Here is a 45097-nt window from a genome sequence, read left to right on the forward strand (position 1 = left end):
CGGCCTCTGGGCCGCCCGCGGCCGCGGCGACCAGAGCCTGCGGGAACTGGCGCTCGTGCCCGGGGACGAGATCGTGGTGACCGAGATGGAGCACCATGCCAACCTGATTCCATGGCAGGAACTTGCCTTCCGTACCGGTGCGACGCTCCGTTACATTCCCATCGATGACCACGGCAGCCTCCGCATGGACGCAGCCGCAACGGTCATCGGACCGCGGACCAAAGTCCTGGCCTTCACGCATGCCTCCAACGTCCTGGGCATCATCAACCCGGTGCAGGAACTGACGGCCCTGGGACGTGCCGCCGGCGCCCTGGTGGTCCTGGACGCCTGCCAGTCCGCCCCGCACCTGCCCGTGAACGTCAAGGAACTCGACGTGGACTTCGCGGTGCTCTCCGGCCACAAGATGCTTGCTCCCACGGGCATCGGCGTGCTGTACGGCCGGCAGGAACTCCTGGACATCCTGCCGCCGTTCCTGACCGGCGGCTCGATGATCACCACCGTCACCATGGAACAGGCCGAATACCTTCCCGCACCCCAACGCTTCGAGGCCGGTACCCAGCGCATCTCCCAGGCCGTGGCTTTGGCTGCAGCAGCCAACTACCTCACGGAAACCGGGCTGGACCGGATCCACACGTGGGAATCCGAACTCGGCCAGCGCATGGTTGTGGGCCTGGAATCCATTCCCGGCGTCAGGGTCCTGGGCCCGGCTGCAGGAAAGGAACGGATTGGCCTTGCCGCGTTCGACGTCGAAGGTGTCCACGCCCACGACGTCGGGCAGTTCCTGGACTCGCGCGGGATCGCCGTCCGCGTCGGGCACCACTGCGCCCAACCGCTGCACCGGCGGCTTGGGCTGACGGCCACCACCCGCGCCAGCGCCTACCTGTACAACACCACCGACGACGTGGACTGCTTCCTTGAAGCCGTGGCCGGCGTCCGGGCCTACTTCCGCGCCTAGCGGAAAACACGAAGGGTGACACCATGAGCCTCGACCAGCTGTACCAGCAGATCATCCTGGACCATTCCAAGGCACGCCACGGCAGCGGGCTGGCAGCCACCGACGCCCCGGAGGGCGCAGCAACGGGCCAATCGCACCAGCTCAACCCGGTATGTGGAGACGAAGTCACGCTCCGGCTGGCGGTGCAGGACGGCAAGGTGGCCCAGGTGGCCTGGGACGGAGCCGGCTGCTCCATTTCCATGGCCTCGGCGTCGGTCCTCTCCGAGCTCGCCCCGGGCATGACCGTAGCCGAACTGCACCAGGTGATCGACAGCTTCCGGGAGGTGCTCCGCTCACGGGGCAAGGTCCAGGCGGACCCCGAACTGCTGGGAGACGCCGCCGCCTTCGAGGGGGTGGCCCGCTACGCGGCCCGGGTCAAGTGCGCCATGATTTCCTGGGTGGCGGCGGAGGACGCCCTCAACCAGGCGGCATAACCGGGGAACAAGCCGAACGGAAAAACAGCCCGGATCTTGCCTCCAACAGGAGGAAGATCCGGGCTGTTTTCGTGCGAGGGAACGGCCGGCTCAGCCCAGCAGCCCGAGGACGCCGATGACTGCGGTGGCGAGTCCGAGCACCATGGAGATGCTGACCAGCACCACATGCACGGTGAGGAACCTGGTGGCCTTGCCGGCACTGTCCCTGGCCCGGGGATCGTTCATAACCCGGCGCAGGAACTGCGGCCAGACCACCAGCGACCAGACGCCGGCGACAACCAGGACCAGCGCAGCGAAAACGGGAAGCACCATGTGTCTAGTGGCTTTCCAGCCAGGCCTGTGCCTGGGTGGCCTGGAGGTTCAACGCCTTGGCCACCATGGGCTCGGCGGCGTCGGCGATCTTGCCGCCCAGGAACGGCACGGAGGACTTCACCGCGCCCTCAAGCTCCACCCGGGTTCCGCCGGCGTCGGCCACCAGCCGCTGCACGGCCGTGACATCCACCGGGGCGCCGGCGATCTTGAGCGAGATGTTGCTCTGGCGGGATCCGTCTGCGGCGGGGGCATCCCAGTTTTCCACCTGCGTCACCTTGAGGTGCTCACCGACGAACTTGCGGGCGATTTCGGGCAGCCGGGTGGTGGGGAGGGTCCGTACCGACGTGGCGCTGAACGCACCGGCGGTGTCGCCGTCGATGTTGAAGGACTCCAGTTCGCCGCCCACCAGCTGGCTGACGTGGCGCTGGAAAGCTTCGTTCACCAGCACAGCGGCAACGCTGTCAACGGAGTGCGGAAGGGTGGTGGTTGCGCTCAGCGCCATGGGTCCTCCTGGGACGTCGGGAAAGGATTTACGCCTCCAACATCCTACGGGGTCACCTGTGCGCGCTCCGCATCGGCCAGTTTTTGGGCGGCTGCGGTAATGTTCCGGGCCATGGCCGGGAAGATCACGCTGTGGAAGGGGAGCACGCCCAGCCAGTAGAGCCGTCCGCTCAGGCCTTTGGGGAAGAAAATGGCCCGCTGCCGGTAACGGCTGCCCCCGCCGTCAGGCTCCACGGAGAGCTCCAGCCAGGCACGGCCGGGCGCCCGCATCTCGGCCCGCAGCCGGAGCAGCCGGCCGCGGTCGATCCGTTCCACCCGCCACCAGTCCACTACTTCGCCGGCGGCCAGGGTATGCGGGTGCCGGCGGCCACGCAGCAGGCCTGCGCCGCCGGTCAGCTTGTCCAGCCAGCCCCGCACCTGCCAGGCCAGGGGGAGCGAGTACCAGCCGTTGCGCCCGCCGATGCCCTCGATAATGGTCCATACGTGCGCAGGGTCCACGTCTCCGTGGAACGTCCGCTCATCGATGTACACCTTGTGCCCGGCCCATTCCGGGTCGCTGGGCAGCGGATCGGAATCCGCGCCCGCATTCGCCCAGGTGGTCTCCACCTGGCCGTCCCGTTCCTTGCCCAGCGCCAGGGCCACCGCCGTGCGGTAAGGGGTGAGGCCGTCGTCGGGCTGTGGAATGAACTGGTCGATGTCGTGCTCGTTGGACACCGCGTCATGCTGCAGCGACTGGACCAGGGGGACCGCCATGGACCACGGAATGGGTGTGGTGAGGGCCACCCATATGCCTGCCAGTTTGGGCGCCGGCACGGGCAGGGCCAACACCACCCGGTAGGGCAGGCCGGCTTCGGCAGCGTATTCCTGCATCATCCTGGCGTAGGTCAGGACCTGCCGGCACCCGATGTCGAAGGTGCGGTTGATGGGGCCCTCCAGGGATGCGGCAGCCACCAGGTAATAGAGCACGTCGCGGACGGCGATGGCTTCGATCCGGTTGCGCACCCAGCTTGGTGCCGGCATGAGGGGCAGGGTCTCGGACAGGTGGCGGATCATCTCGAAGGAGGCGGAGCCGGAACCGATCACCACGCCCGCCTGGTACACAATCGAATCCACCGGGCTGTCCAGGAAGACCTTGCCTACGGCCTCCCGCGAGCGCATGTGGGTGGAAAGCTCCACGCCCTTCGGGTGCAGCCCGCCCAGGTAGACGATCCGGCTGACGCCGGCCGCCGCGGCAGCATCCGCCGCCGTCGCGGCCATCGCCCTTTCCTTCGCCTCGAACCCGGCGCCGGCGGCCATGGAGTGCACCAGGTAATAAAAGACGTCGACGCCGGCAAGGGCTTCGCGGAGGGCGTCGCCGTCGTCAAGGCTGCTTTCCACCACGTCCACTTTGGTGCGCCAGGGGACGCCGGCGATCTTGTCGGGGGAGCGGACCAGGACCTTTACCGTGTGGCCTGCTTCCAGGAGCCCTGGCACCAGCCGGCCGCCAATGTAGCCGGTGGCCCCGGTGACAAGGACGGTCTTTGGTGTTGGTCGGGCAGTCGTTTCGCTCATGCTGGCTCCTGTTCGTCCCTTGCGGTTCGGAGCGGCGGCCTGTCCGGACGGCTGCTCCGACGCCGAATGCGATGGCACTGCCAGCCTAGGCCTGCGGCCTCCGCACTGCCATGTCGGTCCCGCGGGGTAGGCTGGAAGTCCCCGGGATTCGCAGCGAATTTCGGGTTTTCGCGTTGCCTGCGATTTTTTGATGAACACCACAGGAGCTTCTGCCATGAGTCTTCCCGGCCAGTCCGCCGCCGGCACGTCCAGCACCGGCAAAACCCGTTCCGGCACGTCCGGCGCGGTTCCCACGCTGGATGGCCTGCGCCGGGCTTTGGAACCGGACCAGACATTCGGCCGTGTCCGGGCCGAGGCCGCCAGGGGCTTCGACGTCCGCGGCCAGGACTACCAGATCAGTGCGCCCGCAGGCTTGCGCCCCGTGCTGCTCGCGGAGATGGCAGACGGCCTGGCAGCGTCCGCGGTCGGTGGCGAACCGGGGGTTGTGCTGGCCGTGACCGCCACCGGCAGGGAAGCCGAAGACCTCTCCGCGGCTCTGCGGGCCTACCTGCCGGCGGATACCGTGGCCGAGTTCCCCAGCTGGGAAACCCTCCCGCACGAGCGGCTTTCGCCGCGTTCGGACACCGTGGGCAGGCGGCTGTCTGTCCTGCGCCGCCTGGCCCATCCGGAAAGTTCGACGACGGCGCGGCTGCGCGTCGTCGTCGCACCCGTTCGCGCCGTGGTCCAGCCGGTGGTGGCCGGCCTGGGCGACCTGGTTCCGGTCACATTGAAGGTGGGCCAGGAGGTGCCGTTTTCCGATGTGGTGAAGAGCCTCGCGGATGCTGCCTACGCCCGGGTGGACATGGTCACGCACCGCGGCGAATTCGCCGTCCGGGGCGGCATCATCGACGTGTTTCCGCCCACCGAGGACCACCCCATCCGGGTGGAGTTCTTCGGGGACGAAGTGGACCAGATGCGCTGGTTCGCCGTTGCCGACCAGCGGTCGCTGTCCGCGCCCGGCATCCACCACCCCGCGGAACTGCACGCCCCGCCGTGCCGCGAAATCCTCATCACGCCGTCCGTGATGTCCCGCGCCGCCACGTTGAAGGCCCAGCTGCCGGCCGCGGCGGACATGCTGGAAAAGATAGCCGGCGGCATCGCCGTGGAGGGTATGGAGTCACTGGCCCCGGTGCTGGTGGATGCCATGGTGCCGTTCGTGGACCAGCTGCCCGCCGATTCCATCGCCGTGGTCATCGAACCCGAGAAGGTGCGCACCCGCGCCCACGACCTCGCCGCCACCAACGAGGAGTTCCTCGAGGCGGCCTGGTCCACGGCGTCCGACGGCGGGAGCGCGCCCTTGGACCTCAGTTCCCAGGCCAGCGCGGCGCTCCATTCGGCGAGCTTCCGCTCCCTGGCCGAAACCCGCGGGTCCGCCTTGGCGCACGGGGTGTCCTGGTGGTCCATCACCTCACTGGCGCAGGATTCGGAACTGCTCCCCGAGATCGACGTATTGAACCTGCATGCCCGCGAACCCCGCGGCTACCAGGGCGATGTGGCGGAAATGATGGAGTTCATCGGTTCGCACGTCCGCGACCAGTGGCGCATCGTGGTGGCCACCGAAGGTCCCGGGCCGGCCCAGCGCCTGGCCGAACTCTTCCACGACGCGGACATCCCGTGCGCCCGGGTGGACAGCCTGGACCACGAACCCCAGGCAGGCATCATCGAAGTGACCACTGCCGCCGTCGGCCGCGGCTTTGTCCTTGACGGGCTCAAAGTGGGCTTGCTGACTGAGGCCGACCTCCTGGGCCGGACCTCCGCCGGGTCCACCAAGGACATGCGGCGCATGCCCTCCAAGCGGCGCAACGCCGTGGACCCGCTGCAGTTGGTGGCGGGGGACCACGTGGTGCACGAACAGCACGGCATCGGCCGGTTCGTGGAACTAATCCAGCGGAAGGTGGCCGGCGGCGGCGACGGCGTCCGCGAATACCTGGTCCTGGAATACGCGCCCTCGAAACGCGGCGCGCCCGGCGACCGGCTGTTCGTCCCCACGGACCAGCTGGACCAGGTGACCCGTTACGTGGGCGGAGACACCCCTGTCCTGAGCAAGATGGGCGGCGCGGACTGGGCCAGCACCAAGTCCAAGGCGCGCAAGGCCGTCAAGGAGATTGCCGGTGAGCTGATCCGGCTCTACTCGGCCCGGATGGCGTCCCGGGGGCACGCGTTCGGCCGCGACACTCCGTGGCAGCGCGAACTCGAGGAAGCTTTCCCGTATGTGGAGACCCCCGACCAGCTGACCACCATCAACGAGGTCAAGGCGGACATGGAACGGGAGATCCCCATGGACCGCCTGGTCTCCGGCGACGTCGGCTATGGCAAGACTGAGATCGCGGTGCGGGCGGCATTCAAGGCCGTCCAGGACGGCAAGCAGGTAGCCGTGCTGGTGCCCACCACCCTGCTCGCGCAGCAGCACTATGAGACGTTCACCGAACGGTTCTCCGGCTTCCCGCTGCGGGTGAAGCCGCTGTCCCGCTTCCAGGCCGCCAAGGAGGCCAAAGAGACGGCAGAGGGCGTGAAGAACGGCACGGTGGACGTCGTGATCGGTACCCACCGGCTGCTCTCCAAGGACTTTGAGTTCAAGGACCTCGGCCTGGTGATCGTGGACGAGGAGCAGCGGTTCGGCGTCGAACACAAGGAAGCGCTGAAGAAGATGCGCACCAACGTGGACGTCCTGGCCATGAGCGCGACGCCGATCCCGCGCACCCTGGAGATGTCCCTGACAGGCATCCGGGAGACCTCCACCCTGGCCACCCCGCCGGAGGAACGGCATCCGGTTCTGACCTACGTGGGCCCATACACGGACAAGCAGACCTCCGCGGCGATCCGCCGCGAACTGATGCGCGAGGGACAGGTGTTCTTCGTGCACAACCGGGTCTCAACGATCGAACGCACCGCCGCGAAGATCCGCGAACTGGTCCCCGAGGCGCGCGTGGAGGTGGCGCACGGCAAGATGTCGGAGAGCCGGCTGGAGCAGATCATCGTGGACTTCTGGGAGAAGCGGTTCGACGTCCTGGTCTGCACCACCATCATCGAAACCGGGCTGGATATCTCCAACGCCAACACCCTGATCGTGGACGGGGCGGACAAGTACGGCCTGTCCCAGCTGCACCAGCTCCGCGGCCGGGTGGGCCGCGGCCGCGAGCGCGCTTACGCCTACTTCCTGTACCCCTCGGAGAAACCATTGGGCGAGGTGGCGCTGGAGCGGCTCAAGGCCGTGGCCGCGCACAACGAACTGGGCGCCGGCATGCAGCTGGCCATGAAGGACCTGGAGATCCGCGGGGCCGGCAACCTGCTGGGCGGTGAACAGTCCGGGCACATCCAGGGGGTTGGCTTCGACCTGTACATCCGGCTGGTGGGCGAAGCCGTGGCGGACTTCCGCGGCGAAGCCGAAGAGAAGGCCGCGGAGATGAAGATCGAGCTGCCGGTCAACGCGCACCTGCCGCACGACTACGTCCCCGGCGAACGGCTGCGCCTGGAGGCCTACCGGAAGCTCGCCGCCGCGGTCACCAACGAGGCCATCGACGAGGTCACGGCCGAGCTTGTGGACCGCTACGGCGAGCTGCCGCTGCCCGCACAGAACCTGGTGGCCGTGGCCCGGTTCCGGGTGGGCGCACGCGAGGCCGGCCTGACTGACGTCGCGCTGCAGGGCAACTTCATCAAGTTCTCCCCGGCCACCCTGCCTGAGTCGAAGGTGATGCGCCTGAACCGCATGTACCCGGGCTCGCAGTCCAAGCCCGCACTGGACGCCGTCCTCATCCCCAAGCCGAAAACCGCACGGATCGGCGGCCGGGACCTGCGGGACGCCGAGATCCTCGAATGGGCCAACGGCGTGATCCGGAACATCTTCTCCGATGCTCCCCTGACTGTCGGTTAGGGGTGATGGGAGGACACCACGCCGCGTCGGGAGCCGCGGCGTGGGTAGCTGTTGCGTCCACCGGGCCGTACACGCTGGGCTGGTATCCGCTGGATCCCACCGGCATCCTCATCGGAGGAATGGCCACGGCGGGCACGGCCCTGGTGTGCGACTGGGACCACCGGTCAAGCACGGTGGCGCACTCGCTGCCGCCACTGTCCAATGTGATCGCGCGGGGCATTGAGAACGCCAGCGGCGGCCACCGGCAGGGAACGCATTCCATCCTGGGCGCCGCGGTCTTCGTGTTCCTGGCCGGCCTGGCATCCCAGGTGCATATGGACACCCCATGGGGGCACCTGTCCGTGGGTGCCGGGCTGTTGTGCATGTTCCTGATCAACATCGCGGCGAAGGCACTGAAGCTCTTTCCCAAGAGCGGCTTCATCTCGAACTGGATCTTCGCCCTGGCAATGGCGGGCCTTGTCACGTTCTACGCGCCGGAACAATGGACCTGGCTGCCGACGTCAATGCTCATCGGCGTGGTGGTGCATATCGTCGGCGACCTGGTCACCACCGGGGGAGTGCCGCTGCTGTGGCCGCTGGTCATCAGGCCACCCCGGCTGCTGCGGAGGCTTCCCCTGCTGCGGAACGTCTGGCGGCCCAATGGCGCCCTCTCCGTACCCCTGCTGGGAAGGGCAGGATCCAAGCGGGAGTGGCTGGTGCTGATCCCGGTCAGCGCGTATGCCATGGTGGGCATGTCCATGGCCGGCTGGGCCATCGCCCGGGACCATTGGGGCCCTGCGGCCGCGGCCGCAGGTGCCTGGATCAGGCTCTGGTTCTAGCCGCAGGCAGGCTTCCACCCACAGACAGCAAAGGACCCCGGACATTGTCCGGGGTCCTTTGACGCTGCCTGCTGTGGGTCAGTGCTCGCCCGCTGAGTCGGAGCGTCCGAGGACGGTCTGCGGGATCCAGAACGCCAGCGCGAACAGGACAAGGCACACGGCCATCGGCCAGGCGTTGCTCAGGGTGAGGAATGACAGGGAGTAGATGGCGCCAAGGAAAAGAGCGAAGCTGATCACGAAAAGGACGGCGCTGGTGGCCACGTTGTTCTCGTTCTGCGGTGTGCGGACCGTGTCCTGGTTCGACGTCGTGTCCCGGCTGGACGCGTTGATCTTGCTGGACATGTGTTCCTCCTCGGCCCCGCGGGGCTTGGTCTGTGGCGGCCGTCCGGTTCCGGTCAGTAAGCGGCTGAACCCTGTTCACCCTTGACGATGGCAATCCCGGAGCTGGCGCCGATTCGTGTTGCACCTGCTGCAATCATAGCCTGAGCATCGGCCAGGGACCGTACGCCGCCGGAGGCCTTGACCCCCATGTTCGGGCCCACGGCCTTGCGCATCAGGGCCACGTCGTCAACGGTGGCGCCGCCACCGTTGAAGCCCGTGGAGGTCTTCACGAAGTCGGCGCCGGCCTCCACTGCCGCCTGGCACGCCAGGACCTTCTGTGCGTCGGTCAGGAGGGCCGTTTCGATGATCACCTTCAGGATGGCACCGCCGGCATGCACGGTCTCGGCCACGGCAGCGATGTCATCCGTCAGGGCGCCCTTGTCGCCTGCCCTGGCAGCGGCGATGTTGATCACCATGTCCACCTCGTCCGCACCGTCCAGCACCGCGCCGCGGGCCTCGAACGACTTCACGTCCGTGGGGGTCGCCCCCAGCGGAAAGCCCACCACGGAGCAGGTGAGGACTCCCGAACCCTTCAACGCGGTGGTGACGGTCTTGACCCAGACAGGGTTGACGCAGACCGACTTGAACCCGTACTCAGCGGCTTCGGCACAGACCTTCAGGACCTCGGCTTCCGAGGCTTCGGGCTTGAGCAGCGTGTGGTCGATGTAGGAGGCGATGTTCCCATCACCGGCGGGTGTGGCGGTGCCTGGCTGCACAGTGGCTTCATTGCTCATGATGGTCCTCTCGAGGGGCTTCGTGGGCCCGGCGCGTCAGTGACTCTTTTCGGAAACCATCTTGTCACAGCGGGCCGGGACCGCACCGGATACCCGGAAGCGGACGCCGCGGGAGTGCCGGGCCGGCCCGGTCAGGCGGCCACCTGGAGTGCCGGCGCGGGAGAGGTGGATGGAGCTGCTGTGGCAACAGCGGTCAGCAACTGGCTGGCGCAGGCACCCGCAGCGGACGCCGCCGCGACCAGCAGGCCCAGCCGCACGCCGTCGAACGCCGCGGCGTCACCGATGGCCCAAATGCCGGGAACCGAGGTGCGGAAGTCGCGGCTGATCACGATGCCGCCGCCGGTGGCCGTCCGCACACCCGCAGTGGCGGCGAGGCTGTCCCGGGACACCCGCTCCTCGGCCAGGACCACCAGGTCTCCGGTCATGCTGCTGCCGTCCTCGAAGACGACGGCGGATGTGGCCAGGCCGGAGGTGGATCCGCCCGGGACAACGGAAGGGACGACGGCGGCGGGCCGGGCCGTGGTGCGGATGGGCCGCACGCCCTTGGCCCGGAGTACTGCTTCGGCCTGCCCGGCGGCCGCGCCCGTGCCGACGAGGATGCCGACGGGCCGTCGCCCGAGCTCCCGGGTGATTTCCTGCACGCCCTCGGCGATGCGCGGGGCGTCATCGATGGTGGAGTAGCTCAGGCACTGGGCCGCGCCGTCCACGGGGTTGGCAACGGGGGCGGAACCGGTGGCAATGACCAGCTGGTCGTACGCGAATTCCATGCCGTCGGCGGTGGCGACCGTCCGGTTGGCTGCATCGATGTGGCTTGCTGGCTGGCCGAACCGCACGGAAACCTGGGGCAGCATGGCCAGCTCCAGCAGTTCAGCGGGGCTGTCGTCACGGTTGCTCAGCACGGTGATGGTGCCGGTGAAACGGGCGCGGTCCAACTGTGCCACCAGGGCTTGGGCGGCCGGTCCGGCGCCGGCGATGACGATGCGGGTTGCGTCGGAGGTGGACGGTGAGGGTGCCGGAGCGGACATGTGCTGGCCCTTTCGCTGGTGGCCGGTAACCGGCCGGAACTTCGTGATGCAACCCAGCGTAGGGGCCTGCTTTTTCGGTTGTGTTACCCGTCCATTGCTGTTTCCACGGGTCCTGTTCGCCAGTATTTACCGGCCGGTAACACAACCCGTGACGCACCTCTCATCCGGGAACGGGCCGACACATTCGGCCGCGTCCGGGACCTCAGACGCGGATCCGGTAGCCCCGTTTGACCACGGTTTCAATGAGCTTGCCGTCCGGCAGCGATGACCGCAGCCGGCTCACGGTCATGTCCAGCGCATGCACGGAACCGCGCAGTTCCAGCAGGTCGGAGAGCGATTCTCGGGACAGGACCGCACCTCCGGCGCCCAGCAGCGCGCGCAGGAGCAGCAGCGGAGCGGGGGCCAGTTCCACCTGCCGGCCATCGATGCGCAGGCTGCGGCCCCGGAGCTCGATGTTTCCGGAGCGGGTGTCCAGCCGCCGGACATGGTTCAAAGCCAGGTGTTCGCACACCAGCCGGATCAAGGCTCCCATCCGGAACCGTTCCGGGATCAGTGGCGTCACCCCGGCATCCAGCAGCGGCTGCGCGGTCACGGGACCGACTACTGCGGTGGTGACGTTCAGTTTCAGGCTCTCCACCAGCTGCTTGTACAGGCCCATCTCATGGGCCGTGCTCCACATGGCGTCCACCGCGGGGGCGCTGGTGAAGGTGAGGACGTCCAGGTTCCCGCTGCAGGCGGCCTCGATCAGCCGCGGAAGCTTGTCCTCGCCGTCGGGCTTCACCCAGCGGTAGGGCGTGACGGTCAGGACCGTGGCACCGGACATCCGCAGCCGCTCGATCTGGCGGACATCGGTGTATCCGTGCAGCTGCATGGCCACGGTCTTGCCCTTCACGCCTTCGGTGAGCAGCATGTCCACCAGGGTGGCGGTGGTCTCGTCACTGCTGATCCCGACGTCGGCAAGGCCGGCCGCGCGCACGGCACCGCGGGCTTTGGGTCCCCGGACGAACATGCGGCAGCTTCCCAGCGTTTCCAGCAGTTCATCGCCGAGGCCGAAGGAGTCTGCGGCTTCGCACCAACGGCGCATGCCGTAGGCCGTGGTGGCAATGCACAGGTCCGGCTTCGCCGCGATGATGGCCCGGGTGTCCTCGATCAGGCGCATGTCTTCCTGGACGGGGGCGATCTTCAGTGCAGGGGCATGCAGCACTTCGGCGCCGCGCCGTTCCAGCGCCTCGATGAGGTCGCGGGAGCGCCGGTCCGAGGTGACGCCGATGCGGAACCCCTCCAGCGGAGATTCCGCGGCATCCGTTGCTTCTTCAGCCTGCGTGGGTTCGGCCGGTGCAAGTGCGGTCATGGGGGTCAATCCTTTCATGATCCCAGCAGCGAGGCCGCCAGCCTGTCCAGGTCGGCGGCGGCTCCGGCGTGCTGCCGGTTGGCTTCGGCCACCCGGACCACCTCGCCGATGACCAGTACTGCCGGGTTGCTGCAGCCGGCAGCGGCGGAGGTGATGGTGCCCAGGTCCGCGATGGTGGTGCGCTGGCCGGGCCGGTAGCCGCGTTCCACCACTGCCATGGGCATGTCCGGGCGCATCCCGGCGCGGCGCAGGCCTGCGGCGAGCTGGTGGAGGGTCCCGATGCCCATGAGCACCACGATGGTCCCGCCCAGGCCGGCCAGGTGGTGGTGTTCTTTTTCGGTGAGCGGGGCGTGCCCGGAAACCACCGTGAACATGTGGCTGACTTCGCGGTGGGTGACCGGGATGCCGGCGGCGGCCGGCACCGAGATGGCGCTGGTCACGCCGGACACTACGTGGACCTTGACACCGGCGGCCACGCACGCGGCCACTTCCTCGCCGCCCCGGCCGAAGACATAGGGGTCCCCGCCCTTGAGGCGGACCACGTTGTTGCCGGCCAGGGCGCTTTCGACCATCAGTTTTTCGATGTCCGACTGGCTGACCTTGTGGTGGCCCGGCTTCTTTCCGACGTCCACCAGCTCGGCGGAGGTCAGCAACGGAAGCTCCTGGTACGGGGCCAGCCGGTCATAGAATACGACGTCCGCATCCCGGAGCGCCTTGACCGCAGCAACGGTGAGCAGGTCACCGGTGCCGGGGCCGCCGCCCACCAGGGTGACGTGCCCGGCAGGGCCTGCGGCAGGCTCAACGGCGACCGGGATCCCGGCGTCCCGGCAGCGGTCCAGGAGGGCGCCCCAGCCGGGCTGTCCGTCCTCAACGGCGGCGACCAGGAACAGCCGCTCAGGCAGGTGGGCACCGTGGGCGCTGCCCGGGCTGCTGAGGCGGTGGACGACGGCGCCCGCGGCTTCATACCGCCGTACTGCCTGCCGCGCGGCAGGGTCCGTGCCGGTCACCAGGACGTCCCGGCCCGTGAGGTCGATACTGAGCTGCATGCTATGCCTCGTTTTCAGTGGTTTCCGGCGTGGCGGCGCGGACCGGGATGGAAGCGCCAATCAGGACTTTGCCCTTTTCCTCCGCGGTGGCGGGGCGCATCTGGCCGCGCTCGTCCGGGACGAACGTGATGGAATCGTCCTTCTGGTCCGGTGCGTTGACGAAGGAACGGAACCGGCGGAGCCGCTCGGGGTCCTTCAGCGTGTCTGCCCATTCATCGACGTAGGTGTCCACGTGCTTCGCCATGGCCGCTTCAAGGTCCGCGGCGATGCCCAGGGTGTCCTTGACCACCACGTCCTCGACGTGCTTGATGCCGCCCTCGAGCTCTTCCTGCCACCGGGCGGTGCGCTGAAGGCGGTCCGCAGTGCGGATGTAGTACATGAAGTAGCGGTCGATGTACCGGATGAGGGTCTCATCGTCCAGGTCCTTGGCCAGGAGCTGGGCGTGGGCGGGGGTGGCTCCGCCGTTGCCGCCGACGTAGAGGTTCCAGCCGTCCGCGGTGGCGATCACGCCAACGTCCTTGCCGCGGGCCTCCGCACATTCACGGGCACAGCCGGAGACGCCCATCTTCAGCTTGTGCGGGCTGCGCAGGCCGCGGTAGCGCAGCTCCAGCTGGATGGCCATGGCTACCGAGTCCTGCACGCCGAACCGGCACCAGGTGGAACCGACGCACGACTTCACCGTACGCAGGCTCTTGCCGTAAGCCTGGCCGGACTCGAAGCCGGCGTCCACCAGTTCCTTCCAGATTTCCGGGAGCTGCTCCAGCCGGGCACCGAACATGTCGATCCGCTGGCCGCCGGTGATCTTCGTGTAGAGGCCGTACTTTTCGGCGACGGCGGCGATCACGCCGAGCTTCTTGGGAGTAATTTCCCCGCCGGCGATGCGGGGGACCACCGAGTAGGTGCCGTCCTTCTGCATGTTGGCCAGGGCCCGGTCGTTGGTGTCCTGGAGGGTGCCGCGGCCGGCGTCCAGCACGTAGGCGCTGTTCTGGCTGGCCAGGATGTTGGCGATGGTGGGCTTGCAGATGTCGCAACCGGCCCCGGTGCCGTACTTGGACATGATCTCCTCGAAGGAGGTCAGTCCCAGGACGCGGATGGCGTCGAAGAGTTCCTGGCGGGACAGCTCGATGTGTTCGCAAAGAGCCTTGGAGACCTCGACGCCGGACTTGGTCAGTTCGGTTTCCAGCAGCTTCTTCAGCATGGGGACGCAGGAACCGCACTGGGTTCCAGCGCGGGTGCAACCCTTCAGTTCGCCAAGTTCCTGGACAGGGGCATTGCCGTCGCAGGCACCGCAGCCGTTGATGGCGTCGCGGATGGTTCCGGCCGTGACGTTGTTGCAGGAGCAGAGGGTGGCGTCGTCGGGAAGCTCGGTTTCGGGAGCTTCGCCGCCGCCTGCCGCGGTCAGGAACGCGCCGGGCTCTGCGGGAAGTTCGCGGCCCAGGAGCGGGCGCAGGCTCATGTAGGGAGAGGCGTCGCCGACAAAAATGCCGCCCAGGAGGGTCTTGGCGTCATCCGTGGTGACGATCTTCTGGTAGACGCCGCGGGCGGGGTCCGCGTAGACGATTTCGAGGGCGTGTTCGGTGCGGGCAAAGGCGTCGCCGAAGCTGGCCACGTCCACGCCGGAGAGCTTCAGTTTGGTGGCGGTGTCGAAGCCGGGGAACGTGGCGTCGCCGCCGTGCAGCCGGTCGGCAACGATCTCGGCCATGGTGTTGGCGGGAGCCACCAGGCCGAGGCACATGCCGCCAAAGTTGGCTACCTCGCCGATGGCCCAGATGCCGGGGACTTCGGTGGCGCAGTAGTCGTTGATGACCACGCCGCCGCGCTGGCCCAGGCTGAAGAGCTGCTCTTCGCCGTCGGCGGCCCGGAAGAGCTCATCGCGGGGCTTGACGCCGACCGCAACGATCACCAGGTCGGCCGGGATGATGCGTTCGTCGGCCATCAGCACCCCGGTGACCTGGCCGTCGTCGTCCGCCAGGATCTCGGACGGGAACACGCCGCCGTGGACCTCGAAGCCCTTGGCTTCGATCAGGCGGCCCAGGGCCTGGCCTGCGCCCTCGTCCAGCTGGGTGTTCATCAGCCAGGGGGCCCCGTTGATGACTACGGGGGTGGCGCCGAGCTGTTCGGTGCCGGCGGCGGATTCGAGTCCCAGGAGGCCGCCGCCGATGGTGACGGCGTTGATCTTGCGGCCGAGCTTTTCGGTGAGTTCTGTGACGGCCTTGTTGATGGCCCACACGTCCTCGAGCGTCCGGTAGACGTGGGCGTGCTGGGCGCCGGGGATGGGCAGGCGCACGGCGTCCGAGCCTGTGGCCACCACCAGTTCGTCATATTCGTAGGTGTTGCCTGCGGCCGTTTCCACCGTCTTGGCTTCGGCGTTGACCTTGACGACGCGCTCGCCGGTCTTCAGGGCCACGGAGCCGTGGTCCCACATGGTGGCCGTTCCCAGCGTCAGGTCCACGCCGGTGTCCGTGAGGGCCTTGGAGAGTGCCACCCGGTCATAGGGGAGGTGGGCTTCTTCGGTGAGGACCGTGACATGCCAGCCGTCGAGGCCGCGGGCATGCATGGCGTCCGCGAAACGGTGGGCCGCAGGGCCGCCGCCGGCGACGACGATGCGGCGCGGAGTCTCGGTGCTTGAAGTCTGTTCGGTCACGGGGGGCCTTTCGCATGGGCCGCAGACGGTGCTCTGCAGCTTGTGCCTCCAGCCTAGGTAGGGGCAGTTTCGCCTCAGTTTCCCTTTTGTTTCGTCAACTTAACTTCTGCATCACGAACGCATTTCCGGCCGCGTGAGTTCTCTTTTACCCGCCGGACACATTCACCGCACCCCCTTGAAACACCCGCAACCTAGCGTGGAACACGGCAGCAGAAGCAGCCGCTTGCAAAGACGACAGGCACAAGGAGAGGAGCCGGACATGACGGCAACACTGGAAATTGGGGCGCTCGCCGCCGACTCAGACACCGCCGGATTCCGGACCGGCTGGCACCGTGTTTGCGCGGTGGATGACCTCGAACCCGCCTGGGGCGAGGCTGCGCTGCTTGCCGGCCGCCAGGTGGCCCTGTTCCGCACGGGTCCCCGTGAAGTCTTCGCCGTGGGCCACCAGGATCCGGCCACCGGCGCGCACGTCATGGCGCGCGGCATCCTTGGCTCCAAGGGGACGCGGCCCACTATTGCCTCCCCGCTGCACAAGGAGGTCTACGACCTCGAAACCGGTGAATGCTTCACCACCCCGGGCCTGCGCCTGGATGCGTTCAGCACCCGGATCACCAACGGGTTCGTCGAAGTGGAACTCTAGGACTTTCCCGCACACAGGAAAGGGGCGCCAGGCGGCGCCCCTTTGGTGTTTAACCCAGGGCGGTTAAAGTCCCAGTGCCTCGCTGACATCGTGCAGGACCTCGTCCAGCGAGGCCCGCGCCGCCTGCCGCGCCTCGGGGAGTTCCGCAGCGGAACCCACCTGGTGGATCACTTCGAGGTAGCACTTGAGTTTGGGCTCCGTGCCGCTGGGCCTGATGATCACGCGGGTCAGGTCCCTGGTGATGTACAGCAGGCCCTCCGTGGGCGGCAACTGCCCGCTTCCCTCTGCCAGGTCCGTGAACACTTCCACCGCCGACTGCCCGAACGATTCCGGCGGCGAAACCCGCAGACGGTTCATCATGGCGTCGAGGAGACCCAGGTCCGCGACCCGGATGCTCAGCTGGTCGCTGGCGTGCAGGCCGTGCTGGAGGTACAGCTCATCGAGGGTGTCGAAGACCGTCTTGCCGGCGGCTTTGGCGGTGGCGGCGAGTTCGGCGATCAGGAGGGCGGCGGAAATGCCGTCCTTGTCCTTCACCAGGTCCGGCGCAACGCAGTAACCGAGCGCTTCCTCGTAGCCGTAGGTGAGGCCGGGGACCCGGGAAATCCACTTGAATCCCGTCAGGGTTGCCTCATGGGCGAATCCCGCGCCGGCCGCGACGCGAGCCAGCAGCCGTGAGGACACGATCGAATTGGCGAAGACGCCCTGGTGGTCCGCCTCGGCGCCCGTACCGGCGTCCGCGAGCCTGGCGGCAATATGGGCCCCCAGCAAGGCGCCAACCTCGTCTCCGCGGAGCATCCGCCAGGCACCGGTGTCCGGGTCCTTGGCGGCGACGGCAGCCCTGTCGGCGTCGGGATCGTTCGCTATGACGATGTCGGCGTCCAGCCGTGCGGCCGTCTCCACGGCGAGGTCAAGTGCACCGGGTTCTTCCGGGTTGGGGAAGCTGACGGTCGGAAATTCTGGGTCCGGTTCGGCCTGCTCGGCCACCATGGTGACATCCGTGAAACCTGCCGCTCTCAGGACCTCCAGTGCTGTAGCGCCGCCCACGCCGTGCAGCGGGGTCAGGACGATCCGCAGGTCCCGGGCGGGGAACCGGTCCGGCATGGCCAGTGCCGCCGTCGCCTGCCGGTAGTCCGCGGCCAGGGAGCCGTCCAGGACGGTCCACCCGCTGTCCGCCAGCTCGATTGAGTCAACGGGACCCACGGCGCTGATCCGCTCGGCGATCCGGGCATCATAGGGTGCCACGATCTGCGCGCCGTCACCATCAGCGGATACCGCATGACGGCCCAGGTAGACCTTGTACCCGTTGTCCTGCGGCGGGTTGTGGCTGGCGGTAACCATGACGCCGCCGTCGCATTCCAGGGCGCGAACGGCGTACGCCAGCAGGGGAGTGGGGAGGGCTGCCGGGAGCAGGAACGTCTCGATCCCCGCCGCGGTGAGGATGGCGGCGGTTTCGGCTGCGAAGACATCCGAGTTATGCCGGGCGTCATACCCGACGACGGCGCGCGGCCGGGTGCCGGAAGAGGATTCGGCCACGGCGTCCACCAGGAAGGCGGCCAGTCCGGCTGCGGCGCGGCGGACCACCACCCGGTTCATCCGGTTCGGCCCCGGTCCGAGCGCGGCACGCAGGCCTGCCGTGCCGAACTGCAGCGTGCCGCGGAAGCTGTCTTCCAGTTCCTGCCGGGCCGCGGGGTCGCCCTCTTCAACGAGGCTGACAAGCTCAAGCAGCGATGCTTGTGTTGCGGGATCCGGATCCAGGGCAGCCCATTCCCGGGCCCCGGCAAGCAGGCGAAGTTCGGCATCGGAAGACGTCATGGGCCTAACGCTATCGTCATTGCAGGTCCGCTGCCCGCACCCCGGCAGCCCGGGGCGTTTAGAGCCGGGCGATGATGTCGGCCAGCAACCGGGAGATGCGCGGGCCCGCCGCGTGGCCGGATTCGATGACTTCCTGGTGGCTGAGCGGCTGGGGGCTGATGCCCGCTGCCAGGTTGGTGACCAGGGAAATACCGAACACTTCCATTCCGGCGTGGCGGCCGGCGATGGCCTCCAGGGCCGTCGACATGCCGATCAGGTCCGCCCCGATCCGCTTGGCGTACTGTACTTCGGCCGGCGTCTCGTAGTGCGGGCCGGGGAACTGGGCGTAGATGCCCTCGTCCAGGGCGGGATCCACCTCGCGGGCCAGTTTACGGATCCGGGGGGAATACAGGTCTGTGAGGTCCACGAACGTGGCGCCCTCCAGCGGGGACGCGGCGGTTAGGTTGATGTGGTCGCTGATCAACACCGGGGTGCCGGGCGCCCACGCCTCGTTCAGCCCGCCGCAGCCGTTGGTGAGGACCAGCGTGCTGCACCCGGCCGCCGCGGCGGTGCGGATGCCGTGCACCACTGCACGGACGCCCTTCCCCTCGTAGTAGTGGGTCCGCGCACCCAGGACCAAGGCGCGCTTTCCGTCCTTGGTCAGGACTGACCGGATGGTTCCCACGTGGCCTTCCACGGCGGGGGCGTGGAAGCCGGGGACTTCCTCCGCGGAGAGGGTGGCAGTGGTTTCGCCAATGAGGTCGGCCGCCTCGCCCCATCCGGAACCGAGGACCAGGGCGACGTCGTGGCGGTCCACGCCGGTCTCCTCGGCAATGTAGTCCGCGGCGGCGCGGGCGGCGGCGAACGGGTCCGTGTTCAGGAAGTCTGTTGTACTCACCAGTACAAGTTATCCTGCCGCCAGTGTTGGCCTCATCACGGCTGGCCCCGAAAGCGCCCGTTTTCTTGGTGGTCGGGCCGGAATGGGCGAGAATGGATGACTGTGACTACGCATCCAGATTTCAGTTCCCCCCGAATCGCGATCCTGGGAGGCGGCCCCGGCGGATACGAAGCGGCCATGGTCGCCGCCTCGCTCGGGGCGACGGTCACCATCATCGAACGCGCCGGGCTCGGCGGCTCCGCCGTGCTGACCGACGTCGTTCCTTCCAAGACCCTCATCGCCACGGCCGACCTCATGACCCGGGTGGCTGAGGCCGGCGAGCTGGGAGTGAAGTTCGACGTCGACGGCGGCGACTTCGTGCCGGTGATGCACGCAGACCTCAAGCACATCAACGACCGGCTCCTCAACCTGGCGCGCAACCAATCCCAGGACATCCGTGACGGCCTGGAGAAGCTGGGCGTTCGCATCATCGCCGGCTCCGGCCGCCTCCTGAACCCCCACACCATCGAGGTCCTGACCGCCGACGGCACCGAGACAGTGGAAGCCGACACCATCCTGCTGGCCGTTGGCGCGCACCCCCGCGAATTGGAAACAGCCCGCCCGGACGGTGAGCGGATCCTGAACTGGACCCAGATCTACGACCTTGACGAACTGCCCGAGGAACTGATCGTCGTCGGCTCCGGCGTGACAGGTGCCGAGTTCGCCTCCGCCTACAACGGCCTCGGCTCCAAGGTCACCCTGGTCTCCAGCCGCGACCGCGTGCTGCCGGGCTCCGACGTGGACGCCGCAGTGGTGCTGGAGGAAGTCTTCGAGCGCCGCGGGGTCCGGGTCCTGTCCCGCTCCCGCGCCCAGTCCGTGGAACGCACGGGTGACGGCGTGGTGGTGACTCTCGCCGACGGCTCCACCGTGACCGGAAGCCACTGCCTGCTCTGCCTGGGCTCCATCCCCAACACCGCGGGACTGGGCCTTGAAGAAGCCGGGGTGGCGGTCAGCGACAGTGGCCACATCAAGGTTGACGGCGTGTCCCGCACCACCGCCCCGAATATCTACGCCGCCGGCGACTGCACCGGCGTCCTGCCGCTGGCCTCCGTGGCCGCCATGCAGGGCCGCATCGCAGTGGCGCACTTCATGGGCGACGGCGTGACCCCGCTCAAGCTCCACCAGGTGGCGTCGAACATCTTCACGTCCCCGGAGATCGCCAACGTGGGGGTGTCCGAGGCCGAGATCGAGTCCGGCAAGTACCAGGCGGACATCATCAAGCTTTCGCTCCGCAGCAACGCCCGCGCCAAGATGCGCAACGCCAAGGACGGCTTCGTGAAGATCTTTGCCCGGAAGGGCTCCGGAACCGTGATTGGCGGCGTGGTGGTGGGTCCCAACGCGTCGGAGCTGATCTTCCCGATCTCCATCGCGGTCAAGCAGAAGCTGCACGTGGACGACCTCGCCAGCACCTTCACCGTGTACCCGTCCCTGACCGGATCCATCTCCGAGGCCGCCCGCCGCCTGCACGTCCACATGTAGTCAGAGGTCCAGGACCCTAGGCCGCCGCGACCGCCTGAAAGTGCTTTTCGATAAGCCCCTTGATGTCCTCGTGGCAACCCCCGCATCCCGTGCCGGCCCGGGTGGCCTTGGATACTTCCGCCACGGTTGAGCAGCCATCCTCCACAGCGCCCTGGATTGCGGCTCCGCTGACACCCGCGCACCGGCAGACGGTGCCGGCGGGGTCGGCGGCTCCGGCGCCGGGCACCTGGTCCGGACCGTCCAGGCGCAAGAGCAGGGAACGGTCGGCAGGGAGTTCCGCGCCCCGTTCAAAAAGCCCCACCAGTTCGGCCGCGGTGCGCGGCATCCCGACCGACACGAGGCCTTCCAGCACGCCGCCGCGGGTGGTCATCTTGACGTAGCGGCCATGCTCCGGATCGGCCCATTGGGCGATTTGCAGGCGCGGCCGGCCGTTGACGGCCCCCGACGTGAGCACTTCCTCGTCCCAGGGGTCGGCGCCGTTGTCCCCGGCCACCGCCATGTTCAGGCCGCGGGCCTTCAACACCACGACGCCGGGCTGTTCCGGCGGCAGCGCGGGGAGCAGCTCCGCCTCCGCGGCTGCCCCTTCGGCCAGGAGGGTGAGGTAGCCGGCCAGCCATTCGGCCTGGCGCCAGCCGGGACCCACAAGCCCGGAGGGTCCCTTGGCGTTCCTGCATGCGGCGCAGCCCGGATCCGGGCAGCGAACCTCCGCGCAGTCGCCGATGGCGAAGATGTGCGGTTCGTGGTGCGCCCGCAGCCGGTGGTCCACCAGGATCCCGGTGCCGGTGGACAGTCCGCAGCCTTCGGCCAGTTCGGTCCGCGGACGGACCCCGCACGAGAGGACCAGGAGGTCGCCGTCGATCGCTGATCCGTCGTCCAGGAGCAAAGCCGAAAAACCGCCGTCGGGCGCATTGTGCTCAACGCCGGTGGAGCGGGCGTTGCCTGCCACCCGGACGCCGCACCGGCGCAGCCCGGCGGCCAGGACGGCTCCGCCCCCGCGGTCGATGTTGCGGCCCAGGGGGTGCGGCCCGTTGTGGACCACGGTGACCGTGGCCCCTTCCTCCGCCGCAGCCAGGGCCGTCTCCAAACCCAGGACCCCGCCGCCAAGGATTACGACCCGCTTGCCGCCGTCCACCGCCTGCCGGAGCACGTCCGCATCGCGGAGGTCGCGCAAAGCCGTAACCCCGGCGGGCAGCACGGGGGAGGCGGGGTCGGGGTTGATGCCGGTGAGGTTGGGGATGACCGGCCGGGAGCCGGTGGCAAACACCAGCCTGTCGTAGTGCACCGCGGTGCCGTCCGAAAGCAGGACCTGTTGCCGCGCCCGGTCCACCCGCTTGACCCGCACACCCAGGCGGACATCCACACCCTCGGCCGCCAGTTCGGCGGCGTCGGCGAGGGCCAGGGCGCCGGCGGTGGTGCGGCCGACGCCGAGGTCCGCTACCAGGACGCGGTTGTAGGCGGCCTCGGACTCCTCACCCACCACGGTGAGGTGGGCATGCCCACCGCGGACGGCGGGCAGGAGCTCGTCCACCAGCCTGGCGGCCACGGGGCCGAATCCCACGATCACAATCTGCTCGCTCATGAGGCCTCCGTCTTTTGCAGCATACGGGCGGAATCGGGTGCGGCCACGGGCCGGACCCACACGGTGTTGAACTTGAATTCAGGCATCCCGGAGACGGGATCGGTGGCGGCTTCGGTCAGTCGGTTGGCGCTTTCGGCCCCCGGGAAGTGGAAGGGCAGGAAGACCGTTTCGGGGCGGATGGCGGTGGTGAGCTCCGCCCGGCACACCACCTCCCCGCGGTCGTTCGCCACGGAGAGCAGCGAACCGGCGGTGATGCCCAGGGCCTCGGCGGCCGCGGGGTGGATCTGGGCCTTCGCTTCCGGCTGCGCTGCGAGCAGTTCGGAGACCCGCCGCGTCTGCGCGCCGGACTGGTAGTGCTCCAGGAGGCGCCCGGTGATGAGGGTCATTTCCTTGGCACCGGCCGCAGCGTTCGCGCCGGGGTTGGAAGTGGAAGGACGACGGCGGCGGGGAGCCACCGGGACCATGACCGCCTTGCCGTCCGGGTGTGCGAAGCCGTCCCGGAAGAGCCTCGGTGTGCCGGTGCTGCCGGCCGGGTAGGGCCAGTAGGCGGCCTCGCCCCGGTCCAGCATGGCGTAGTCGATGCCGGAGTAGTCGGCCAGGCCGCCGGCGGAGGCAAGCCGCAGTTCCTCGAAGACCGTTTGCGGATCCTCGCTGTAGGTGGAGGGGGCGTCCAGCCGCTCGGCCAGCCGGGCCATGATCCACAGTTCGCTGCGGGCGCCCGCGGGTGGTGAGATGGCGCGGCGCCGGCGCAGGACGCGTCCTTCCAGGTTGGTCAGGGTGCCTTCTTCTTCGGCCCACTGCAGCACGGGAAGGATGAGGTCAGCCTCTGCGGCGGTCTCCGACATGAAGAAGTCGCACACCACCAGGAAGTCCAGGCTGCGCAGGCCCTTGATGACCGCGTTGGCGTCGGGGGCGGCCACGGCGATGTTGGAGGCGTGAACGAAGAGGCACCGGACGCCGTCGGGCTGTCCCAGTGACTTCAGCAGTTGGACGGCGGGCAGCCCGGGGCCGGGGATCAACGCCTCGGGTACGCCCCACACGGATGCCACGTGGGCACGGGCTGCGGGGTCGGTGATCTTCCGGTAGCCGGGGAGCTGGTCAGCCTTCTGGCCGTGCTCGCGGCCGCCCTGGCCGTTGCCCTGCCCGGTGAGGGTACCGTAGCCGCTGCGGGCCGAGCCCGGGAGGCCCAGCAGGAGGCTGAGGTTGATGGCGGCAGTGGCGGTGTCGGTGCCGTCCACGTGCTGTTCCACGCCGCGGCCGGTGAGGATGTAGCTGCCACCTGCAAGCGCCCCGGCGGCAAGCCTGCGGGCAGTTTCCCGGATCAGGTCCGCGGGCACGCCGGTGAGGGATTGCACGCGCTCGGGCCAGAAGGCGTTGACGCTGCGGGCTACGGCCTTGTAGCCGGAGGTACGGTCCTGCAGGTAGCCGGTGTCCACCAGGTTTTCGTGGATGACCACGTGCGAGAGCCCCAGCAGCAGGGTGAGGTCGGTTCCCGGCAGGGGCTGGAGGTGGATGCCGCCGCCGTCGGCCGTGAAGGCTGCTGTGGCGGAACGGCGCGGATCCACCACAATCAATCCGCCGGCGTTGCGGGCACCCTGCAGGTGCTGGACGAACGGCGGCATGGTCTCGGCAACGTTCGAACCGAGCATCAGGATGGTGCCGGCGGTGTCCAGGGCTTCGAGCGGGAACGGCAGGCCGCGATCCACACCGAAGGCGCGCATTCCGGCGGCAGCTGCCGAGGACATGCAGAACCTGCCGTTGTAGTCGATCCGGGAGGTGCCCAGGGCCAGCCGGGCGAACTTGCCCAACTGGTAGGCCTTCTCGTTCGTGAGTCCGCCGCCGCCAAAGACGCCGACGGCGTCCGCTCCGTGGCGTGCGCGGGCATCTTTCACTGCCGCCGCGGCCAGGTCCAGGGCCTGGTCCCAGCCGATGGGCCGGTGGACGCCGTCGGGGCCCTTCAGCAGCGGTTCGGTGATCCTGCCGGCGTGGTTCAGCAACGCGGCGGAAGTCCACCCCTTGCGGCAGAGTCCGCCGCGGTTGGTGGGGAAGTCCCGGCCGGCCACTTCCAGGGCCGGGGACGGCGTGGGGTTCAGGTCAAAAGGAGCAGGCACGGGGCCTGGCCCCGGCTGCGCAGCCGGGGCCAGGTCCGCGGGGGACGTGAGCGTCATGGCGCACTGCAGGGCGCAGTAAGGGCAGTGCGTGTCGGCGCTTTTGGTCATGTTAGACGTGTCCCATCGCGTTCCGGCCGGCGTTGCGGATGTAGCAGGTCCAGCAGACCACCAGCATGAGGACATACGCACCGACGAATCCGTAGAAGGCCGGAGTGTAGGAGCCGGTGGCGGTGCTGGAGGCATTCAGTACCTGGGGGATCACGAAGCCGCCGTAGGCGCCGATCGCAGAAATCAGGCCGAGGGCCGAGGACGCCAGGCGCTGGGTGGCCACCGGGTTTGCGCCCTTGCGGGCGGCCCGGCTGGAGGTGGCGAAGATGACCGGGATCATCCGGTAGGTGGCGCCGTTGCCGAAGCCACTGGCGGTGAACAGCATCAGGAAGAGGACCAGGAAGAGCAGGAAGTTCTTCAGCGGGAGGGTCCAGATCATGGTCAGCGTGATCACGGCCATGGAGGCGAAGGCGGCAACGGTCATCCGGGCCCCGCCCATCCGGTCCGCCATGCGTCCGCCGTACGGTCGGGCCAGCGAACCCACCAGGGGGCCGAGGAAGGCCAGGGACAGGGCCACAGTTCCTACTCCGATGGAGGAGAACGCGGGGAAGTAGTCCTTGATGAGCTTCGGGAACACACCGGCGAAGCCGATGAAGGAGCCGAAGGTGCCGATGTACAGCAGCGCCATGATCCACAGGTGCGGTTCCTTCAGCGCCGCGACCGAGCCGGCCACGTCACCCTTGGCGCTGGTGAGGTTGTTCATGTACTTGAACGCGCCGAATGCGGCCAGCAGGATGAAGGGGACCCACATCCATCCGGCCATTGGCAGGTTGACGGTGCCGGCAGCCAGCAGCGTGATGACGATCGGAACGGCAAGCTGTGCGACGGCGGCGCCCAGGTTTCCGCCCGCGGCGTTCAGTCCCAGCGCCCAACCCTTTTCCCTGGCCGGGTAGAAGAACGTGATGTTGGCCATGGAGCTGGCGAAGTTGCCACCGCCGAAGCCGGCGAGGGCGGCCACCAGGAGCATGACGCCGAACGGCGTGCCCGGGTTGGAGACACACAGTGCCAGTCCGGTGGAGGGGATCAGGAGCAGCAGGGCGGAGACGATGGTCCAGTTCCGTCCGCCGAAGCGGGGGACCATGAAGGTGTAGGGAATGCGGAGGGTGGCGCCCACCAGGCTGGGCATCGAGATGAGCCAGAAGATTTCCGAGGTGGAGAAGGTGAAGCCGGCGGCGGGAAGCTGGACCACCACGATGGACCACAGTTGCCACACCACGAAGCCGAGGAACTCGGCGAAGATGGACCAGTTCAGGTTGCGGCGGGCGATGGCGCGGCCGGCGGTTTCCCACTGGTCCTTGTTCTCGGCATCCCAGTTGGCGATCCAGCGGCCGGGGCGGAATTCAAGGGCAGGGGCGTCTGTGGTGCGGGTACGGCCGGGCTGTGCGCTGGCGGATGCGGCAACGGCTGCCGGCCCTGTGGCCTCATCAAGGTCAAGGGTATTTCCGGCGCCGGCATCGACGGTGCGGTCAACAGTCACGGGTTACCTCCTTCAGGGGATGTTGTTCCTCCAAGGTAGGGAAGGCGCGTTTCGCGGACAGTCGATGTTTGTTAACGCGTTGTGACTTTTGCCTATCCGGGCCCGCCAACCGGCGTGAGGCCCCGCCGGGAGACCACATCATGAGACGCACAACACAGGTCCGGATATTGGACGATTCGTCCATTGACTGGACGTGGCGAAGTAAGATCGAACTCTAACTATTCGAGCCGGGAGGCGTCCCCGCCTGCGCCCGGCCGGTCTCACGAAAGCGTTTACCTATGTCATCCCCCGATACCACCACGGTGCCTGGTGCGCACCAGCCGGTGAACTCCCGCGGCCGCGTCATCGTGGCGAGCCTGATCGGCACCACCGTGGAGTTCTACGACTTCTACGTCTACGCCACCGCGGCCGTGCTCGTCTTCCCGAAGCTCTTCTTCCCGGGCCAGAACGAGACCACCCAGCTGCTGAGCTCCTTCGCCGTCTTTGGCGTTGCGTTCGTCGCCCGCCCCCTCGGCTCCATCATCTTCGGCCACTTCGGTGACAAGTTCGGCCGCAAGGGGACCTTGGTAGCGTCGCTGCTGACCATGGGCATTGCGACCTTCCTGATCGGCTGCCTCCCTACGGCCCTGGTACCGGGCTGGGAATTCTGGGCACCGGCCCTGCTGGTGATCATGCGCTTTGCCCAAGGCTTGGCGCTGGGTGGCGAATGGAGCGGCGCGGCCCTGCTGGCCACGGAAAACGCCCCCGCCAACAAGCGGGCCATCTATGGCACCTTCCCGCAGCTGGGCGCCCCCATTGGCTTCATCATCGCCAACGTCATCTTCCTGGTGGCCAGCTACACGCTGACGCCGGAGGCCTTCCAGGCCTGGGGCTGGCGCGTGCCGTTCCTGCTCAGCGCCGTCATGGTGATCCTGGGCCTGTATGTCCGGCTCAAGCTGATCGAAACCCCCGCCTTCACCAAGGTGGTGGAATCCAACGAGGTCGCGAAGCTTCCGCTGGGCCGTGTCTTCAAGTCCAGCTGGCGCCAGCTGATCCTGGGCACGTTCATCATGCTGGCCACCTACGTGCTCTTCTACCTGATGACCACGTTTACGCTTACCTACGGCACCAAGCCCACGCTGGCCGGTGCGCAGGCGGCCGCCGAAAAGGCGGGAAAGCCCATGACTGAGGCTGCCGCTGCCGCGTTCGTTCCCGGCCTGGGCTACACCCGCAACGACTTCCTGTGGATGCTGATCGCCGGCGTCGTCTTCTTCGGCATCTTCACCCTGGTTTCCGGACCCCTGGCCGAAAAGTACGGCCGCCGCAAGATGCTTCTCGCGGTCACCGCCCGCATCTTCGTGTTCGGCCTGCTGTTCGTCCCGCTGTTCAGCGGCGGCTTCGCGGGCACCATGGGCCTGCTGATCCTTGGTTTCTCCCTGATGGGCCTGACCTTCGGGCCCATGGGGGCGCTGCTGCCGGAACTGTTCCCCACGAACGTCCGCTACACCGGCTCTGCCATCAGCTACAACTTCTCGTCCATCCTGGGTGCGGCGGTGGCGCCGTTCATCGCCGTCGCGCTGTGGGAAGCGGCCAAGGGCAGCCCCGTCCTGGTCGGCGTGTACCTGACGTCCATGGCCGTGCTGACCCTGATCGCGCTGTTCCTCACCCGCGAAACCCGCGACCTCGACTACGAGAACAACGTGGCCTGACAGTTCCTACGCCACAATGCCCGGCGCGGCCATCCGGCCCGCCGGGCTTTTTCATGCCCCGCGGGCGTAGCGGGCCACGAAGTTCTTCAGGACGGTCATTGGCTCGGTCACGGTGAACCGGCGCGCGGCCGCCATCAGCTCTTCGGCGGATTCCGGCGGGAAGTAACCGGCGTGCCGGTAGATATCGATCCGGGTCACCAGTCCCTCGGCGTCCAGTTCGGGGTGGAACTGGGTGGCATAGAGGTTGGTCTTGATGCGGAACATGTGGACCGGGCACGCTGCGGAGCGCGCCAGCAGGACGGCGTTCCCCGGCAGCGAACTGACGGCCTCCTTGTGGCCGGTGAACCCCGTAAACATCCGGGGGAGCCCGTGCAGCAGGGGATCCTGCAGTCCGGCGTCCGTCAGTTCGATCTCCACCGCTCCCAGCGGTTCCCCGTAGGTCCGGTCGATCACCGCGCCCTGGTGCGTGCCAAGGGTTCCCACCCCGTAGCAGGCGCCCAGGAACGGAAAGTCGAGGGCCACCACCTGGTCCAGGAGGCCTGAAAGCTCCCGTTCCACCCGGTGCTGGACCGCACTCTTGTCCGCGGGCGGGTCGCTGGAAGTGAACGGGCTGCCCCCGACGATCACGCCGGAGTACTGCGAAAGGTCCAGTGCGGGCAGCGGTGCTGCCTCAAGCCGTACCCGGTGCAGGTCCCGCTCCTCCAGGCCGCCATACCTCAGGTAGGCGGCGTACTCGTCCTCGGCGGCGGCGTCCTCGGCCCGGGAAGCGAGAAGCAGGAAAGGCAGCATCTGCTAAGTCTGCCTGTTGGCGCGGGCCCCTGCCAGCACCGGACGTGTCCGTGCCGGCAGGGTTTCGCCAAGGGTCAGGCGCCGGGCTGGGTCAAGGAACGGCGGGACTGGGGCCGGGCCGCGGGGTCGGCGTGCCGGTGCACCAGCTTCCAGTAGCCTTCCTCGCGGCGGAAGATGCTCGTGACGCGCAGCGCGAATTCCTCCGTGGCGGCCGCGGCATCCAGCCGTGCCCGGAAATGCTCGGTTTCCACGAGGTAGGCGGTGTCGCGGGCGGTGTAGGAGGTGACGGTGTCGAAGCCCAGCATCTCGCCGTCGCGGAACTGCCGCGCCGCCTGGTCAAGCCGGGCCTCCACCTGCGCCCAGCCGCGGGCGATGCCGCCGAACGGGTTGGCGAGGGTGACGTCGTCCTGCCGGGAGTACAGGTCCTTGATGGGAGCAGGGTTGCCCCGGGTGATTTCGGGAACCGCCTGGTGGTAGCGGTCCACTTCTTCCTGGAAACTTGGTGCAAGCATGGCCGGTGCAGCGCTTTCTAGTCTTCGATGGTGGCGATTATGGCGCCCGCGGACACCGTTTCGCCCGCCGTCGCGGTCAGCCCGGTGATGGTGCCGGAACGGTGCGCCGTCAACGGCTGCTCCATCTTCATGGCCTCCAGGACCACCACCAGGTCCCCTTCGGACACCACGTCACCGTGGGAAACAGCGACCTTCACGATTGTCCCCTGCATAGGGGAGGTAAGGGCGTTGCCGGTAGCGGCAGCGAGGCCGGCGGACCGGGACCGTTTCTTCGACTTGCCGGGCTTGCCCGCGGCTGCTGCGGTTCCGGGGGTGCCCAGGGATGCCGGGAGGACCACTTCCAGGCGCTTGCCGCCGACCTCGACGACGACCCGCTGGCGTTCGCCGGCGTCGGCCTCTTCATCCGTAGTGCCGCTCGGGGTCCAGGCGGGGATGTCGTTGACGAAGGCGGTTTCGATCCAGCGGGTGTGGACCTTGAACGGCCCTTCGGCCGGGGCGAAGTCGGGGTTGCTGACCACGGCGAGGTCGAACGGAATGACGGTGGGAATGCCTTCCACCACCATTTCCTCCAGTGCGCGGCGGGAGCGCTGCAGGGCCTGGGCGCGGCTGGCGCCGGTGACGACCAGCTTGGAGAGCATGGAGTCGAAGTTGCCGCTGATGACGTCGCCCTGCTCCACGCCGGAGTCGACCCGAACGCCGGGGCCGGTCGGGTTCTTCAGGGTGGTGATGGTGCCGGGGGAGGGCAGGAAGTTCCGGCCCGGGTCCTCGCCGGTGATGCGGAACTCGATCGAGTGGCCGCGGACCTCGGGGTCGCCGTAGCCGAGCTCCTCGCCGCGGGCCAGCCGGAACTGTTCGCGGACCAAGTCGATTCCGGTGACTTCCTCGGAGACGCAGTGCTCCACCTGGAGGCGCGTGTTGACTTCGAGGAAGGAGATGGTGCCGTCCTGGCCTACCAGGAACTCGCAGGTGCCGGCGCCGAGGTAGCCGGCCTCCTTGAGGATGGCCTTGGAGGATTCGTAGAGCCGCTGGTTCTGTTCCGCGGTGAGGAACGGGGCCGGGGCTTCCTCCACGAGTTTCTGGTTGCGGCGCTGCAGGGAGCAGTCGCGGGTGGAGACCACCACGACGTTGCCGTGCGCGTCGGCCAGGCACTGGGTCTCGACGTGGCGGGGGGCGTCCAGGAAGCGCTCAATGAAGCACTCGCCCCGGCCGAAGGCGGCGGTGGCTTCGCGGACGGCGGACTCGAAGAGTTCGGGGATTTCCTCGCGGGTGCGGGCCACCTTGATGCCGCGTCCGCCGCCGCCAAAGGCTGCCTTGATGGCGACCGGCAGGCCGAACTTGTCCACGAATTCGAGGATTTCCTCGGCGGATTCCACCGGATCGGCGGTGCCGGGGACCTGCGGGGCGCCGACCTTCTCGGCAATGTGACGGGCCTGCACCTTGTCGCCCAGGGCGGAGATGGCCTCGGGGGAGGGGCCGATCCAGGTGATGCCGGCGGCAATCACCTTGGCGGCGAATTCGGCGTTCTCGGCCAGGAATCCATAACCGGGGTGGATCGCGTCGGCGCCGGACTGGCGGGCGGCGTCGATGATCTTGTCCATCACCAGGTAGGACTCGGCGGCCGTGGTGCCACCCAGGGCATATGCCTCGTCAGCGAGCCGGACGTGGAGCGCATCGCGGTCCGGGTCGGCGTAGACGGCCACCGAGGCGATGCCTTCGTCCCGGGCCGCACGGATGATGCGGACGGCGATTTCCCCGCGGTTGGCGATCAGCACCTTTGTGAGGGTCGTCGACTGCGTGGGACCTGCGGACTGCTCCAAATTTGCTGACAAGGCGTCTCCTTCTTTCCTTCAGGGAGCCTAGCGCGGTTTTGAGGGTTCCGCCGATATTACTTGCGGAATCCGCGTGTAAACCAGCCTTCCTTTGTAGGGAAGCTACAAGGCATCCCGAAAATGAAGGTCTTACCGCGCGGGCCAGAGATCCGTGATGCGTACATTGGCGGCGGCAAGAAGGCCCCGGAGGGTGGAGACGGACAGGCCGACGACGGCGTGCGGGTCACCGTCGACCTTCCGGATGAAGGCGCCGCCCAGGCCGTCGATGGTGAACGAACCGGCGCAGTGCAGCGGCTCGCCGGTGGCGATGTAGGCGTCGATTTCCGCCGGTTCCATGTCCATGAAGGTGACCTCTGCGGAGGCGACCGCGCCGAGCGTGGCGCCCGAACCGCGGCCGCGGCTGCCGTCGTCGTCCGTGTCCCTGCAGTCCACCAGCCAATGGCCCGTGTGCAGCACCCCCGCGCTGCCGCTCATCCGGAGCATCCGGTCCCGGGCGACGTCGGCCGTGTAGGGCTTGCCGTGCGCCTCACCGTCGAACTCGAAGACGGAATCGCAGCCCAGCACCAGGGCACCCTCCGCTTCAGGCAGCGACGCCACGGCCACGGCCTTGGCCCTCGCGAGCAGCAGTGCGGTGTCGTGCGGGTCGGTGACGCCGTACCGCTCCTGGACAGCGGCCTCGTCGACGTCGGACACCAGGACCGTGTGCCGGATGCCGGCCTCGGCCAGGAGCTTGGTGCGGGCGGGGGACTGGGACGCGAGAATCAGATGGTGCACGGCTTCAGCCTAGTGGACCAGTTCGCCCGGGGCGGGAGCGGCCGGGCCACGGTTGAGCTTGGCCCCTTCCACGTCCACGTCCGGCAGGATCCGGTCCAGCCACCGCGGCAGCCACCAGGACCTGGCGCCCAGCAGGTACATCACGGCCGGGACAATGGTCATTCGGACCACGAAGGCGTCGAACAGGACACCGAAGGCCATGGCAAAGCCCAGCGGCCGGACCATGGTGAGGTGGCTGAAGATGAAGCCGGAGAACACGCTGACCATGATGATCGCAGCGGCTGTCACCACGGCGGCTGCGTGCCGGAAGCCCACCCGGACAGCTTCCTTGGCCTCGGAGCCGTGCATGTACGCCTCGCGCATGCCGGAGGCGATGAACACCTGGTAGTCCATGGCCAGCCCGAACAGCACGCCGATCAGGATGATGGGCAGGAAGCTGAGCACGGCGCCCGGGTTGGCGACGTCGAACACACCCCCCAGCCAGCCCCACTGGTACACCGCCACCACCGCGCCAAAGGCCGCCGACAGGGACAGCAGGAACCCGCCGGTGGCCAGCAGCGGGACCACGATGGAGCGGAACACCAGCAGCAACAGGACCAGGGAAAGCCCGACGACGATCGCCAGGTAGGGCGGCAGGGCGGCGCCGAGCTTGGTGGAGACATCCACGTTGCCCGCCGTCTGCCCGGTCAGGCCCATGGCGACGCCGTAGTCCGACTGGATTTCGCCGTTGAGTCCCCGCAGTTCAGCGACCACTTTGACGGTGCTCGCGCTGGCGGGGCCTTCCTTGGGAATGACCTGGAACACGGCGGTCCGGCGGTCCTCGCTGAGGGCCACCGGCACGGCGGCCACCACGTTGTCCACGGCGCGGAGCTTGTCCGCGATGTCGTACTGCAGCTTCTGCGCCTGGGCTGCGTCCAGGTTGGCGGGGAATTCGCCCACCGCCACGATTGGGCCCGTCACACCCTCGCCGAAGCTGCGCGCCGTCAGGTCATAGGCTTGGTAGGCCTCTGAGTCCACAGGCTCGGAGCCGCCATCCGGCAGGGCCAGCTGCAGCTGGGTGGCCGGGAGTGCCAGGGTGCCGAGCACCAGGACGCCGGCCACCAGGGCAACCCACGGGTGCCGGGTGACCAGTCCGCCCCAACCGCGCGTGCTGCGCTGCCGGTCTGTGGCGAGGTCCGCGGCTTCGTGGCCCGGCTCGGCGTTGTGCGCCTCGGCCTTGGCCCACGCCCGCCGGGAGATGATGCGGCGGCCGATCAGCGACAGCATGGCGGGGGTCAGCGTGATGGCCACGAGCACGGCCACCGCCACGGTCCCCGCCGCCGCAAGGCCCATGACGGTGAGGAACGGCAGCCCGGGGACCACCAGGGCAGCGAGGGCAATGATGACGGTGAGGCCGGCGAAGACCACCGCGTTGCCGGAGGTGCCGTTGGCCCGGGCCACCGATTCCTCTGCGTCCATGCCGGCCAGGAGCTGGGTGCGGTGCCGGTTGACGATGAACAGCGAGTAGTCGATGCCGACGGCGAGGCCGAGCATGAGGGCCAGCATGGGGGAGATGGAGCTCATGTCGAACAGGCCGGAGAGCGCAAAGGTGACGCCCACGCCCACGCCGACGCCCATGATGGCCATCAGCAGCGGCAGCCCGGCGGCGATCAGGGTACCCAGCATGAGGATCAGGACCAGCGCGGCGACCGCGATGCCCACGATCTCCGCTGTGCCGAACAGGGCCGAGATGTCCTCCGTGATTTCCTTGCTGGCCAGCGCCTTGACGCCGGCTGATGATGTTTCATGGGCGATGTCCTGGACCTGTTTCCGGACCGCCGGGCCCAGCCCGTTGATGGAGGTGTTGAACTGGACCTGGGCGACGGCGGCCTGGTTGTCCTCGGAGACGAAACGGATGGCGGATGCCGCCTGCGCCTGGCGTTTGCCGAGCTCCAGCTTGGCCTTGTTGGCCGCCAGTTCCCGGGTGCCGGCGTCGAGCTTGGCCTGGCCTGCCGCCAGCGCCGCCTTCTGCTGGCCGAGTTGGGCGTCGATCACTGCTGCCGGCGCCCCGGCGGCCGTGAGCTGCTGCTCGGCCGCGGCCAGCTGCGCCTTGCCGGCGTCCAGCTGGGCCCGGGAGGCGTCGAGCTGTGCCTGGGCGGCTGCCAGCTGCTGTTCACCGTCCGTGATCGCCTTGGCGGCCTGGTCTACCTGGGCCTGGGTGGCGAACGGGTCAACCGTGCCGCGGACCTCGGGCAGCGTCTGGAGCTTCTTCAGCGCGTCTGTGACGGCGGCGCGGCTCTGGTCCGTGAAGCCGCCGACCGGGGCTTCGAACACGATCGTCGCGCTGCCGCCGGAGGCGGACGGGAGGTCCTGCTTGAGCTTGTCAGCGATCCGCTGGGTCTCCGTTCCAGGGATCTGGAAGTTGTTGGACAGGGTGCCGTGGAATGCTGCGGCCGAGCCGCCGACGGCCACCAGCACGGCGAGCCACAAGGAGATGACAAGCCAGCGCCGGCGGTAGGAGAACTTGCCAAGGCGGTAGAGGAGGAGTGCCATGCGGAACCGATCTGATCAGGAGGAACGGGTAGCGGAAGGTGAAGCGGCGGGGGTGAAGCCTGTGCCCAGCAGGGCAATCGAATCAATCAGCAGTTGGCGGAGCTCGGTCAGGGAACCTGCCGTGAGGTCCGGGCCCCGCCTGCTGAACCAGACCTCCATGGCGGCTTTGCCGCAGGAGATGATGGAGCCGGCCAAGGCATGGACATACAGCTCGTCCTGCTCGCCCGGCGTGCCGGCGAGGCGCTCGCGGGCGACGGCGAAGACCTGCGCCCTGCAGTGGTCCCATGCCTCCAGTTCGGAGTGGGCCATCAGCGGGCTCTGCTGGGTCAGGGTGAACAGTTCCGCCAGCGGAGCGACGGCTTTGGGATCGGCCAGGGCCACCAGGGCCGCCTGGGCCGATTCGAGCATAGGCTCCTCTGCCGGGCGGAGCCGCAACTGTTGGATGGCGGTGTCCAGGAACCCGTGCACGATGGACGCCAAGGCCGCGTCGGTGCTGCTGAAGTAGTTGAAGAAGGTGCGGCGCGAGATTCCGGCGGCGTCGGCAATGTCCTCCACCGTGAAGTTTCCCGGGCCTTTGGCGCGCAGCAGTCCAAGGGCGGCGTCGGTGATCGCCTGCCTGGTGGCTGCCTTGTTCAACTCCCGCCGCGACTGCGGTGCCTGCTGGTCGTCGGGGGAGGGGAGGGTGGTTGGCACGTGATTACACTACGTGCAACTTTGCACTACATGCAAGTAAATTCCGGTTCGGATTCACAGGAGAACGAAAGGTTCCCAACAGCCTTTCCCGAACCTGTCGGTGGATGCTTGAGGGGTCTCGGTGAGAGAGGCATAAACCTACAGCCGTCGCAGGACGGCGAATCAGGAGACGAGAGATGTCACGTACCAAGAAGATGACCCTGGGCCTGTCAGCGGCTGCGCTGGTCCTTGGCGCCGGTATCGGAGTGGCCGGCATGGCCTCCGCAACCACCACGACGCCAACTCCCACGCCCAGCGCCAGCTCAAGCGCCTCGACTGACGGAGGCAACGGCGCCGCCCCCGGTGGCATGCACAGGCACGGCGGCCGCGGCGGCCACGGCGAAGACCAGGCTGCCGCGCTGGCCACCAAGCTCGGAGTGGACCAGGCCAAGGTCCAGGACGCGCTGAAGGCCTTCCGCGAAGCCAACAAGCCCACCGCCCCGGCTGACGGCCAGAAGCCGGACCCGGCCGCCCGCGAGGCAGCGCTTGCGAAGTCGCTGGCCGACGCGCTGGGAATTGACGAGTCGAAGGTGACGGCCGCCCTCCAGGAGATCCGCAGCGATGAGCAGTCTGAGCACGCTGCAGAGCTCAAGACCCGCCTGGATAAGGCTGTCACCGACGGAAAGCTGACGCAGGCCGAAGCCGATGCCGTAACCAAAGCGGTCCAGAACGGCGTGATCGGCGGTGGCGGGCGCTGACCGAAGCCCCGGGCCCGGCGGAACCATGGTTCCCCTGACCGGCAGAAGCCCCTAACAGTACGGAGTCCTTAAACAGCACGAAGTCCCCCGGGAAAATTTCCCGGGGGACTTCGTGCTGCGGGGCTGCTGGTTACGCCTTGGCGTCCTGCAGTTCGCGCGGAGCGGTGTCCGCACTGGTGCCGTCGGTGGGCCCACCGGCTGCGGCGTTATTGTCATCCACGAACGGGGTGCCGTTGCGCGGTGCGTTGTACAGCGACTCGTCCAGGATGCCCTGGCGCTTGGCCACGATGGTGGGAACCAGGGCCTGGCCTGCAACGTTCACGGCGGTGCGGCCCATGTCCAGGATGGGGTCGATGGCGAGCAGGAGCCCGACGCCGGCCAGCGGCAGTCCCAGCGTGGAGAGGGTCAGCGTCAGCATCACCACGGCGCCGGTGGTGCCGGCGGTCGCTGCGGAGCCCAGCACGGAGACCAGGGCGATCAGCACGTACTGGCTGAAGTCCAGGTGGATACCGAAGAACTGGGCCACGAAGATCGCGGACACGGCCGGGTAGATGGCGGCGCAGCCGTCCATCTTGGTGGTGGCACCCAGCGGCACTGCGAAGGAAGCGTAGGCACGCGGGACGCCCAGGCTGCGTTCAGTGACGCGCTGGGTCAGCGGCAGGGTGCCCACCGAGGAACGGGACACGAAGGCCAGCTGGACGGCAGGCCACACACCGGAGAAGTACTGCTTGATGGACAGGCCGTGGCTGCGGACCAGGATGGGGTAGACCCCGAACAGCACCAGGGCCAGGCCAACGTAGATCGCGACGGCGAACTTGCCGAGCGAGCCGATGGTGTCCCAGCCGTAGACTGCGACGGCGTTGCCGATCAGGCCGATGGTGCCGAGCGGGGCGATGCGGATGATCCACCACAGCACTTTCTGGATGACGGCAAGGGCCGAGGCGTTCAGGTTCAGGAAGGGCTCAGCGGCCTTGCCAACCTTGAGGGCCGCAACGCCGACGGCGATGGCGATCACCAGGATCTGCAGGACGTTGAAGCTGACCGAGGTGGTGACTGCGCCGGAGTCGCCAACGGTGGAACTGGCGCCGAGGCCCAGGAAGTTCTTGGGAAAGAGGCCTACGAGGAACGCCCACCAGTCACCGGATTTGCCGGTGTACTTGGCTTCCTCGGTGATGCCGGTGTTGGCGCCGGGCTGCAGCAGTACGCCCAGGCCGATGCCGATCAGCACCGCAATCAGGGACGTGATGGCGAACCACAGGAGCGTGTTCCATGCCAGCCTGGCAGCGTTGGACACCTGGCGCAGGTTGGAGATGGAGCTGACGACGGCGGTGAAGATCAACGGAACCACGGCGGTCTGCAGCAGCGAGACGTAGCTCGAGCCGATGGTCTGCAGCGTGGCGCCGAGGGCGTTCGGGTTGGCCTTGGTGCTGCCGGTGTACTTGGCCAGCAGGCCGAGGCCAAGGCCCACGACGAGGGCGGCAATGATCTGGAAGCCGAAGGAGGCCGCCCACCTGGGCAACTGGAATCCGGTCTTCCCCGCGGAGGATGGGGTGCTTGTCTGAGTGGTCACCAGAACAAGCTAGACCTGCACCGCATACCACGTCGAAAGAATATTGAGAAATATTACGCAGCCGCAATTACGCCCGGCGCTCCAAAACCCCTGAAAACCAAGGCAGGCAGCGGCTTGTGTTACATATTCCCGGCAAGGGTGTGCTTAATGTCTCGCACCCCCGGTGGTTGAGCCTGTCGAAACCGAGGGGGTTTCGACAGGCTCAACCAGGGCCTTGGTGTGGAACTCCTTGAGGTCGAACCCCGGCCGGGACTCAAGTTCGGCGCGGATTTGTTCCCAGAGCCGCTGGCCCACTTTGTAGGAGGGTGCCTGGCCCGGCCAGCCGAGGTAGCGGGTGAACTCGAAGTTGAGCTGGCCTTCGCTGATGGGGAGGTTTTCCTTGAGGAAGCCGTAGCCCTTGTCGGCGGTCCAGGTGCCGGTTCCCCAGCGTTCGGGCATGTCCAGTTCGAGGTGCACGCCGATGTCGAAGACGACGCGGGCGGCCCGCATGCGCTGCATGTCCAGCATTCCCATGTGGTCGCCGGGGTCGGTGAGGTAGCCGAGTTCCTGCATGAGTTTCTCGGCGTAGAGGGCCCAGCCTTCGCCGTGCCCGGAGGTCCAGCAGACGTTGCGGCGCCAGTTGTTCAGGAGTTCGCGCCGGTAGGTGGCGGTGGCTACCTGGAGGTGGTGGCCGGGGACGCCTTCGTGGTAGACGGTGGTGGTTTCGGCCCAGGTGGTGAAGGTGTCCTCGCCGGCGGGGACGGACCACCACATGCGGCCGGGGCGGCTGAAGTCGTCGGACGGGCCGGTGTAGTAGATGCCGCCCTCGTCCGTGGGGGCGATCCGGCATTCGAGGGTCTTCATGACATCCGGGATGTCGAAGTGCACGCCGGCGAGACCGGCCATGGCCTTGTCAGAGAGGTCCTGCATCCATGCCTGCAGTGCGTCGGTGCCTTTCAACTGCCGTGCGGGATCGTCGTTGAGGATTTCCTTGGCTTCGGCGATGGTGGCGCCGGCCTTGATGGTGGCGGCAACGCGTTCCTGTTCGGCGATGAGGCGGTCCAGTTCCTGGACGCCCCAGGCGTACGTTTCTTCGAGGTCCACTTCGGCGCCGAGGAATGAGCGGGAAGCCAGTGCGTAACGTGCCCTGCCCACGGCGTCCTTCTCAGGCGCGGCCGGGAGCAGTTCGGTGCGCAAGAACTTTGCCAGCCCGGCGTAGGCGCTGCGGGCGGCGCCGGCTCCGGCGTCGAGCTTGTCCTGAAGTGCCGCGGGCAGCGGCCCGTCAGCGGTGGCTGCACCGGCGGCCAGCTTGGCGAAGAATCCGTCTGCTGCCGCGTACTTGGTCACCTGTTCGATGACGATCCGCACCTGCCGGGCGGCGGCCACCCGGCCGGCGTCCCGGGCCATGCGCAGGGATTCGATATAGCCGCTGATGGCGGCCGGCACGTTGCTTGCGCGGCCGGCGATGTGTTCCCAGTCCTGCCCGGTAGCGGTGGGCATGAGGTCGAAGATGGCCCTGATGTCCTGCGCGGGGGAGGCGATGTTGTTCAGTTCGGCGTACTCCCAGCCGGAGGCGTGGATCAGCAGTTGCAGGCCGAGCCGCTCCCGCATGGCATCCAGGGTGACGGCGTCCACGTCGTCTTCCGGCTCCAGGCCCTCCAGTGAGGCCAGTGCGTCCCGCGCGGCCTCGGCGAATCCGGCGATGCCTGCGGGGGAGAAGTCCTGGTATTCCGTCTCATGGCCCTGTAGGCCAAGGGTGGTGGCGAATGTCGGGTTGAGCCTGATCAGGGTGTCCGTGTAAGCGTCAGCGACGGCGTCGATGCGGGTATGCGGGCGCGCGGCGGGTGCGGTGTCTGTAGTCACATTCCGAGACTACCCGGCTGGGCGGACCGGGTGGGGAAGGTCAGCTGTGGCTGCGCTTCCACGCTCCCGGCCCGGGGGTGGGGGCGAGTCGAAGCTGCTGCCGCCGCACCCAGTGCCGCACGCTGGGGGACTTGGCGGGGGCTGGGCTTTCCCCGCCCAGGGAAAGGACGACGGCGGTGAGTGCGGCCAGCTCCTCGGCGTTCGGCTGTCCTTTGACGACAGAAAGCAGCGGAGCGGCAGGGGTTTCGGCAGGCTGAACCACCGGCTCTTGACCGGACGTCACAGCGGGATGTTCCCGTGCTTCTTGGCGGGGAGGCTGGCGCGTTTGTCGCGCAGTGCCCGCAGGCCCTTGATGATCTGGACGCGGGTCTCGGAGGGGGCGATCACGGCGTCCACATAGCCCAGTTCTGCCGCCTGGTAGGGGTTGAGGAGTTCTTCCTCGTACTGCCGGATGACCTCGGCGCGGCGGGCTTCGACGTCCCCGCCATCTTCCGCTACGGCGGCGAGGTCGCGGCGGTAGAGGATGTTAACGGCACCCTGGGCACCCATGACGCCGATCTGCGCGGTGGGCCACGCCAGGTTCAGGTCGGCGCCAAGCTTCTTGGAGCCCATCACGATGTAGGCGCCCCCGTAGGCCTTGCGGGTGATGACGGTGAGCTTGGGGACGGTGGCCTCGGCGTATGCGTAGAGGAGCTTGGCGCCGCGCCGGATGATGCCCTGGAACTCCTGGTCCTTGCCGGGAAGGAAGCCGGGAACGTCCACCAGGGTGATGATGGGGATGTTGAAGGCGTCGCAGTGGCGGACGAACCGGGCCGCTTTTTCGGATGCGGCGATGTCCAGGGTGCCGGCGAACTGCAGCGGCTGGTTGGCAACGATGCCCACCGTATGGCCCTCCACGCGGCCGTAGCCGATCATCACGTTGGGTGCGTAAAGTGCCTGCATCTCAAGGAAGTGCCCGTCGTCGACGATCTGTTCGACGACGGCCCGCATGTCGTAGGGCTGGTTGGCGGAGTCCGGAACCAGCGCGTCCAGGGCGAGGTCGTCGTCGTCGACCTCCAGCTCCTGCTGGTGTCCCAGCACGGGTGCCTCCGAGAGATTGTTGGAGGGCAGGAAGTCCAGCAGTTCGCGCACGAACTCGATGGCGTCGGTTTCGTCGGAGGCCAGGTAGGTGGACGTTCCGGTGGTGGCGTTGTGCTGCCGGGCGCCACCCAGCGTTTCCATGTCCACGTCCTCGCCGGTGACTGTCTTAATGACGTCGGGGCCGGTGATGAACATGTGGGAGGTCTTGTCCACCATCACCACGTAGTCGGTGAGGGCGGGGGAGTAGGCGGCGCCGCCGGCGGAGGGGCCCATGATGAGCGAGATCTGCGGCACCACGCCGGACGCGTGGACGTTGTTCCGGAAGATGTCCGCGAACATGGCCAGGGACGCCACGCCTTCCTGGATGCGTGCGCCGCCGCCGTCCAGGATGCCCACCACGGGGCAGCCGTTGCGGAGTGCGAATTCCTGGACCTTGACGATCTTTTCGCCGTTGACTTGGCTCAGCGATCCGCCGTAGACGCTGAAGTCCTGGCTGTAGACGGCCACCAGGCGGCCGTCAACGGTGCCGTAGCCGGAGACCAGGCCGTCGCCCAGCGGCTTCTTCTTTTCCATGCCGAAGGCCGTGGAGCGGTGCACGGCGAGGGCGTCGAATTCAACAAACGAGTCTTCGTCCAGCAGCAGTTCGATGCGTTCGCGGGCGGTGTTTTTGCCGCGGGCATGCTGCTTTTCGATGGCCTCGGGGCCGGAGGGCTGTGCGGCACGCGCCTGGCGGTCGCGGAAATCTGCGATCTTTCCCGCTGTCGTTGTCAGATCGTGGCTCATCAAGTGTCTCCGGCTCTGTAGCAAGTCAGTTCTGTTGGCTGGCGGTCCGAATTGGCGGGAGCTTTAAGTAGCATCCACACAAAAGACGAACCCTGCTGGCAAGTCTAATGACGCATTCGGCGCCCGCAGCTGTAGGGAACCTACAATTTTCTGTCGTTCCAGCACCCTCTCCGTTATGTTACCCGCCAGTAACTTAGTTGGGTTACAGTGTTCCCATGACTTCAAGCAATGAGGCTTTGCAGACGCCCGAGAGCCCCTACCGGGCGGCTGGTTCCCTGGCGGGTCGCACCATTCTGATCTCCGGCGGAAGCCGCGGAATCGGCCTGGCCATCGCCAAGAGGGCGGCCCGGGACGGCGCCAACATTGTGCTCCTGGCCAAAACCGGCAATCCGCACCCGAAATTGGCGGGCACCGTCTTTACCGCCGCCGAGGAACTGGTAGAGGCGGGCGGCCAGGCGTTGCCGCTGGTGGGCGACGTCCGCCGGGACGAGGACGTCGCAGGAGCCGTGGCCGCAGCCATGGAACGCTTCGGCGGCATCGACGTCGTCGTCAACAACGCCTCGGCCATCGACCTCTCCACCACTGACGCCGTCGAGATGAAAAAATACGACCTCATGCAGGACATCAACGTCCGCGGAACCTTCCTGCTGTCCAAGCTCGCGCTCCCCGCGCTGCGGGCCTCGGCGCGGGGGCATATCCTGACGCTGTCCCCGCCGCTGAACCTGCACCCCTCCTGGGCAGGGAAACACCTCGCCTACACCATGGCCAAGTACGGGATGAGCCTGACCACGCTGGGCCTGGCCGAGGAACTGAAAGCCGACGGCGTCCGGGTGAACTCCCTGTGGCCGTGCACCCTGATCGACACGGCAGCCATCCGCAACATGCCCCACGGCGAAAAAATGGTGCTGGCCGCCCGGGGCCCGCACATCATGGCCGATGCCGCCCACGCCATCCTGACGGGAAGCCACCTTGCCGCCGGAGATGCGGCGTCAGGCAACTTCTATACGGACGAGCAGGTTCTGGCGGCCGCGGGCGTCACGGACTTCCGTCCCTACAGCCTTGGTGCACCGGAAGACCAGTTGGTTCCGGACATCTTCCTTTAGGACAGACTGCTTCCACCCGGTCCACACGCCACCGCCATTGCCGGCAGGTGTACGGTCGGCCCGTGCGCCGTCCCGGGGGATTCTAGGCTGCTCGGTAGTCTTCAGCTTCGCTCGGTAGGATTCAGGTATGGATGACGCGCACGTACCGGGCACCCCCCTGAACCGAATGGACCTGGCAGACCAGCGTTTCCTTTCCGCCACCGGCATCCCCCGGATCGACGTCGTGGACTCGACCGGTTCCACCAATGCCGACCTCCTGCGGGCCGTCACGGTGGAACCCGGGGCGTGGCCGGATCTTTCGGTCCTGACCGCCGAATACCAGACAGCCGCCCGGGGCCGGCTGGACAGGCGTTGGGAAGCGCCACCGCTGAGCTCGGTGTCCGTCTCCGTGGTGTTGCGCCCCGTCAACGCGGACGGCCGCCCGCTCCCCACGCAGAGCTACTCCTGGTTGTCCCTGATCGCCGCCCTTGCGCTGCGTGAGACCTTGCTGGAGACCGCCGGCATCCCGGCCGAGCTCAAGTGGCCCAACGATGTCCTGGTGCGCGGCCGGAAGATCGCCGGCATCCTGGCCCAGCTTGGCCCGATGGCGGACGGCAATGTGCCGCCCGTCGTCCTGGGCACCGGATTGAACGTCACCCTGCGTGAACGCGAACTCCCGGTCCCCACCGCGACGTCGGTGGCGCTCGAAGGTGCCCGGACCACCGACCGCACCGCCCTGCTGAAGAGCTACCTGGCCCATTTCGCCACCCTCTACCGCAGTTTCTGCAACGCCGACGGCGACCCCACGGCCGGGTTGGCCGGCGGCCCTTCCCTGCACAAGCGGGTGGAGGCCGTGATGGTTACGCTCGGCAAGCAGGTGCGGGCACAGCTGCCCGGCGACCACGAGATCATTGGACACGCCTCCCGGCTGGATGACTACGGCTCCCTGCTGGTGGTGGACCGCGACGCGCGGGAGCACGTGGTGACCGCCGGCGACGTAGTGCACCTGCGGCCGTGGACATCACCGGAAGAACCCGGCCAAGGCGGTTATGCGTAGAAGCCTCGTTCCCGGGGAACAAGTTATCGTCACCACCCGCCCCCAGCCCAGGAAACTGGCCGGTGCAGCCGCAGCCTTCGTACTGGCGCCGGCGCTGGCAGCCTTCGCCAGCGCCTGGATCATCCGCGGCGGCGCTGCCCGGGTGGCGCCGGCCCTGGGCCGGCAATGGACGTCATGGCTCGTCGCCTGCTGCGTCCTTGCAGCAGCCGCCGTATGGCTGGGCTACTGCCTGCCGCGGCTGCTCCGCTGGCAAGGCACCCGTTACACCCTGACCAGCCAGCGGATGGTGGCCCGGTACGGCGTACTGAACCGCCGCGACCAACAGGTGAACCTGGTGTCCGTGCGTAACCTGACCGTCCACGAATCCCTGCTTCAGCGGTTGGTGCGCTCCGGGAATATATCCTTGGAAACCGGGCACCAGGGCGTGGTGACCTTTCCTGACGTGCCCGAGGTTGCCCGGTTCCGCGACTTTATCCTCGACGCCATCGGGGAACTGCCGGACGACACTGAGGCCCGGCCGGGCGCGACGTACTATCCCGCCGGGGCTTTTCCGGAGGACATGAGAGAAGGTGGACGGGATGACCGATGAGGACCAGCAGGAACGCGTCAACAGCATCGATCCCGGCTCCGCCGCCGTCGACACCGCCGCAGGATTCCAGGGCGAACCGGCTGCCGGGGACACCCGGCCTGCATCGGAGCCACCCGCGTCCGAACCCGCACCACCGGAAGCCGCCGCGGACAGGCACCCGCCTACCGGCGCCATGTCTGCCGAACGCCTCGCCATGAAAGCCCTGGAAGCAAGGCTCCTCGGCGGGGAACGCAAGCTCCGTCGTCGTGAAGTGGCCGCCGGCGCAGGCCTCTCCCTCCTCTCCGCCCGCAAACTCTGGCGCGCCCTGGGGTTCCCGAACTTCGGCGACGACGACGTTGCCTTCACCGAACGCGACCAGGCGGCCCTGTCCACCATGGTGGACCTGGTCCGCGCCGGCAAGCTCACCGAAGAAGCGGCCATCTCGGTCACGCGCGCCATCGGCCAAATGACGGACCGGATGGTCGTGTGGCAGATCGAGGCCCTCGTGGAAGACATGGTCCACGAGCAGGGCGTCACGGACGCCGTCGCCCGCAAGCGCCTCGTCAACGAACTTCCCGCCCTGGTGGACGCACTCGAGGAAGTGCTCGTCTACTCCTGGCGCCGCCAGCTCAACGCGGGCGTCCAACGGCTCGCCGTACGCGCCGAGGCCGGCCTCCAGGCCAGCGAGGAGGGCCGCGAGGGCGACGAGGACGACGCCCCGCTGCCTCTGGCCCGCGCCGTTGGCTTCGCCGACCTGGTGTCCTACACCAGCCTGTCCCGGCGGATGAACGAAAAGACGCTGGCCCGGCTGGTCCAGCGGTTCGAAAACAAGTGCGCCGAAATCATCTCGGTGGGCGGCGGCCGGCTGGTCAAGACCGTGGGCGACGAAGTCCTCTACATCGCCGAAACCCCAGCCGCCGGCGCCGAGATCTCCCTGGCGCTCGCCGAAGCTTTCACCGCCGACGAAATCCTTCCCGAAGCCCGGGTGGCCATGGTCTGGGGAAGGATCCTGTCCCGCCTCGGCGACATCTACGGCCCCACCGTCAACCTGGCGGCCCGCCTGACCACACTCGCCGACCCGGGAACCGTGCTGGTGGACTCCATGACCGCCTCCGCCCTGGAGCACGACGAGCGGTTCGTCATGATTCCGCAGGACCCGGAAAATGTCCGCGGGTTCGGTGAAATCAAACCGGTCCGCCTCACCCGTGGACGCGGCAAAGGCCTGGTCCTGGACTAGGAGCCGCACCTGCCCCGGGTGCTGCCGGCCGGCCGAAAACAATTTGTCCACTTGTTGGCGGATAGCGGTATGGTTGTGGTGCCCGGAGTCCAGTGACACCGGCTGCCGGCAGGGGCAGAGAGCTATCGGGGGATAACACTTCATGAAACGTCGGGACCAAACGCGCGCTGAAAGCCCTGCTTCAGCCATGCCCTGGAAGCGCCGGCTGCTGCGCTCGCGGTGGTTCGCCGGTACTGCGTTTGGTGTGGTGGTGGCGGTGGTGGTGACGGGTGCGGTGTTGTATCCGGGGTTTAAGACCACTGAGGTTGAGTTGAATGATGGTGGCGTCTGGGTGGTGTCCAAGACCAAGAATGCTGTGGGGCGCCTTAATTATCCTTCGCGGGTGTTGGATGGTGCGGTGACGCCGGCGTCGACGACGTTTGATGTGTTGCAGCATGCCGGTGAGGTGTTTGTTGATGATGCGACTGGTTCGACGTTGAATCAGGTGTCGCCGGCGAATAT

37 protein-coding genes (1 of these 37 running past the window's edge) are annotated in these 45097 nt (G+C 67.8%); 13 read left to right on the forward strand and 24 right to left on the reverse strand.

What is annotated here, in order from left to right; translation table 11 throughout:
• Positions 1 to 955 carry the 3' portion of a SufS family cysteine desulfurase gene (locus tag AB4Y79_RS11545; protein WP_441861697.1) on the forward strand. It extends 371 nt beyond the left edge of the window, so the window shows 955 of its 1326 coding nt (coding positions 372-1326); its start codon lies beyond the left edge, outside the window; its stop codon occupies positions 953 to 955.
• A gap of 23 nt (positions 956 to 978) precedes the next feature.
• Positions 979 to 1428, forward strand: a complete 450-nt coding sequence (sufU, locus tag AB4Y79_RS11550; RefSeq protein WP_441861699.1) for a Fe-S cluster assembly sulfur transfer protein SufU — start codon at positions 979 to 981, stop codon at positions 1426 to 1428.
• Between the two features lie 90 nt (positions 1429 to 1518).
• Here sufU and AB4Y79_RS11555 read toward each other — a convergent pair whose 3' ends face one another.
• The 3 genes from AB4Y79_RS11555 to AB4Y79_RS11565 are packed head-to-tail and all read right to left on the reverse strand — an operon-like array spanning position 1519 to position 3792.
• Positions 1519 to 1740 (reverse strand): SCO4848 family membrane protein, encoded by a 222-nt coding sequence (locus tag AB4Y79_RS11555; RefSeq protein ID WP_441861701.1) that lies wholly within the window; start codon positions 1738 to 1740, stop codon positions 1519 to 1521.
• 4 nt (positions 1741 to 1744) lie between these two features.
• Entirely contained in the window at positions 1745 to 2242 is a 498-nt protein-coding gene (locus tag AB4Y79_RS11560) for a DUF2505 domain-containing protein (RefSeq protein WP_441861704.1), read from the reverse strand.
• Positions 2243 to 2286: 44 nt separating this feature from the next.
• On the reverse strand, positions 2287 to 3792 hold the full coding sequence (locus tag AB4Y79_RS11565; protein ID WP_441861706.1) for an SDR family oxidoreductase: 1506 nt from the start codon (positions 3790 to 3792) through the stop codon (positions 2287 to 2289).
• Between the two features lie 214 nt (positions 3793 to 4006).
• On the opposite strand from AB4Y79_RS11565, the gene mfd reads away from it, so the two are divergent.
• Both mfd and AB4Y79_RS11575 read left to right on the forward strand, forming a co-directional pair.
• Complete coding sequence (mfd, locus tag AB4Y79_RS11570) at positions 4007 to 7702, forward strand: transcription-repair coupling factor (protein ID WP_441861708.1); 3696 nt, start codon at positions 4007 to 4009, stop codon at positions 7700 to 7702.
• Between the two features lie 5 nt (positions 7703 to 7707).
• Positions 7708 to 8520: a metal-dependent hydrolase gene (locus AB4Y79_RS11575; protein ID WP_441861710.1), complete on the forward strand. Its 813-nt coding sequence runs from the start codon at positions 7708 to 7710 to the stop codon at positions 8518 to 8520.
• A gap of 78 nt (positions 8521 to 8598) precedes the next feature.
• On the opposite strand, the gene AB4Y79_RS11580 is transcribed toward AB4Y79_RS11575, so the two are convergent.
• From AB4Y79_RS11580 to nirB, 6 genes are all read right to left on the reverse strand, one after another.
• On the reverse strand, positions 8599 to 8862 hold the full coding sequence (locus AB4Y79_RS11580; protein ID WP_441861713.1) for a hypothetical protein: 264 nt from the start codon (positions 8860 to 8862) through the stop codon (positions 8599 to 8601).
• Between the two features lie 53 nt (positions 8863 to 8915).
• Positions 8916 to 9635, reverse strand: coding sequence for a deoxyribose-phosphate aldolase (deoC, locus tag AB4Y79_RS11585; protein ID WP_441861715.1), 720 nt, complete (start codon positions 9633 to 9635; stop codon positions 8916 to 8918).
• 131 nt (positions 9636 to 9766) lie between these two features.
• Positions 9767 to 10660, reverse strand: a complete 894-nt coding sequence (locus AB4Y79_RS11590) for an FAD-dependent oxidoreductase (RefSeq protein WP_441861718.1) — start codon at positions 10658 to 10660, stop codon at positions 9767 to 9769.
• Positions 10661 to 10862: 202 nt separating this feature from the next.
• Positions 10863 to 12011: a uroporphyrinogen-III synthase gene (locus AB4Y79_RS11595; protein WP_441861720.1), complete on the reverse strand. Its 1149-nt coding sequence runs from the start codon at positions 12009 to 12011 to the stop codon at positions 10863 to 10865.
• 14 nt (positions 12012 to 12025) lie between these two features.
• Entirely contained in the window at positions 12026 to 13057 is a 1032-nt protein-coding gene (gene cobA / locus AB4Y79_RS11600; RefSeq protein ID WP_441861722.1) for a uroporphyrinogen-III C-methyltransferase, read from the reverse strand.
• Between the two features lies 1 nt (position 13058).
• Positions 13059 to 15701: a nitrite reductase large subunit NirB gene (nirB, locus tag AB4Y79_RS11605; protein WP_441861724.1), complete on the reverse strand. Its 2643-nt coding sequence runs from the start codon at positions 15699 to 15701 to the stop codon at positions 13059 to 13061.
• A 259-nt stretch (positions 15702 to 15960) separates the two neighbouring features.
• Between nirB and nirD the strand changes: the two genes are divergently transcribed.
• The gene (nirD, locus tag AB4Y79_RS11610) at positions 15961 to 16341 is read left to right on the forward strand and encodes a nitrite reductase small subunit NirD (RefSeq protein WP_441861726.1); all 381 of its coding nucleotides are present in this window, start codon (positions 15961 to 15963) and stop codon (positions 16339 to 16341) included.
• A gap of 63 nt (positions 16342 to 16404) precedes the next feature.
• On the opposite strand, the gene AB4Y79_RS11615 is transcribed toward nirD, so the two are convergent.
• Complete coding sequence (locus tag AB4Y79_RS11615; protein WP_441861728.1) at positions 16405 to 18153, reverse strand: phospho-sugar mutase; 1749 nt, start codon at positions 18151 to 18153, stop codon at positions 16405 to 16407.
• A 58-nt stretch (positions 18154 to 18211) separates the two neighbouring features.
• Positions 18212 to 19030, reverse strand: a complete 819-nt coding sequence (locus AB4Y79_RS11620) for a purine-nucleoside phosphorylase (protein WP_441861731.1) — start codon at positions 19028 to 19030, stop codon at positions 18212 to 18214.
• Positions 19031 to 19132: 102 nt separating this feature from the next.
• On the opposite strand from AB4Y79_RS11620, the gene AB4Y79_RS11625 reads away from it, so the two are divergent.
• Positions 19133 to 20548: an NAD(P)H-quinone dehydrogenase gene (locus AB4Y79_RS11625; protein ID WP_441861734.1), complete on the forward strand. Its 1416-nt coding sequence runs from the start codon at positions 19133 to 19135 to the stop codon at positions 20546 to 20548.
• Positions 20549 to 20564: 16 nt separating this feature from the next.
• Here AB4Y79_RS11625 and AB4Y79_RS11630 read toward each other — a convergent pair whose 3' ends face one another.
• Genes AB4Y79_RS11630 through AB4Y79_RS11640 form a run of 3 tightly spaced genes read right to left on the reverse strand, consistent with a single transcriptional unit; the run spans position 20565 to position 25823 of the window.
• A complete protein-coding gene (locus tag AB4Y79_RS11630) occupies positions 20565 to 22127 on the reverse strand; it encodes an FAD-dependent oxidoreductase (protein WP_441861737.1) in 1563 nt (520 codons plus the stop codon).
• On the reverse strand, positions 22124 to 24346 hold the full coding sequence (locus AB4Y79_RS11635) for a molybdopterin oxidoreductase family protein (RefSeq protein WP_441861739.1): 2223 nt from the start codon (positions 24344 to 24346) through the stop codon (positions 22124 to 22126). Before AB4Y79_RS11635 ends, AB4Y79_RS11630 begins: the two co-directional genes overlap by 4 nt.
• 1 nt (position 24347) lies before the next feature.
• The gene (locus AB4Y79_RS11640; RefSeq protein WP_441861742.1) at positions 24348 to 25823 is read right to left on the reverse strand and encodes an MFS transporter; all 1476 of its coding nucleotides are present in this window, start codon (positions 25821 to 25823) and stop codon (positions 24348 to 24350) included.
• Between the two features lie 278 nt (positions 25824 to 26101).
• Between AB4Y79_RS11640 and AB4Y79_RS11645 the strand changes: the two genes are divergently transcribed.
• Entirely contained in the window at positions 26102 to 27511 is a 1410-nt protein-coding gene (locus AB4Y79_RS11645) for an MFS transporter (protein WP_441861745.1), read from the forward strand.
• Between the two features lie 51 nt (positions 27512 to 27562).
• On the opposite strand, the gene AB4Y79_RS11650 is transcribed toward AB4Y79_RS11645, so the two are convergent.
• The 6 genes from AB4Y79_RS11650 to AB4Y79_RS11675 all read right to left on the reverse strand — a co-directional run bounded on the left by AB4Y79_RS11650 (position 27563) and on the right by AB4Y79_RS11675 (position 34640).
• Positions 27563 to 28300: a glutamine amidotransferase gene (locus AB4Y79_RS11650; RefSeq protein ID WP_441861748.1), complete on the reverse strand. Its 738-nt coding sequence runs from the start codon at positions 28298 to 28300 to the stop codon at positions 27563 to 27565.
• A 74-nt stretch (positions 28301 to 28374) separates the two neighbouring features.
• Positions 28375 to 28812 carry a YybH family protein gene (locus tag AB4Y79_RS11655; protein ID WP_441861751.1) on the reverse strand — a complete coding sequence of 146 codons (438 nt, stop codon included), beginning with the start codon at positions 28810 to 28812 and terminating at the stop codon, positions 28375 to 28377.
• Positions 28813 to 28829: 17 nt separating this feature from the next.
• Positions 28830 to 30641: an acetyl/propionyl/methylcrotonyl-CoA carboxylase subunit alpha gene (locus AB4Y79_RS11660; protein ID WP_441861754.1), complete on the reverse strand. Its 1812-nt coding sequence runs from the start codon at positions 30639 to 30641 to the stop codon at positions 28830 to 28832.
• A 129-nt stretch (positions 30642 to 30770) separates the two neighbouring features.
• Entirely contained in the window at positions 30771 to 31415 is a 645-nt protein-coding gene (locus AB4Y79_RS11665; RefSeq protein ID WP_441861756.1) for a Maf family protein, read from the reverse strand.
• Between the two features lie 9 nt (positions 31416 to 31424).
• A complete protein-coding gene (locus AB4Y79_RS11670) occupies positions 31425 to 33947 on the reverse strand; it encodes an MMPL family transporter (protein WP_441861759.1) in 2523 nt (840 codons plus the stop codon).
• Positions 33948 to 33962: 15 nt separating this feature from the next.
• Positions 33963 to 34640 (reverse strand): TetR/AcrR family transcriptional regulator, encoded by a 678-nt coding sequence (locus AB4Y79_RS11675; protein ID WP_441861761.1) that lies wholly within the window; start codon positions 34638 to 34640, stop codon positions 33963 to 33965.
• A gap of 176 nt (positions 34641 to 34816) precedes the next feature.
• Here AB4Y79_RS11675 and AB4Y79_RS11680 point away from each other — a divergent pair, with 176 nt between their 5' ends.
• Positions 34817 to 35377, forward strand: a complete 561-nt coding sequence (locus tag AB4Y79_RS11680) for a hypothetical protein (protein ID WP_441861764.1) — start codon at positions 34817 to 34819, stop codon at positions 35375 to 35377.
• 130 nt (positions 35378 to 35507) lie between these two features.
• On the opposite strand, the gene AB4Y79_RS11685 is transcribed toward AB4Y79_RS11680, so the two are convergent.
• The 4 genes from AB4Y79_RS11685 to AB4Y79_RS11700 all read right to left on the reverse strand — a co-directional run bounded on the left by AB4Y79_RS11685 (position 35508) and on the right by AB4Y79_RS11700 (position 40652).
• Complete coding sequence (locus AB4Y79_RS11685) at positions 35508 to 36947, reverse strand: dicarboxylate/amino acid:cation symporter (protein ID WP_441861766.1); 1440 nt, start codon at positions 36945 to 36947, stop codon at positions 35508 to 35510.
• A gap of 144 nt (positions 36948 to 37091) precedes the next feature.
• Positions 37092 to 38789 carry a DUF885 domain-containing protein gene (locus AB4Y79_RS11690; RefSeq protein WP_441861769.1) on the reverse strand — a complete coding sequence of 566 codons (1698 nt, stop codon included), beginning with the start codon at positions 38787 to 38789 and terminating at the stop codon, positions 37092 to 37094.
• A gap of 40 nt (positions 38790 to 38829) precedes the next feature.
• A complete protein-coding gene (locus AB4Y79_RS11695; protein ID WP_441861772.1) occupies positions 38830 to 39072 on the reverse strand; it encodes an acyl-CoA carboxylase subunit epsilon in 243 nt (80 codons plus the stop codon).
• Positions 39069 to 40652 (reverse strand): acyl-CoA carboxylase subunit beta, encoded by a 1584-nt coding sequence (locus AB4Y79_RS11700; RefSeq protein WP_441861775.1) that lies wholly within the window; start codon positions 40650 to 40652, stop codon positions 39069 to 39071. Before AB4Y79_RS11700 ends, AB4Y79_RS11695 begins: the two co-directional genes overlap by 4 nt.
• A gap of 215 nt (positions 40653 to 40867) precedes the next feature.
• On the opposite strand from AB4Y79_RS11700, the gene AB4Y79_RS11705 reads away from it, so the two are divergent.
• The 5 genes from AB4Y79_RS11705 to AB4Y79_RS11725 form a co-directional block, all read left to right on the forward strand.
• The gene (locus AB4Y79_RS11705; RefSeq protein WP_441861778.1) at positions 40868 to 41755 is read left to right on the forward strand and encodes an SDR family oxidoreductase; all 888 of its coding nucleotides are present in this window, start codon (positions 40868 to 40870) and stop codon (positions 41753 to 41755) included.
• A 127-nt stretch (positions 41756 to 41882) separates the two neighbouring features.
• Entirely contained in the window at positions 41883 to 42791 is a 909-nt protein-coding gene (locus AB4Y79_RS11710; protein WP_441861781.1) for a biotin--[acetyl-CoA-carboxylase] ligase, read from the forward strand.
• Positions 42784 to 43380, forward strand: coding sequence for a PH domain-containing protein (locus AB4Y79_RS11715; protein WP_441861784.1), 597 nt, complete (start codon positions 42784 to 42786; stop codon positions 43378 to 43380). The genes AB4Y79_RS11710 and AB4Y79_RS11715 overlap by 8 nt, the downstream gene beginning before the upstream one ends.
• A complete protein-coding gene (locus AB4Y79_RS11720) occupies positions 43370 to 44596 on the forward strand; it encodes an adenylate/guanylate cyclase domain-containing protein (RefSeq protein WP_441861787.1) in 1227 nt (408 codons plus the stop codon). The genes AB4Y79_RS11715 and AB4Y79_RS11720 overlap by 11 nt, the downstream gene beginning before the upstream one ends.
• A 187-nt stretch (positions 44597 to 44783) precedes the next feature.
• A partial coding sequence (locus AB4Y79_RS11725; RefSeq protein WP_441861789.1) for a hypothetical protein occupies positions 44784 to 45097 on the forward strand: 314 nt, incomplete at its 3' end.

Source organism: Pseudarthrobacter sp. YAF2, from assembly GCF_052113345.1.
Taxonomy (GTDB): domain Bacteria; phylum Actinomycetota; class Actinomycetes; order Actinomycetales; family Micrococcaceae; genus Arthrobacter.

Bases quoted from the DNA above. Each gene is read 5' to 3' on its own strand.
- sufU (WP_441861699.1), top strand. From the start codon at position 979: ATGAGCCTCGACCAGCTGTACCAGCAGATCATCCTGGACCATTCCAAG.
- AB4Y79_RS11555 (WP_441861701.1), bottom strand. From the start codon at position 1,740: ATGGTGCTTCCCGTTTTCGCTGCGCTGGTCCTGGTTGTCGCCGGCGTC.
- AB4Y79_RS11560 (WP_441861704.1), bottom strand. From the start codon at position 2,242: ATGGCGCTGAGCGCAACCACCACCCTTCCGCACTCCGTTGACAGCGTT.
- AB4Y79_RS11565 (WP_441861706.1), bottom strand. From the start codon at position 3,792: ATGAGCGAAACGACTGCCCGACCAACACCAAAGACCGTCCTTGTCACC.
- mfd (WP_441861708.1), top strand. From the start codon at position 4,007: ATGAGTCTTCCCGGCCAGTCCGCCGCCGGCACGTCCAGCACCGGCAAA.
- AB4Y79_RS11575 (WP_441861710.1), top strand. From the start codon at position 7,708: ATGGGAGGACACCACGCCGCGTCGGGAGCCGCGGCGTGGGTAGCTGTT.
- AB4Y79_RS11580 (WP_441861713.1), bottom strand. From the start codon at position 8,862: ATGTCCAGCAAGATCAACGCGTCCAGCCGGGACACGACGTCGAACCAG.
- deoC (WP_441861715.1), bottom strand. From the start codon at position 9,635: ATGAGCAATGAAGCCACTGTGCAGCCAGGCACCGCCACACCCGCCGGT.
- AB4Y79_RS11590 (WP_441861718.1), bottom strand. From the start codon at position 10,660: ATGTCCGCTCCGGCACCCTCACCGTCCACCTCCGACGCAACCCGCATC.
- AB4Y79_RS11595 (WP_441861720.1), bottom strand. From the start codon at position 12,011: ATGACCGCACTTGCACCGGCCGAACCCACGCAGGCTGAAGAAGCAACG.
- cobA (WP_441861722.1), bottom strand. From the start codon at position 13,057: ATGCAGCTCAGTATCGACCTCACGGGCCGGGACGTCCTGGTGACCGGC.
- nirD (WP_441861726.1), top strand. From the start codon at position 15,961: ATGACGGCAACACTGGAAATTGGGGCGCTCGCCGCCGACTCAGACACC.
- AB4Y79_RS11615 (WP_441861728.1), bottom strand. From the start codon at position 18,153: ATGACGTCTTCCGATGCCGAACTTCGCCTGCTTGCCGGGGCCCGGGAA.
- AB4Y79_RS11630 (WP_441861737.1), bottom strand. From the start codon at position 22,127: ATGAGCGAGCAGATTGTGATCGTGGGATTCGGCCCCGTGGCCGCCAGG.
- AB4Y79_RS11635 (WP_441861739.1), bottom strand. From the start codon at position 24,346: ATGACCAAAAGCGCCGACACGCACTGCCCTTACTGCGCCCTGCAGTGC.
- AB4Y79_RS11645 (WP_441861745.1), top strand. From the start codon at position 26,102: ATGTCATCCCCCGATACCACCACGGTGCCTGGTGCGCACCAGCCGGTG.
- AB4Y79_RS11650 (WP_441861748.1), bottom strand. From the start codon at position 28,300: ATGCTGCCTTTCCTGCTTCTCGCTTCCCGGGCCGAGGACGCCGCCGCC.
- AB4Y79_RS11655 (WP_441861751.1), bottom strand. From the start codon at position 28,812: ATGCTTGCACCAAGTTTCCAGGAAGAAGTGGACCGCTACCACCAGGCG.
- AB4Y79_RS11670 (WP_441861759.1), bottom strand. From the start codon at position 33,947: ATGGCACTCCTCCTCTACCGCCTTGGCAAGTTCTCCTACCGCCGGCGC.
- AB4Y79_RS11680 (WP_441861764.1), top strand. From the start codon at position 34,817: ATGTCACGTACCAAGAAGATGACCCTGGGCCTGTCAGCGGCTGCGCTG.
- AB4Y79_RS11700 (WP_441861775.1), bottom strand. From the start codon at position 40,652: ATGAGCCACGATCTGACAACGACAGCGGGAAAGATCGCAGATTTCCGC.
- AB4Y79_RS11705 (WP_441861778.1), top strand. From the start codon at position 40,868: ATGACTTCAAGCAATGAGGCTTTGCAGACGCCCGAGAGCCCCTACCGG.
- AB4Y79_RS11710 (WP_441861781.1), top strand. From the start codon at position 41,883: ATGGATGACGCGCACGTACCGGGCACCCCCCTGAACCGAATGGACCTG.
- AB4Y79_RS11715 (WP_441861784.1), top strand. From the start codon at position 42,784: ATGCGTAGAAGCCTCGTTCCCGGGGAACAAGTTATCGTCACCACCCGC.
- AB4Y79_RS11720 (WP_441861787.1), top strand. From the start codon at position 43,370: ATGACCGATGAGGACCAGCAGGAACGCGTCAACAGCATCGATCCCGGC.